This is a genomic window from Mycolicibacter longobardus, from assembly GCF_002102265.1.
Classification (GTDB): Bacteria; Actinomycetota; Actinomycetes; order Mycobacteriales; family Mycobacteriaceae; genus Mycobacterium; species Mycobacterium longobardum.
The window spans coordinates 1-50794 of record NZ_LQPG01000037.1; the positions used below are offsets into that span (position 1 = coordinate 1).

At 67.6% G+C, this 50794-nt stretch carries 55 protein-coding genes and 1 tRNA gene; 16 read left to right on the forward strand and 40 right to left on the reverse strand.

Annotated elements, in window-relative coordinates; translation table 11 throughout:
• The coding region (locus AWC16_RS18610; RefSeq protein ID WP_085266238.1) for a DUF7159 family protein at window positions 1-1126 on the reverse strand (1126 nt) is incomplete at its 3' end.
• Between the two features lie 105 nt (window positions 1127-1231).
• A complete protein-coding gene (dcd, locus tag AWC16_RS18615; protein ID WP_085266239.1) occupies window positions 1232-1804 on the reverse strand; it encodes a dCTP deaminase in 573 nt (190 codons plus the stop codon).
• 143 nt (window positions 1805-1947) lie between these two features.
• Between dcd and AWC16_RS18620 the strand changes: the two genes are divergently transcribed.
• The 4 genes from AWC16_RS18620 (at window position 1948) to AWC16_RS24020 (ending at window position 3494) form a co-directional block, all read left to right on the forward strand.
• Window positions 1948-2021: transfer RNA gene (locus tag AWC16_RS18620), tRNA-Gly, on the forward strand.
• Between the two features lie 165 nt (window positions 2022-2186).
• Window positions 2187-2516: a hypothetical protein gene (locus AWC16_RS18625; protein WP_133055986.1), complete on the forward strand. Its 330-nt coding sequence runs from the start codon at window positions 2187-2189 to the stop codon at window positions 2514-2516.
• 227 nt (window positions 2517-2743) lie between these two features.
• Window positions 2744-3082, forward strand: a complete 339-nt coding sequence (locus AWC16_RS18630; RefSeq protein ID WP_085266241.1) for a hypothetical protein — start codon at window positions 2744-2746, stop codon at window positions 3080-3082.
• Window positions 3072-3494, forward strand: coding sequence for a hypothetical protein (locus tag AWC16_RS24020; RefSeq protein ID WP_133055987.1), 423 nt, complete (start codon window positions 3072-3074; stop codon window positions 3492-3494). Before AWC16_RS18630 ends, AWC16_RS24020 begins: the two co-directional genes overlap by 11 nt.
• Here the strand turns inward: AWC16_RS24020 and AWC16_RS18635 are convergent.
• From AWC16_RS18635 to AWC16_RS18655, 4 genes are all read right to left on the reverse strand, one after another.
• Window positions 3491-4915, reverse strand: a complete 1425-nt coding sequence (locus AWC16_RS18635; RefSeq protein ID WP_085266242.1) for a tyrosine-type recombinase/integrase — start codon at window positions 4913-4915, stop codon at window positions 3491-3493. The genes AWC16_RS24020 and AWC16_RS18635 overlap by 4 nt on opposite strands.
• Before the next feature lie 343 nt (window positions 4916-5258).
• Window positions 5259-5552, reverse strand: a complete 294-nt coding sequence (locus AWC16_RS18645; RefSeq protein ID WP_085266244.1) for a hypothetical protein — start codon at window positions 5550-5552, stop codon at window positions 5259-5261.
• Window positions 5549-6205: a recombinase family protein gene (locus tag AWC16_RS18650; RefSeq protein ID WP_085266245.1), complete on the reverse strand. Its 657-nt coding sequence runs from the start codon at window positions 6203-6205 to the stop codon at window positions 5549-5551. Before AWC16_RS18650 ends, AWC16_RS18645 begins: the two co-directional genes overlap by 4 nt.
• Window positions 6202-6492, reverse strand: coding sequence for a hypothetical protein (locus AWC16_RS18655; RefSeq protein ID WP_085266246.1), 291 nt, complete (start codon window positions 6490-6492; stop codon window positions 6202-6204). The genes AWC16_RS18650 and AWC16_RS18655 overlap by 4 nt, the downstream gene beginning before the upstream one ends.
• A 778-nt stretch (window positions 6493-7270) precedes the next feature.
• Here AWC16_RS18655 and AWC16_RS24025 point away from each other — a divergent pair.
• Window positions 7271-7555 (forward strand): hypothetical protein, encoded by a 285-nt coding sequence (locus tag AWC16_RS24025; RefSeq protein WP_133055989.1) that lies wholly within the window; start codon window positions 7271-7273, stop codon window positions 7553-7555.
• Between the two features lie 171 nt (window positions 7556-7726).
• Here AWC16_RS24025 and AWC16_RS18665 read toward each other — a convergent pair whose 3' ends face one another.
• The 3 genes from AWC16_RS18665 to AWC16_RS25745 all read right to left on the reverse strand — a co-directional run bounded on the left by AWC16_RS18665 (window position 7727) and on the right by AWC16_RS25745 (window position 11945).
• Window positions 7727-9979, reverse strand: coding sequence for a bifunctional DNA primase/polymerase (locus AWC16_RS18665; RefSeq protein WP_085266248.1), 2253 nt, complete (start codon window positions 9977-9979; stop codon window positions 7727-7729).
• Between the two features lie 139 nt (window positions 9980-10118).
• Entirely contained in the window at window positions 10119-10352 is a 234-nt protein-coding gene (locus AWC16_RS18670) for a hypothetical protein (protein ID WP_085266249.1), read from the reverse strand.
• 360 nt (window positions 10353-10712) lie between these two features.
• On the reverse strand, window positions 10713-11945 hold the full coding sequence (locus AWC16_RS25745; RefSeq protein WP_165759262.1) for a hypothetical protein: 1233 nt from the start codon (window positions 11943-11945) through the stop codon (window positions 10713-10715).
• An 825-nt stretch (window positions 11946-12770) separates the two neighbouring features.
• On the opposite strand from AWC16_RS25745, the gene AWC16_RS25675 reads away from it, so the two are divergent.
• Window positions 12771-13511, forward strand: coding sequence for a hypothetical protein (locus AWC16_RS25675; RefSeq protein WP_085266250.1), 741 nt, complete (start codon window positions 12771-12773; stop codon window positions 13509-13511).
• A gap of 106 nt (window positions 13512-13617) precedes the next feature.
• On the opposite strand, the gene AWC16_RS18690 is transcribed toward AWC16_RS25675, so the two are convergent.
• Window positions 13618-14349, reverse strand: a complete 732-nt coding sequence (locus AWC16_RS18690) for an MspA family porin (protein ID WP_109561497.1) — start codon at window positions 14347-14349, stop codon at window positions 13618-13620.
• A 217-nt stretch (window positions 14350-14566) separates the two neighbouring features.
• On the opposite strand from AWC16_RS18690, the gene AWC16_RS24035 reads away from it, so the two are divergent.
• Window positions 14567-14815: a hypothetical protein gene (locus tag AWC16_RS24035; RefSeq protein WP_133055990.1), complete on the forward strand. Its 249-nt coding sequence runs from the start codon at window positions 14567-14569 to the stop codon at window positions 14813-14815.
• Here the strand turns inward: AWC16_RS24035 and AWC16_RS18695 are convergent.
• Complete coding sequence (locus tag AWC16_RS18695; protein ID WP_234812345.1) at window positions 14806-15057, reverse strand: hypothetical protein; 252 nt, start codon at window positions 15055-15057, stop codon at window positions 14806-14808. The genes AWC16_RS24035 and AWC16_RS18695 overlap by 10 nt on opposite strands.
• A gap of 62 nt (window positions 15058-15119) precedes the next feature.
• On the opposite strand from AWC16_RS18695, the gene AWC16_RS18700 reads away from it, so the two are divergent.
• Window positions 15120-16019, forward strand: coding sequence for a hypothetical protein (locus AWC16_RS18700; RefSeq protein ID WP_085266251.1), 900 nt, complete (start codon window positions 15120-15122; stop codon window positions 16017-16019).
• On the opposite strand, the gene AWC16_RS18705 is transcribed toward AWC16_RS18700, so the two are convergent.
• From AWC16_RS18705 to AWC16_RS18715, 3 genes are all read right to left on the reverse strand, one after another.
• Window positions 16016-16924 (reverse strand): glycoside hydrolase family 16 protein, encoded by a 909-nt coding sequence (locus tag AWC16_RS18705; protein WP_207572361.1) that lies wholly within the window; start codon window positions 16922-16924, stop codon window positions 16016-16018. The two genes, AWC16_RS18700 and AWC16_RS18705, sit on opposite strands and share 4 nt — an antisense overlap.
• A gap of 100 nt (window positions 16925-17024) precedes the next feature.
• Window positions 17025-17417 carry a hypothetical protein gene (locus AWC16_RS18710; RefSeq protein ID WP_085266252.1) on the reverse strand — a complete coding sequence of 131 codons (393 nt, stop codon included), beginning with the start codon at window positions 17415-17417 and terminating at the stop codon, window positions 17025-17027.
• Between the two features lie 66 nt (window positions 17418-17483).
• Window positions 17484-18338, reverse strand: a complete 855-nt coding sequence (locus AWC16_RS18715; RefSeq protein WP_085266253.1) for an oxygenase MpaB family protein — start codon at window positions 18336-18338, stop codon at window positions 17484-17486.
• Between the two features lie 101 nt (window positions 18339-18439).
• Between AWC16_RS18715 and AWC16_RS18720 the strand changes: the two genes are divergently transcribed.
• Window positions 18440-19087: a TetR/AcrR family transcriptional regulator gene (locus AWC16_RS18720; RefSeq protein ID WP_165759263.1), complete on the forward strand. Its 648-nt coding sequence runs from the start codon at window positions 18440-18442 to the stop codon at window positions 19085-19087.
• Here AWC16_RS18720 and AWC16_RS24040 read toward each other — a convergent pair.
• Together AWC16_RS24040 and AWC16_RS18730 are read right to left on the reverse strand one after the other, a co-directional pair.
• On the reverse strand, window positions 19084-19827 hold the full coding sequence (locus tag AWC16_RS24040) for a hypothetical protein (RefSeq protein ID WP_133055991.1): 744 nt from the start codon (window positions 19825-19827) through the stop codon (window positions 19084-19086). The genes AWC16_RS18720 and AWC16_RS24040 overlap by 4 nt on opposite strands.
• Before the next feature lie 96 nt (window positions 19828-19923).
• On the reverse strand, window positions 19924-21150 hold the full coding sequence (locus AWC16_RS18730) for a hypothetical protein (RefSeq protein ID WP_085266256.1): 1227 nt from the start codon (window positions 21148-21150) through the stop codon (window positions 19924-19926).
• Window positions 21151-21189: 39 nt separating this feature from the next.
• Here AWC16_RS18730 and AWC16_RS18735 point away from each other — a divergent pair, with 39 nt between their 5' ends.
• Window positions 21190-21816, forward strand: a complete 627-nt coding sequence (locus AWC16_RS18735; protein ID WP_085266257.1) for a TetR/AcrR family transcriptional regulator — start codon at window positions 21190-21192, stop codon at window positions 21814-21816.
• Between the two features lie 8 nt (window positions 21817-21824).
• Here the strand turns inward: AWC16_RS18735 and AWC16_RS18740 are convergent, their stop codons facing one another.
• Both AWC16_RS18740 and AWC16_RS18745 read right to left on the reverse strand, forming a co-directional pair.
• Complete coding sequence (locus AWC16_RS18740) at window positions 21825-23060, reverse strand: PPE family protein (protein ID WP_085266258.1); 1236 nt, start codon at window positions 23058-23060, stop codon at window positions 21825-21827.
• 9 nt (window positions 23061-23069) lie between these two features.
• On the reverse strand, window positions 23070-24200 hold the full coding sequence (locus AWC16_RS18745; RefSeq protein ID WP_085266259.1) for a PPE family protein: 1131 nt from the start codon (window positions 24198-24200) through the stop codon (window positions 23070-23072).
• Window positions 24201-24439: 239 nt separating this feature from the next.
• Here AWC16_RS18745 and AWC16_RS18750 point away from each other — a divergent pair, with 239 nt between their 5' ends.
• Entirely contained in the window at window positions 24440-24754 is a 315-nt protein-coding gene (locus AWC16_RS18750) for a DUF732 domain-containing protein (RefSeq protein WP_085266260.1), read from the forward strand.
• Between the two features lie 13 nt (window positions 24755-24767).
• Window positions 24768-25070, forward strand: coding sequence for a DUF732 domain-containing protein (locus AWC16_RS18755; protein WP_165759264.1), 303 nt, complete (start codon window positions 24768-24770; stop codon window positions 25068-25070).
• A gap of 6 nt (window positions 25071-25076) precedes the next feature.
• Here AWC16_RS18755 and AWC16_RS18760 read toward each other — a convergent pair whose 3' ends face one another.
• From AWC16_RS18760 to AWC16_RS18775, 4 genes are all read right to left on the reverse strand, one after another.
• On the reverse strand, window positions 25077-25733 hold the full coding sequence (locus tag AWC16_RS18760) for a L,D-transpeptidase family protein (protein WP_085266283.1): 657 nt from the start codon (window positions 25731-25733) through the stop codon (window positions 25077-25079).
• A 77-nt stretch (window positions 25734-25810) separates the two neighbouring features.
• Complete coding sequence (locus AWC16_RS18765) at window positions 25811-26047, reverse strand: hypothetical protein (protein ID WP_085266262.1); 237 nt, start codon at window positions 26045-26047, stop codon at window positions 25811-25813.
• Window positions 26028-26714: a phosphatase PAP2 family protein gene (locus AWC16_RS18770; RefSeq protein WP_207572360.1), complete on the reverse strand. Its 687-nt coding sequence runs from the start codon at window positions 26712-26714 to the stop codon at window positions 26028-26030. The genes AWC16_RS18765 and AWC16_RS18770 overlap by 20 nt, the downstream gene beginning before the upstream one ends.
• Window positions 26715-26723: 9 nt before the next feature.
• Window positions 26724-27059: a hypothetical protein gene (locus AWC16_RS18775; protein ID WP_085266263.1), complete on the reverse strand. Its 336-nt coding sequence runs from the start codon at window positions 27057-27059 to the stop codon at window positions 26724-26726.
• Between AWC16_RS18775 and bluB the strand changes: the two genes are divergently transcribed.
• Genes bluB through AWC16_RS18790 form a run of 3 tightly spaced genes read left to right on the forward strand, consistent with a single transcriptional unit; the run spans window position 27058 to window position 29873 of the window.
• Window positions 27058-27747: a 5,6-dimethylbenzimidazole synthase gene (gene bluB, locus AWC16_RS18780; RefSeq protein WP_085266264.1), complete on the forward strand. Its 690-nt coding sequence runs from the start codon at window positions 27058-27060 to the stop codon at window positions 27745-27747. The two genes, AWC16_RS18775 and bluB, sit on opposite strands and share 2 nt — an antisense overlap.
• A gap of 11 nt (window positions 27748-27758) precedes the next feature.
• A complete protein-coding gene (locus AWC16_RS18785) occupies window positions 27759-28649 on the forward strand; it encodes an amidohydrolase family protein (RefSeq protein ID WP_085266265.1) in 891 nt (296 codons plus the stop codon).
• 30 nt (window positions 28650-28679) lie between these two features.
• On the forward strand, window positions 28680-29873 hold the full coding sequence (locus tag AWC16_RS18790; protein WP_409370687.1) for an alpha/beta hydrolase family protein: 1194 nt from the start codon (window positions 28680-28682) through the stop codon (window positions 29871-29873).
• Here the strand turns inward: AWC16_RS18790 and eccE are convergent.
• The 18 genes from eccE to AWC16_RS18880 form a co-directional block, all read right to left on the reverse strand.
• Window positions 29870-30847 (reverse strand): type VII secretion protein EccE, encoded by a 978-nt coding sequence (gene eccE, locus AWC16_RS18795; RefSeq protein ID WP_085266267.1) that lies wholly within the window; start codon window positions 30845-30847, stop codon window positions 29870-29872. The genes AWC16_RS18790 and eccE overlap by 4 nt on opposite strands.
• Window positions 30844-32259 (reverse strand): type VII secretion-associated serine protease mycosin, encoded by a 1416-nt coding sequence (mycP, locus tag AWC16_RS18800; protein ID WP_085266268.1) that lies wholly within the window; start codon window positions 32257-32259, stop codon window positions 30844-30846. The genes eccE and mycP overlap by 4 nt, the downstream gene beginning before the upstream one ends.
• Window positions 32256-33689, reverse strand: a complete 1434-nt coding sequence (gene eccD / locus AWC16_RS18805; RefSeq protein ID WP_272937820.1) for a type VII secretion integral membrane protein EccD — start codon at window positions 33687-33689, stop codon at window positions 32256-32258. Before eccD ends, mycP begins: the two co-directional genes overlap by 4 nt.
• Before the next feature lie 45 nt (window positions 33690-33734).
• On the reverse strand, window positions 33735-34616 hold the full coding sequence (locus AWC16_RS18810) for an ESX secretion-associated protein EspG (RefSeq protein ID WP_085266269.1): 882 nt from the start codon (window positions 34614-34616) through the stop codon (window positions 33735-33737).
• A 36-nt stretch (window positions 34617-34652) separates the two neighbouring features.
• Window positions 34653-34940, reverse strand: coding sequence for a WXG100 family type VII secretion target (locus AWC16_RS18815; protein ID WP_085266270.1), 288 nt, complete (start codon window positions 34938-34940; stop codon window positions 34653-34655).
• 15 nt (window positions 34941-34955) lie between these two features.
• Entirely contained in the window at window positions 34956-35249 is a 294-nt protein-coding gene (locus tag AWC16_RS18820) for a type VII secretion protein EsxS (RefSeq protein WP_085266271.1), read from the reverse strand.
• 22 nt (window positions 35250-35271) lie between these two features.
• Complete coding sequence (locus tag AWC16_RS18825) at window positions 35272-36723, reverse strand: PPE family protein (RefSeq protein ID WP_085266272.1); 1452 nt, start codon at window positions 36721-36723, stop codon at window positions 35272-35274.
• Window positions 36724-36725: 2 nt separating this feature from the next.
• The gene (locus tag AWC16_RS18830) at window positions 36726-37037 is read right to left on the reverse strand and encodes a PE family protein (RefSeq protein WP_085266273.1); all 312 of its coding nucleotides are present in this window, start codon (window positions 37035-37037) and stop codon (window positions 36726-36728) included.
• 32 nt (window positions 37038-37069) lie between these two features.
• Entirely contained in the window at window positions 37070-41032 is a 3963-nt protein-coding gene (gene eccCa / locus AWC16_RS18835; protein ID WP_085266274.1) for a type VII secretion protein EccCa, read from the reverse strand.
• Window positions 41029-42654 (reverse strand): type VII secretion protein EccB, encoded by a 1626-nt coding sequence (eccB, locus tag AWC16_RS18840; protein WP_085266275.1) that lies wholly within the window; start codon window positions 42652-42654, stop codon window positions 41029-41031. Before eccB ends, eccCa begins: the two co-directional genes overlap by 4 nt.
• Window positions 42651-44483: a type VII secretion AAA-ATPase EccA gene (eccA, locus tag AWC16_RS18845; RefSeq protein ID WP_085266276.1), complete on the reverse strand. Its 1833-nt coding sequence runs from the start codon at window positions 44481-44483 to the stop codon at window positions 42651-42653. The genes eccB and eccA overlap by 4 nt, the downstream gene beginning before the upstream one ends.
• Window positions 44484-44736: 253 nt before the next feature.
• Window positions 44737-45636, reverse strand: a complete 900-nt coding sequence (locus AWC16_RS18850; protein WP_085266277.1) for a class I SAM-dependent methyltransferase — start codon at window positions 45634-45636, stop codon at window positions 44737-44739.
• A gap of 75 nt (window positions 45637-45711) precedes the next feature.
• Window positions 45712-45999, reverse strand: a complete 288-nt coding sequence (locus AWC16_RS18855; RefSeq protein ID WP_085266270.1) for a WXG100 family type VII secretion target — start codon at window positions 45997-45999, stop codon at window positions 45712-45714.
• 44 nt (window positions 46000-46043) lie between these two features.
• On the reverse strand, window positions 46044-46337 hold the full coding sequence (locus AWC16_RS18860; protein ID WP_085266271.1) for a type VII secretion protein EsxS: 294 nt from the start codon (window positions 46335-46337) through the stop codon (window positions 46044-46046).
• A 214-nt stretch (window positions 46338-46551) separates the two neighbouring features.
• A complete protein-coding gene (locus AWC16_RS18865) occupies window positions 46552-48153 on the reverse strand; it encodes a PPE family protein (RefSeq protein ID WP_234812347.1) in 1602 nt (533 codons plus the stop codon).
• 10 nt (window positions 48154-48163) lie between these two features.
• Window positions 48164-48463, reverse strand: coding sequence for a PE family protein (locus AWC16_RS18870; RefSeq protein ID WP_085266287.1), 300 nt, complete (start codon window positions 48461-48463; stop codon window positions 48164-48166).
• A 115-nt stretch (window positions 48464-48578) separates the two neighbouring features.
• Window positions 48579-49355 carry a hypothetical protein gene (locus AWC16_RS18875; protein ID WP_085266278.1) on the reverse strand — a complete coding sequence of 259 codons (777 nt, stop codon included), beginning with the start codon at window positions 49353-49355 and terminating at the stop codon, window positions 48579-48581.
• Complete coding sequence (locus AWC16_RS18880) at window positions 49352-49786, reverse strand: hypothetical protein (protein WP_085266288.1); 435 nt, start codon at window positions 49784-49786, stop codon at window positions 49352-49354. The genes AWC16_RS18875 and AWC16_RS18880 overlap by 4 nt, the downstream gene beginning before the upstream one ends.
• A gap of 105 nt (window positions 49787-49891) precedes the next feature.
• On the opposite strand from AWC16_RS18880, the gene AWC16_RS18885 reads away from it, so the two are divergent.
• The gene (locus tag AWC16_RS18885; RefSeq protein WP_085266279.1) at window positions 49892-50434 is read left to right on the forward strand and encodes a hypothetical protein; all 543 of its coding nucleotides are present in this window, start codon (window positions 49892-49894) and stop codon (window positions 50432-50434) included.
• The last annotated feature ends 360 nt before the right edge of the window (window positions 50435-50794 follow it).

Consider the following 50794-nt stretch of genomic DNA (forward strand, 5'->3'; position numbering starts at 1 on the left):
GCGGCGGGGCCGGTTCGACCGCCGGTACGGGCGCCGCCGGAGGTGGAGGCGCCGGTGGCGGGACCGCGGCCTTGGGCGGCTTGGGGTGGTGGGTGACGACGTTGGCCCGCACGTCGGGACCCTGGTGATTGGCCGCCCGCATGCCCACCGCCAGCGCGATCACCAGGCCCAGCACCCCGACCACGAACAGTGCCGCCACCCCACCGGCGACAAGGATCGGCTTGCGCTCCCGCTGCGGGATCTCGGTGGTGAAGTCCAACAACCGGGAGTCGACGAGTTCGGGGTTGTCGGTGGTATCCGGGATGGCGCTGTAGGCCAGCGGCTCGTTGTCGATGGTGCCGCTGTAGTCCACCTCTTCGGGCGCGACGTAGGCATACCCGGAGCTGACCAGCGCCGGGTCCAGCTCTCCGGTGCCCGGGTCCTGCGCCCAGGCCAGCGCCCGGGTGGAGGAGAAGAACAGCGGAGCGTGCGCGCTGGCCAGCGCCGCCCCGCGAGCCAGTGCCATGTCGGGTTCCTCCGGCACACTGACCGGCAGCGGGGTGGCCTTGTCCAACTCCGGTTTGATCATCGCCACATTGACGCCCGAACCCACCACGAACAGCCCGTCGGGGTTGGAGTCCAGCTGTTGGGCGCCGGCGGCCAGCTCGGTGACTTCCTCGACCGCACGCTCGTCGTCGGGCGACAGCGGCTGCCGGTGGATCTCGGCGATCGAGCCGTCATCGGAGCTCACCACCGCCAGAGTGGCGGCCTCCGGCTCGACGAACAGCAAGGCCGTCCGGGAGTAGCGGGTCGCGCTTCCGACTGCTTGGGCCAGCGCGGCCGAAGCCAAGAACGCCGACACCAGCATCACGTTCTCGACCTTGCGGCCCTCCAAAGCGGCTCGCAGTGCGTTGGCCTCGGCTGGGTCGCTCCAGGTCACCCCGGTCGAACTGAGCTGATAACCGCCCTCGCGAGCGGCCTCTTGGGTGCCCAGGATGGCCGAGACCACCCGCTCCGGGGCGCTCTGAGTGCCGGCCCCAACCTGAAAGTCGTCGTGCTCGACCGTGGCCCCGTCGGCGCTTTCGCCTTCCACCACCACCATGCGCACCGTCGAGGGTGCGACCGACACCCCGAGAACGATGTCCACGAAACCTCCCCTGCTGCTGATCGGCCAGGTAAGCGGGCCGAACCCCTGCCAGGGCTGGCAATACCGGCTTCATCGCAGCCGCGCGGCGGCCGTCAGATCCGAGGGCTAACCGGACTTGATGAAGTTCTGGTATGAGCGGGACGGCGTCGGCCCGCGCTGGCCCTGATACTTCGACCCTACGCGCGTACTGCCGTAAGGGTGTTCCGCCGGACTGGTCAACCGCAGCAGGCACAGCTGACCGATCTTCATTCCCGGCCATAACGTGATCGGCAGATTCGCCACGTTGGACAGCTCCAGGGTGATGTGTCCGGAAAAGCCCGGATCGATGAATCCGGCGGTGGAGTGGGTCAACAGGCCGAGGCGGCCCAGGCTGGACTTGCCCTCCAGGCGGCCGGCCAGATCCTCGGGCAGGGTGCAGCACTCCAGGGTGGAACCCAGGACGAACTCGCCGGGATGCAGCACGAACGGCTCACCGGGGTCGGGCTGCACGAGCGTGGTCAGCTCGTCCTGCTGTTTGGCCGGGTCGATGTGGGTGTAGCGGGTGTTGTTGAACACCCGGAACAGGCTGTCGAGGCGAACGTCCACGCTGGACGGCTGGACCAGGGCGTCGTCGAAAGGGTCGATGCCCAGCCGGCCGGCGGCGATTTCGGCCCGCAGGTCGCGATCGGAGAGCAGCACCGCACGAGCGTATCCGCTGCGCTCGGTCCCTAGGCGAGCAGACGCAGAATCGCACGGAGCACTCCGTGCACGTGCGATTCTGCGTCTGCTCGTCGGGGTGGGCTAAGGGTTCGGCCGGGATGCTAGCCTGCTAGCGCAGCAATGCCGATGTAGTTCAATGGCAGAACATCAGCTTCCCAAGCTGAATACGCGGGTTCGATTCCCGTCATCGGCTCCACGTTTGAGCAGGGGTTTTACCTCGGATGGCCCGCCTGGTCGGCGCGATGGTCCCTTAACGGTCCCTTGTTTTCGGCTCCCAACCAGGGCGGGAACTGTCACGACTCGATCTCTACCCGGGTGATACAAACGCGCGTCCCGGGCGCGCTCTGACAAAATGGCCGACATGAGCACATCCGGAACGGAAGGCATCGAAGAATTTCAGGTGCCGTTGGCTTGGCCAGTGGACCTTGCTTCGCAGGCAGTGCCGGTGAATCAGGTGCTGTTCGCTTGGGACCAAGAGAACCGCGACGTGGTGTACGCGATGTTTGGGCACCTCGGCCCACCGCTCTGGTTAACACCAGAAGTCGCTAGGCAGCATGCCGCCGAGTTCGGCGAGGCACTGGCTGTTCAGCCGAGGGGCTCATTCATCCTCAGCAGGTCTCGGGCAGAAGAGATTTGGACCGTCCTTGGCCGCCATCTCGGCAAGATTCCAAACGAGCAAGCTCCCCAGTGACCCTGTACGCCGTCCCCACAGCTACAAATGGTCGGGAAATCACAATCTCAAGCGTCACACTAGCAACAGGCGCAAGGGGTGTGTGGAGCGTCCAAGTCGCACCTCACAGGAGTTATCACGTAAAAAGAGACCTACAATCGGCTCTGTCAAGCACTATCGTCGGCGTGTCGCGTTTAATTGCGACGAACAGCAGGGTTCCGAACATCGCCGCAGTGAGGAGGGTCGCTATGTCACGACTCGACTCTCTGCTGTCCTTGACAGACGGCTGGGACGGCCCTGGAAGTATCTCCGTTTCCAAACAGGCCCTCACCAACTACACCCACTTCATCGACCTGTTGGGTCCGCGCGTTCGGCTTGACGCTGAGCCGATGGCTACGCCGAACGGTGGCATCCGAATGGAATGGGACCGTGGCGAGAACAGCTACGTTGCCGAGATCGAGGGCAACGGTGGCATGTTCCTCTGCAAGCTAGGTTCAAGCCCAATCGACGACCGCGAGATCGAGCTCCCCTACACAGATTTCGACCTGCTCATCCAGTTCTTCGAGGTTGGCACGATTGTCAGCTGAAGAGGACGAGCGGGGCAATGCGATGCCGCCGAGCGGAATGCTCCTTTACCGCCAAATTAGCCCCGGCAAGTTAAATTCTGACGGCCCTGGCAAGTCCAATTTTTTGCCCGAGGACCATCGCTGTCTGTCGACGCGTCGAGAAGCAATCACAGCGAAGGGCGCACACGACGCCTACCTTGCCGAAGGCGGGCAATCCCTTGGCACATGGGGTGTAACAGTCCAAGAAACTTGTGACGCGGGACTCGAAGCTTACGACGACGAGCACCTTGATGAGCACCCGCCGTTCCATGTGACAATCTGGTTCCCCGACAACCTGTCTCGCGGCCAGCAAGAGCGATTTGCTCGTCAGCTCCACTCCTACGCCAAGCAACGTGGCGATAGGGGCTGGTTGTACGGCCCGGTGCAGGGCTAACCTATAAGCGGCACAACATTTCCGGTGTACGTCGGCTTCGGCGTAGCCAACGCCCCGAGCGCGGCCATGTTGCCCGCGTGGTCATCGGTATTGATCAGGTGGGCGTAGACGGTCAACGTCGTCTTGACGTCTCGGTGGCCCATGAGTTCCGCGATGTCGATAGGCCGTATCCCCGCCGCGATACACATGCTCGCGTAGGTGTGGCGGAGCGAGTGGAACGACTGCGCGGGCGACAACCCGGCGGTCGGCGTCAGCCGGTTCGCCCGCAACACAGCGGGCCGGTACACCGCCTTATAGAACGTCGGGTGCCGCAACGGCGAAGTCCAGTCGAGCACCAACCTCGCCTCAGCGTCAGCCACCGAAAGTGCAGCGAGGACATCGGCTTGTCGGCGGGCTTTCGCTCTCGCGGTCGGGGTGGCGGCGCTGCCGTCTCCTGTAGCCGCCGCGCCATCGGCAGGCTGCGCAGCTACTCCGGTGGGCTTGGGCCGAGTTAGCGCCATCGACGGCCACAGGGGCGCTGTCGGCTCGTCGGCGCGCGGGTGCTCCGCGAGGTAGTCGCGCAACAACGCCGTCGTCTCGGACGTCAGCGACACGCGCCGATTGGACCCCGGCGTCTTTGGGGTCACGTAGACCAACTCGGCCCCGATCACCCGCGCGGCGCGGCGCACCCACAAGGTACCCGGCTTCGCGGGCGCATTCGGGTTCAGTGCCGGCTCGGGCAACTCCACGTCGCCTACCGTCAGTCCGGCCAGCTCCCCCGCCCGCAACCCCGCCCATGCCGCCGTGTGCACCAGCACGTTGTAGGGCCAAGGCGTATCCGCCATGAGAGCGGAAACCTGTGCCGGGGTGAGGAACTGCTTCGGGTCGTCCACCACCCCAACCGGCCCACCCTTGCGTGCGTGCTCTTTGGGAAGCTTGACGTGCTCGGCGGGGTTCTTGCTCAGCCGACCATCAACCACAGCCTGCTCCAACACCATTCGGACCGTGAAGAACGCGTGGCGGACAGTGCTTGGCTTCTTTCCTGCGTCGGTCAGCGCGTTGACCCAATCCTGGATGTATTCGCGGGTGATCTTGTTCAGCGGGTAGCCGCCGAACACCGCATCAATTCCCAGTGTCTTGCCGTCGCCGCGACGGGTCGCCGCCGGGGCGAGGGCGTAGGCGTGGTTGTTGTGGGTGGCGCTCTTGAGGTCGGCCCGCGACTCCAACCACCGCGCCGCTGCGTCACGGAACAACACCTTGCCCCGCCCGGGGTTGAAGTCGTCGCCGGCCACCACTGCGGCGTCGGCCTTGGCCGCGAATGCCTTGGCCTCCTTGCGGGTGCGGAACCCGCCCCTTGTCAGCTGTTCACCGTCCGGCGTGTACCAGCGCACCACGTACGTTGTTGTGCCGCTAGCGCGTACGCGCTTCTGAATACTCGCCATCGGTCAATTCCCTTCGGTTGGTTGGTCAGTCACATGCCGCCAGGTGCGCCGGTGGACTACCGCGCTCATGGTTGCCTGAGTCACGCCGTAGATGTCCGCCAAGTCGTTCACGCCCCAGCGCCGCGCCGCGTAGTCGGCGCGAATCTCGCGCACGTCGTCCTCGGTGAGCTTGGGCCGCCAGCGGTAGTTGCGCGCCGGTGTTGGTTCCGGCGGGCCGTCGTGGCCGCTGCGTGGCTGCGGGGCCGGTTCGGCGTCCGCGTACCGGGGCGGCGGTGCACCGGTGTAGGCGCGGCGTACGGGACGCCGAGCGGGGTCCGTCGAACCAGCGCCCTGCGGGGTGTGGTCACCACAGCGCCCCGCCAGGCGCGAACGGGTTGGCGACATCGTCCTTGGGGGCGTTCTGCCAGGGCATGTTCGGCTGGTTGTAGGTGCCGATACCGGGGTTGCCGCCGATGGGTTGGCCGGGTTGCGGGCCGACGCGTAGACACGGGTCGTACCACTGGCCGGCGTTACCGGTCGGGTCGAACGCGCAATACGGAAACGGCACGGGGTCCCCGCTGGCCGCCGCCGGAGCGACTAGCGCAGCGCCCGCGATGGCCAGGGCGGTGATGAGTTTGTTGTTCATGATGCTGCTCACATTTCTATTGCGGCTGTGGCGCTCTGGTAGATGCGGCGCACGGTGGAGGTCTGCCAGTTCGGTCGGCCCGCTGGGCTGAGCACACCATCGGACTCCAGCGCCTTGGCGATAGCACCGAAGCTCAGGCCGGTGTTGCGGTCCATGACGATCCGCCGCACGACACCGGGCTTGGCTAGCCGTGGCCGCCCGATCGGCTCACCGCGAGCCTTCTTGGCGGCTAACCCGGCCTTGGTGCGCTCGCTGATCAGCTCGCGTTCGTACTCGGCGAAGTTGACCACGGTCCGCGCCATCATGCGGCCCGCCGCCGTCGTCAGGTCGAGGTTGAGGTCCAGCACGACCAGTGACCAGCCCTGCGCCTGGGCATCTTCGATGATGTTGGCGGCGTGAACGACTGACCGTGCCAGCCGGTCGAGCTTCGCCACGATCAGGCCGTCACCTTGCCCAGAGGCTAAGAGTTGCAGGACTTCCCGCAGGTTGCCATTGATGTACTTGCCGCTGGCGGCTTCGTCGACGTAGTGCTCCACGGTCCACCCGCGCCGGTTGGCATCGGCGTCGATAGCGGCGCGCTGGGCTTCTAGGCCGTTGCGGCTGTCGGCTTGTTCTTCGGTGCTGACCCGGCAGTACCCGAAGAACAGCCGGCCATCGGCGCTCATCGCTGCGCCTCCTGGTCCTGATCAACAATGTTCTGCGCATAGCAAATTGGGCAGGCGTACTTCGGCTTAGACCCACTGTCATCGACCATGGCGACCGGCATATCGGGGTGGCCGCAGTAGGAGCAGAAGATGACGGTGGCCCCGAAGCCGGAGTGCTCCAGGAGAAATGTCAGCAGCGCCCCGAAGTCGGGCGATAAGTGGGCAAGCTCGTCACTGTCTGTCGCGCTGAGGAGCCGCCGCAGCTCGGCCCATAGTTGGGTGGTGTCGCGGTCGGCGTCGGGTCTCATGTCGCCTCCTGACCTCGTAGCTGGGGCGTGACCGTTCGGTTCCGCCTTACGCCTCGACTCTACGCCAGTCAGCACACTCTATAAATGCGCTGGCCTGCACATTTATCTTCTATGGCTAACGCATTCGGCGTACCCGCCCTAGCCGCGCGGCTGCCCTGTTCGCTCGGGCGGCGTCCGCGGTCGCGTCCTCCAACGTCGCCAGCTCCCGACCCGGCGGGCCGATCACCGGGCGCTCGCGCCGCTCCGCCACGACCGGGCCGCGATTCCGGCTCGTCTACGAGTTCCGCGTCCACGACTTCGATGGGTTCCGGCGGGGCCAAGGCGGGCCGGTCCGGCGGCAAGCCCTGACGGGCGCGGGACTCCGCTTGAGTGATCGGCGCGACACCGACTATGTCGTTGAGCACCTGTTCGTAGGGCTTCAGCTCCACGCCTACCTCCACGGCCTGCTTCGCGCCCACCCCCGCCCGGTCCAAGGCGTCTCGGATCGCCGCCAAAGCAACGTGATCCGGTGCGTCACCGTCGAGCGCAATCCCCAGTAGCCGCTGCACGAGGGCGTCGGCGGCTTGGTCAAGTCGGCGCTTTGCGGCTGCGCGAACTTGCGGCGCTGCTCCACCATGTACAGGGCAAACTGTGGCTCCCCTGGCGGCAGGTCTGCGGCATGGCTGCCCATCGCGCTGACGGCGCGCGGCGCACTTGCCATCGAAGCCCATACGTTTAAGGTCGGCGCGTTCAGAGGTAGGCATAGTTCTCTCCTTTCATCGGGTGGAAGAATCCCGCCATGAATAACGAGATCCAACTTCCAGACTTGACTCCATATCTCGGGTTACTGCTCTCTGCGGCGGCCATCCTCTTGTTGATCTGGTGTCCGTTGATCGCGGCATTAGTCGCGCCAGAGGGCCGCCGCTTGGAATTCTTCTTGCTGACGCTGGTCGTACTGTGGGGACCGTTCGGCGTCGCGTGCGCCGCCGTTGCAAATCCACGTCCCAGCGACGATGAACAGGCTGCGAGTCCGCTAGCGGATGGCGGCGTTCGTGCCGGGGCGGTTGGCCAGGGCGGGCTTTAGACGGGGAAAGTGGGGAACGCTTCCCCGCCTGGCGCACGAAAGCTCGTGTCCCGCGCGTATCTCCCGAATGGTGGATTGCCAATGACCAGGACTTCGTAGGATCAACTACGCCGCAGATTCTCACCGCAGACGGGGAACCTCGTCCCCCTGTCCCCGTCTGGCCAGCGGACATCATCGGCCCTCCTTGAGGCGGAACCGATAGCCGTCATTGCCCTGGTACTCAATCGCATTCACTTCGACCGACCCCACCAGCCGCAGAGAATCAAGGGCAGGCTCAACGTATTTCCGGTCGTCGCTGCGGAAGCACTTCTTGATCTGGTTGAGGGTGCGGTCGTTTTCCAGCCGCAGCTTTCGGCATATCCCCTCGGCGACACGGGCAATAGCCTTCTCCCGCAGGACATCCGCCTTCACAGCTTCACGTTCAGCGTCCTGGAGTCCACGCGCATGACTGGCCGCTTCCCGCTTGACCTTGAGCGCGGCCTGCACCTCGGCCCGTACCGTATTCGACACGCCCATCACCACGCCCGCCAAGTCCCAGTCCTCTTCTGTGACTTTGTCGGTGCGCCCATTCATCCACATCAGTCCGACCGCAACCTTCAAGCGTGCGAGGGTCGCGTGTGCGTCCAGCGCCTTGGTCTCGGGCACTTCACCGCGCAGCTTCGCCCGCTGCTCTTGACGGATAGCCTCAACAACACTCGGTGGCAGACCCAGCACATGGAACTCGGCCTTGTTGGCGGGAGTATCGAGCCGGTACGTATCCAGTTTCAGCTTCACCGCGTCGTCGTCGCTGTCGGGGCTGGGAGTGGGCCATGCCGGAAGTGCTAGCGGCTCGGGTTCTTCGGGTGGTTCATCCGGCGCGTCGGCGTCGGTCGTCGGCAACCAGATGAACCGTTGCGGTGTCCCGCCGTCCGCATCCTGCAAAAGCGTGCCCCCACGGCCCGGCTGAACCCCGACGATCATCGTCATGCGGTAGCGGTGGGCCATGATCGCCACGGCCTTCTCAATGTTCGCCCACCCGAACCCCAACCGCTCACCCATCCACGCTTTACGTAGCTCGGGCATTAGCGTTGAACCGCTGCGGCCTGCGAGAGCGGCGAAGGTGTCAACCTCACCTGCCGTGAACATGACCGCGTTGCGCAGGTTGATCTGGTCGGCCTTTTTCTTGTAGGCGTATTGCTTCGGGATTCCCTCGCCGCTGCCGGGGGTCGCTACATGCACATAGGTCTCACCGGCCACGAAATCCTCGGCCGCCGCTTCGGAGGTGTTCTTGCCGAACCCCGACCGCGCCACCAGTGCGACGAATAGATTCAGGCTTCCCTCGGATCCAATCGTCGGCGGTAATACGACGTTGGGTGGGATGGTCGCTATCACCCTCGCCAGAACTGCCCCGAAGGTCGACCACGGACCCACGCAGCGTGCCCGCGCAAAGGTCCGCAGCCTCTCTAGCTCCGGCCGCGCCGACCAGAACGCCTCCAACTCGGCGTCGGTGGGTGATCCATCGTTGCGGTGTGCTCGGTCGGGGTCCGCGACAGCGACGGCCATTGCCCACTGGACGATGCGCCTGTACTCGGCACCCAGGGACGCAACCCGCTGCGGTTCGGTGTCGGGGTCGAAGTGTTCGGCGTAGACCCGGTGCAAGGTGCCGAACGCTTCGCGTGCCGGGTAGCAGCCGGCCATCGCCTCCGCGAACGCCCAGGGCGCAACGCTCACCAGGCTGTCGTGGCGGCTGGCGCCGTCTGCGATGCGCTGCCGTAGCTGGGTCACCTGGCCAGCGATGGTGTGTCGGCAGCCTTCCCGGCCGCACCCGTCGCCGGTATGGGTATCTAGGAACGCATCCATCTCCGCGTCGGTCAGCGGGTCGGCGTTCTCCCCGGCCTCGGTCAGGCACTCCCGCAATACGTCGGGCAGCGGGCCCAGCGGGCCAGTCCTGACCTGTCGGTAGTAGCCGCCTTTGGTGTCCGCGTCGGGGTGCGGTGTGGGTGCGGCGATGATGACGCCGTTCTTGCCCCGGAACTCTCCCGCGACCGTGAAAGCGCCCGCGCTGTTCCCGTACTCCTTGCCGTCGTCGGGCAACAGGAACATGTAGTGCCCGCGGTCACCGTCTCGCCGTGTTCCCTGTACCGCCCCGGCAGCGCGAAGGGCATCCGCGACACCTGATAGTCCATACCCGTCAATGCAGTTGAGGCTGTCCATGTCGAGGTCGAACACACCCGCGCCCGACCGGCCGCAGTGCAGCGCGATGCCATAGTTGGGGTTTGCGGTCCACCACCGACGTATCTGTTCGGGGTCGCGGCTGGACTTCTCATGCCACTTGCCCTTCACGACGCTGCCGGGATTCTTGAGATCGGCGGGATCAGTCGGAAGCACATACCAACCGGCCTCCGCATACATCAGCGCAGCTTTCAGCAACGACAGGCCGGCCACGTCAGGTAGGTGCAACTCGTTGTCCAGTAACGACTTTCGGCGGGACTTGTTTTCAGATAGACTCACTAGTTCTCCAGAGCTTGATCAGTCAGGTTCGTTGAAGACACCCCTAGCCGCCCGCCAAATCGGCTGGGGGTGTTCAACTGTTCATGCCAGTGTTCAATCGGTATCGTCCTGACTGGCGTCGCGATGCGATCCAGTTGAGCCCGTCCCGCTTGCTGAAGTAATTGCCTCGCCCGATCCGCGTCGGCAAGATTTCACGTCGCAGCACCGCATCTCTGATGCCGCGGCGAGTAACTGGCAAATCCTCTTCGTAGTACAGATATTCGTAGAGTTCCTGCTCGCTCAAGTTCGGGCGATCCGAGTCGTCCATCGGTTGCTTCTCCTAGACATGTTGCTTAGACAACAAAAACTGGCGCGCGTCGAAGGTGGACCCTCTGAAGCCTGTGAGGGTCTGCCTTCGACGCACGCCAGTACAAGTCGGTTTAGCGCGTCGCTAGGGGTTCCGTAGAACGCTGTCTGTCGGTTCTATGTGTCCCCGTCGAAACGGTATTCGGTTATCCCGCAAGCGTACCCGATCCGTCGCCGAGCCGCCGATCTCTCGCCCCCAAACGCCTTCCGGCCGCCCGGAGCGGCGCCCACTGGATGTGCCAATGACGCCGCAAGGAGGATCGTCCCCCTGTCAGCAGGTGAGGCCCGAGAGATGTGACCGGCCACGACTGCCGGATCTACATCACGGCTGTGCGCCCGCGCCGCCCTTGCCTCCGACGCCGGGTGTGTTGCCAACGTGTAGGCCGCCTTCAAGGCCGGCACCACCAGCGCGACCCCCGGAGCTGCCGCCGTCGCCCCCAGCCCCGCCATCGCCAGCTGGGCCGCCCTCGCCTGACCAGCTACTACTACCGCTACCCCCGGTGCCCCCGGCACCACCATTGCCGCCAGCACCGCGTGCCGTTGCGTCACCGCCACCTCCGCCAATGCCACCATCGCCCGCCGCGCCGCTCTGGAAAGAGGCGGTTCCCCCGGTACCACCGGTACCGCCGCTCCCGCCGTTGCCGCTCAGACCGATACCAGTTCCACCGGCACCTCCATTGCCACCGGCTCCACCAACACCGCCAACGCCACTACTGCCGCCGGTACCACCGGTACCGCCGCTCCCGCCGTTGCCGACGAACGAGCCCCCGGCACCGCCAGTGCCACCCGTCCCACCGTTTCCGCCACTACCGACGAAGCCAAGTAAGTCGAAGATTGCGGGGTTTCCGCCCGTGCCACCAACACCACCGCTACCACCACTACCGAAAAGACCCGCGCTACCACCGGCACCACCATTGCCGCCGAGACCACCGACCCCTCCGCCGATTGACGGGGCGGTCGCGCCGATCCCGCCGGTGCCGCCATCACCACCGTTGCCGAACAGCCAGCCGCCAGCGCCGCCCGTACCGCCAGCAGTGGCCAGGTAGCTGGCCGCTTCACCGTCGGTGTCGCCAGCTATTTCCTGGAGATAGCCGTCGCCGCCGCGACCGCCATTGCCGAGCATCCCGGCCGAGCCACCCGTAGTGCCGGCTGCGCCGTCGCCGCCGTCGCCGAACCACCAACCGCCGTGTTGAGCCACGGTGCCGCCGATGATCTGACCCGACTCGTCGGTAATCACCGTCGAGTCGGCGCCATCGCAGATCAGCCCGCAGCGGTTGTCAAAGGCGAACCATGCGTTGATCGGGTTCAGCCACCACAAGTTGTCGTTGATGAAGTCATCGAGACGGCCATGGAAGCCACCCATCCCGTTAGCGCCGACCCAAAACAGATCAAACGTCTCCGCCAGATTGGGTGAGGCACCGACCGCGACACCCGGATCGATGAAGCTGAAGCTGTCGAGCAGGTCATCGACATCGGCAACCGCGATGGGCTGAGCAGCCGGCGCCAACAATCCGAAAGCCGCGAATGCCCCCGCCGCACCGGCGGCGACAACCACCCGGCCAATCGCGCGTGTACTTGTCCGACGCCCCATCTGATTGCCTCCTGACTCAGCGCAGCCTGATCAAAACCTAAACGATAGCTGAACGGATTGCAGCGTCTCCTGGTTTGCGGCAAGAAGTAATGCCTCGCTGACGGCACCCTGACTGCCACGCGCAAGCTCGCGCCTGTCGCCAAAGCCCACATGGGCGCCGGGGCGTGTGGGTTCCACGGTCCCTTATCGGTCCCTCGTACCCAGTCGAACTGCGCCCGTACCGGAGCCGTACCCCAGCCGTATGCCAAACGTACTAAAAACGCTGGTAGACCTGCAATTTAGATCAGCGAGAACGCCGTCTAGCTGGGCCTATCCGAACCTGTGTTCGGCCATGGAAATAGCTTCCCAAGCTGAATACGCGGGTTCGATTCCCGTCATCGGCTCCATGTGATGTCGCAAGACATCGGAATAGCTCTGAACCCTCGTTGGTGGATTCAGGGCTTTTTTCGTGGGCGCCTCGGCTGAGGATCGCCGGCCGGCGAGGTAGGCCGCGGGCGCCTCATAGCTGAGATGACGTTGAGCCCGGTAGGTGGAACCTTCCGCGCTGGCACTAGCAATGATCTCCCGTCAGCGACCCGCCAGAATCGATCTAATAGTGGGTTAATCCGACCTCTAATGCACCAGTAGTCATTGCTTGCCGCGCGATATCAAGAAAATCGGGTGGCAATATGAGGTTTCATTGACAAGAAGTTCGTCCGGTCGTACCTTAGAGAAAACTTAGTGTCGGGTCTCCGGCATGCTCCAGAAGATCGACCGGATCTGGGGCAGGTAAGGAAGGGAAACGGGGGCATGGCGAGCCGGGGGAGCATCGGTAAGGGCACTGCGCAGCTGCGGTCGCGCCGGCAGGATCGCGCGGTGGGGGCCGCGGCGTCGGTGGCGGCGTTCCTGGCGTTCGGCGTGATGCCGTTGACCCCCGCACCGGCGGCCCAGGCCGACGAGTTCGACTGGATCGTGGACCTGTTCGACGTGTCGACCTGGGGCCCGGCTGACGACGGCGGCGCTTCAGACGCCGTGAACTGGTTGGACCCGGCCGCTTGGGGCCTGGACAGTCTGCCGGGTGGCGCGGTGTCGACGTGGGACGCTCTCGACCTCAACGACTTGGTTGAGACGTGGATCTACCAGCCGTTGCACACGATGATCCAGGACGTGATGCAGCACGACTTTTGGATAGTCGTCCGCGCCCTACTCGACCAGTGGTTCGGCAACGGGGAAATGCTGATCGGCAATGGCTACGTCGGTATGACCGGCGGCACGTTGGAGCAGGCCGCCGGCGGGCCCGGCGGGTTGTGGTTCGGTGACGGCGGGGCCGGCGGCACCTCGATCGACGGTGTCGGCGGTGCAGGTGGCGCGGCGTACTTCGGTAATGGTGGTGCCGGTGGCAACGGTGTCGACGGCGGTTCCGGTGGCGCCGGTGGCAGTGTCGCCTACGTCGGCATTGGTGGTGCCGGCGGCGCCGGTCAACCCGGCGGAGCCGGTGGTGCCGGCGGTCAGTACTTCGGAAGCGACGGTAACGCCGGCGCGACCTGGTAGTCCTCGCGGTGGTAGCGGGCGACCAGTCGGTCAGAGCGCGTGTCATCGGCTCCGCCAAAGTCGCGCAATGACGCGACCAGCGCAGGACCCGACGCCACGGCTCCGATCAGACGGATTTCGTCGGCCCGACGTAGGACAGCACCACGTCGGACTCGTCGGTCACGCGAGTCAACACCGCGTAGGAGCGGATGTACGACTCACCGACGCAGCCGTCGATCTTGACGTGGAAGTCGCTGATCATGACCCACGGGTGGGCCCCCCTGAACTCCTTCTGGTGCACCGGCACGATGAACACCAGGCCGGGCTTGAGCCCGACGGTGACCACGCCGGTGATCGGGGTGGCCGTACCCGGGAGCAACTGGAACGGCGCAGCCGGCCCCGGCGGCACCGGCAGCATCGCGCCCAACGCCGGGATCGTACCGACCGAACCGGATATCGTGACACCGTTGGCGGTGCTCTGGTCGATCCCGCAGCCGATCTGGAACCCCGCCTCCAGCACCCCCTCTGGAGTTTCACCTGCCGGTCCCACCAACTCGGCGAAGTAGGTTCCGCTCGCCTCGTATTCGCGAGACGAGATCGCGGTGGTCAGCGGTGGCACCGGAATCTGGGTCTCGTCCTGGGTGCCGACGACCAGCGTCCACCCATCGGGGCTTCGGACCGTGGCGGGAGGGTTGGCGAATCCCGACTTGGTGATCACGGCGGTATCGGCAACCGGCTCGGCAGGTGGTTCGGTAACCGGCTCGGCAGGTGGTTCGGCGACCGCCGGGGGTATCACCAGACAGACCATGCAGGTCATCAGCGTTATCACGCGACGTAGACCGCTGGTGATCGGCACCATGGCAAACACGCTAGGGCGACTCGCGAGCGAACTCGGATTTCGTCGATGACGTCGACAGACATCGTTGCGCCGTTGTGATTGCTCCGAAATACTGCACCGTGGTTCGGGTCGGCAACCGACGGTATCCTGGGCTTTACGCCGATTGTCGATGACGAGTCCACGGGAGGCGACGATGCGACAACGACTCGCCCCTACAGTGGTGGCCGGAGCGATAGGTGTGCTTGTCGCGTTGGCGGGCGCAGTGCCTGCAAACGCCGATCCCTCTGACCCGGGCCCTCTTCCGGATCCGCCACCGCTGATCGAGGACTTCGTTACGGCACAGATTCCGGCAATCCACCAGCCGGGCAATCAGACTTCGCAATCCAATGTCCAGGGCGGCAACGTGATCCGGGGCGGCATCGGGATGTTCTGCCAGAACCCGGGCATCGAATGCCGCCCGCCCGGCCGGTCGCGCCATCACGAGTAGGTCGTCACCTGCCGGCATTGCCGGGTGACAACGTCGCATTGGACAGGATTGGTGGTCCAACCACCGTAGGTGCCGGGTGTGTTCCAGGTCGGCATGAGGGGGCCGTGATAGGGCGGGGTGCCTTCGCAGTTCCAGTCCCCTTGGAACAGGCATCGCGGCGCGGCTTGGGCGGGGGCTGCGGCGAGTCCCGCGACGCCGAAGACGGCGCAGACGGCCACTGCCAGTGTGCTGATCCGAGTCACCTTGCCGACGCTACGCGTGGCCAGTGACAGTTTCCGGGCCAACGCACAGCACAATCACCGGTATGTGTCTGTTCCCGAAACCACACGCCACCCTGTCCGACGCCGACGTCGCCGACGCCCTGAGCCGTGCGGTGGCCGTCATCAACCCGTTGCTCGACCTGCTCTCGGAGGCCGACCCGATCAGCCTGCGTAAGCGCACTCGGCGCCTGCTCACCCCGGCTCGCGGGATAACCCAGCGGATCCGCCGAATCCAGCTGAGGCGGCGTCGCCGTGAGGCCGGTCGCGGCCCCAGCGTCTCCAATCGGGCCCTCAACGCCGGGGCGCAGCTGATCAACGCCGCCGACCTGCCCGGAACCGCGGCCTGGGATCGGATGAGCCGCGACCAACGCGTGCACTGGTGGGTGCACCGGGTCGGCGCGCTGAACACCCTTGTGGTGGCCTCCCCCGGGGCGTTCGGCTGGCTGTCGCGGGTGGTGCCGGTGGGCGAGCTGGCGGGATTCGTCAACCACGCCATCGTGTTGTGCGCGCTGGCCCGCGAGTACGGCGTCACCGATCAGCGCGAGCAGGTGCGGTTGCTCGCCGAGGTGCTGTGCCAGCGGCAGCTGCCCGAAGACTTCGACGTTCCGCCGCCGCCGGATCCCGAGCCGCTGCCCGAAACGCCGCCACCGGGCTGGAAACCGCTGAAGGCCATCACGTCGTCCACCCCGGTGGTGATCACCCGAACCGTCTGGCAGCTGGCCGGCATCCTGCGGGCAACGTTCGACGAAGTGACCAGGCGGCCACATCCGAACAAGTGGTACCAGCGCCTGGGCACGCTGCCCGGCCTCGGATTGGTCGCCTCCTACTTCGGCGAGCGGGGCGCGCTGATACGCGCGGCCCGGGCGGGCGTGGCCTGGCTGGAGGCGAAGGAGAACAGCGCAGAAGCCGACGCCGAGGAACCCGGAGAGGTAAGCCCCCTCTAGAAGACCCGCACCCAGTCGATCAGCATGTCCGCCGGGTAGGACCCCTGACGGGCATCCCCGCCGCCCGACCCGCCGATGGCGAGGTTCAGGATCGGGAACACCGTGTAGCCCGGGTCGTTGAACGGCCACTCCCGGCCCGGCTCGTCGATGTTCTCGATGCCCACGGCCGGGACGCTGAAGTAGGGCTCCATGCCCTCGACGTAGTCCTGCCAGAAGTACATCCCGCTCTGGTTCCAGGTGACCCGCCAGTTGTGCCAGTTGCCGTCCACCGGGAACGCGAAGGTTTCGAACGCGGTGCCGTAGGGGTTGGCGTGCACGGTGGTGCCGGACGGCCATTCGCCGTTGCCGTACCACTCCATCAGGTCGATCTCGCCTTCGCGGCCCGGGTCGTCGTTGGACAGCCACCATCCGGGCCAGCAGCCCGCGGTCTGGCAGTTCAGCTTGATGCGGGCTTCCCAGGTGGTGCCGATACCGCCACGCCAGTTGCCGTGCACCAGACCACCGAAGAAGGTGTTGCCCTCGCGGGTACCCCGGATGACGAGGTTGGAGTTGCCGTCCAGGAATACGTTCGCCCGGCTGTCGCGGTACTGGTAGAAGTACTCGGGCCGGTCCCAGCCGACGGGGCGCCGGATCGGGGTGCGGTGATTGGAGATCGTCCACTTCGAGCGATCGGGGGCTGAGCCGGCCGGACCGTCGAACTCGTCATGCCAGATGAAGGCACCGGACTTAGCGCCGGCCGCCGGGGGTGTGGCGGGCGCGGCCGGGGCAGCGGGGTCGACGGCCGGGGGCTGAGCCGGGTCACCGGGCGCTCCGGGAGGCGCAGGAACGGCTCTGGCCTGGGGCTTGGGGGCTGCGGCGGCCAATGCGCCGGCACCCAGCATCATCATCGCCTTGCGGCGGTTCATCTCGGGCACGGTGGCAATGTAACCCAAGCCGGACTCGTGTCAAACCAGGCAAGCCCCCCAGCGTGGGCTATGTCACCTCCAGGTCACCGCTAAGCCGCCGCTAGCTCGCTTCGTCGCTGTCGGCATTGTCGTCCAGCACGCCGACGGCGATCCCGTACGGCACGAACCGCACCCTGCGTTTCGGGTCGGGATTGCGCTGGCTGGCGCGCAGCGCGTCGATCTCGCTGGCGTACACCTGCTCGACGCGCGCCGCCCCGTCGTCGCCGACGGTGTAAATGGCCCACACGCCGTCACCGGTCTCGCCGGTGGTCGCCGGCCCCGGCCGCGCCGCCCGCGCCAGATCGGCGAAGATCGCGCCCCAGCCGGCCCGCTCTCCGGCCGAGCCGAAGGTTCCGGAGAACCGGTCGAATGCCGCCCGCAGGCCCTCGCCCGCCTCGCGCATCATCCGGTCCAAATCTTCGGAATCGAATCCGAACGCGCCGTCGTCGCCCATTGCTAACCCCTCTCGACCCCGATGGTCACACCCCAGTGTGCCTGCGCCGAGCGGGTCCGGCCAGCGTCAGGCGACGGCGACCCGTTCGCGTTCGTCGATCAGCCGGCGGCCACTGGTCAGCCGGCGCCGCATCTCCCACAGGTAGTAGCGCGACGGCAGCCAGCGGACCGGCCGCGGCACCAGCCGGTACACCGGCGGCAGCGCAGTCATCAGTGCGTCGAACAGCCGTTGGTCGCGGGGGCTCCATTCCCAGTGCAGTTCCTCGCGGATCCGGGTCGGCAGCAGGCCGCGGGTGAGCCACCGGTTGAACGGCATGGCCAGCCGGATCAGCAGCGGCGAGTCGCCGCCGCGGAAGAGCTCGTGCGCGAACGCCCGCACGTGGTCATCGATGGTCAGCTCGTCGAGCTTGGCCTGCCAGTACTGCTCGAAATCGGCCCGGGTCGGCGGCCACATCTCGGGCTTGACCTGCAGCGCGGTCCCGTAGATCGCCGCCTGCTGGTAGAGGCGCTCGGCGGTGGCGTCGTCCATCGGGCCCAGGAAGCGCTCGTAGAGGTCCTGGCCGTTCTTGTACAGCGTGGCCGCCACCCACAGCTGTAGGTCGGGGTCGAATCCGTTGTAGCGCACCGGGCTGTCCGGCCCGGACTTCACCGGGACGTGCGCCTGGTTGACCAGCTTGACCAACGCGCGCCGCTCCTCGTCGGTGCCGAGGGTGACGCAGTAGATGTAGGTCATGGTGGTGCGCAGCCGGTCGAGCGGTCGGTTGAGCACGGTGCTGTGGTTGGCGACGCCGTGCCCGACGCCCGGTTCGGCCAGTTGCAGCAGCACGGTCACACCCGCCCCGAGAAACAGAAAGCCCTCGCCGACGTAGTCAGCCAGGTTCAAGCCCCGATCGACCGGTTCCCGTGTTTTCCGGATCGCCATGACCGCTCCCTTGTATGCAACAATCTAGCAATGATCGTTGCATCGTTGCCTGCGATTGGGAATGGTCTTTCGGCCCTATCCGGGCGGTAGATTCGACGCCGATGCCCGCCAACCCGTTGTTTGCGCTGCTCGGCGCCTCAGACGAGCCGGGCGCCGACGCCCGCATCCTGCAGGCGGCGCTGGAGCAGTTCGCCCTCACCGGGGTGCGCCGGACCAGCACGGACGACATCGCCCGCCGCGCCGGGGTCAACCGCGCCACCGTGTACCGGCGACTCGGCGCCAAGAAGGAGATCGTCGCGGCGGCCTTCGTCTACGAGGCGGGCCGGGTGCTGACCCAGATCGACTCCGGCACCGGAGCTTTGGCCGAGCAGCCGACAGACACCGAGATCGACGACTACATCGTGCGGTTCTGCACCATCACTCTGATCACCGTGCGGGAGAACCGGCTACTGCACCAACTACTCCAGGTGGACGGCGACGAGACGCTGCGAGCCCTGACCGTCGGGGCGGGCAACGTGGTCGAGTTGGCGTCGGCGTTTCTCTCCGAACGCATCCGGATGGTGCGGGAGCGCTCCGGCGGATCCACCGATCCCAGCGAGATCGGTTCGCTGTCAGCGGTTCTGGCCCGGCTGACCCAGTCACTGCTGCTGACACCGGACGGCCCACCGCAGATTCGGACCCGCGAAGAGATAGCCGCGTTCGCTGCGACCGTGCTGGTGCCCCTGATCCGGGGGCAGGCGCGCGGTTAGTTCTGCGGAACCGTGATCGGGATCGGGACCGGGACCAACGGAATCGTCAGGTACTCCGTCGTCATCGGCACCGTGGAGGTCGGCGGCACTGTGGAGGTCGGCGGCACTGTGGAGGTCGGCGGTTCGGTGGTGGTCGGCGGCGCAGTCGTGGTCGTGGTGGGCGGCGCCGTCGTTGTCGTCGTGGTGCTGGTCGGCGCCTCGGTGGTGGTCGTGGGCGGTGCCGTGGTGGTGGTGGTGGCCGGCGGTGCCGTGGTGGTGGTCGGCGGCGGCGCCGACGTCGTGGCCACCGGCGGCGGCGGTGCGGGAGAGGCGGGCTCCGGAGGTGCGGTGGGCGACGGGACCGGCGGCACCACGGCGCTGGTCTCGGGCGCGACGGGCGCTTCGTCGTGGTGGCCGCGGGTAAAGCCGTACAGCATCCCGGCGATGGCGATCAGCGCCACCAGGATGCCGAGACCGAGTGCGAACCGCAGCAGCCGCGAGGGCGCTCGTCGGGCAGGGACCGGCCTGGCGGGTACCGATACCGTCGGGCGATATCCGGTGCCCAGGTCCCGCTCGTAGGGGTCTTCGGCATAGGGGTTGTAGGGCACCGGTTCGGCACCGGCGCTGCCGTCCTCCTGCGACCATGCGTAGGCATCCACGACGGAACCGGTTGCCGGGGCAGACGTCACTGTCGGCGCCATGTCGGTTGCGTCGACAGCGCCCGCTTCCCGGGTGGCCTCGTCGTCCTGCGGGTCATACATAGCTGAACACCTTGGATCGACAACGGCTGGGGACCGTCCCCACCATAGGTGCGCCCGCATCGTTCGGCACGGCCGACACACCGGCCCCGCCCGGATTTACACCACTGTCAGGGGTAGTGACTTGCGCGGGCGGAACGCGAAATTCGCGCCGCTGCTGACCTTGGTCACCATCACCTCGGGCAGTTCCTTCGCCTCGGTGTCGGTCTGGACCATCCGGGCCGTCCACTCGGTGTCGGTCCCCTCGGCCTCCACCCGCAGGTGCGGGTTGACGGCGGTCGCGATGGCCTGCAACGGGTTGAGATCCTGCGGCGAACACAGCGTGATCCAGGCGCCGTCGTCGTGCGCGGGCGAGTGACGCACCACGATTGCGTTCTCGCCGATGTCGGCATTGACATAGCCGATCGGATTGAACAGCGGGTGTAGTTCGAAGGTTCGCAACGCGCCGTCGATGTCCTCGGAGAGCCGCAGCGCGTTCTTGATACGCATCGCGCCCAGCCCGGCCAAACCGGTGAGCTGACGGCGTCCCACCGACGCGGCCAGCTCGTCGGAGCTGGCCCGGGCACGCACCGCCAGCGCGAACGACAGGTACAACAGGTGCATCTGCAGGCAGATCTCGTCGGCTATCCGAACCAACGCCGAATGGGAGAACGCGGTGAAGTCGACGTCGGACAGCAGCGGCCCGGTGTAGTCCGACAGTCCCTCGTCCGCCACGTCGATCTCATCGAGTTCCCAAGTGGCGGCGTTGGTTTCGCTGACCACCGCCAAGGCGGGAATCGGCTGAGCCGGGGGGTAGGACTCGTCGATGATGACGGTCCAGTGGCAGTGCGGCTGCCGATCCGACGGCGCGCGGGGCGGCCGGTGCACCGGCCGGCACTGCGCGTGGGCATTGGTCGCCACCGCGGTGGCGTCAAACGTCGGGTCTTCGATGGTGTGGCACATACCGAAGACGTACTCGTCTCCCATCGGCTCCACATCGAGCAGCGCGCCACAGCTGGCCAGCTCGAACTCGCCGTTCCAGCGATCGTGGACGGTGAAGCGGAAGTCCATGAACTGCGGCGGTGAGCCGATGTCGAACTGCAGACCCTTGAAGATGGTGAACACGTCGTTGCCGGTGTAGCCCAGCGCCCGCTGCATCCGCCGGGTGTAGATGGGACTGGAGCCCGCCCACTCCTCGATGGCGATCTGCACCATCTCCTCGCGGCCGAACTCCGAGATGCACCAGGCCATGCCGGAACGGTCGATCATGTGCCCGATCAGCAGCAGTTCGGGCACCAACACGGCCAACTCGTCACGCGACAGCGACGCATACCTGGACTCGGTCACGGACTAAAAAATAGTCGTGACTATGTTATAAAGTCAACAATGGCTATTTCCGCTGGTCCCACGCAGTCATCCGGCCCCACCCGGCGAACCAGTGCGCCCCGCAAGCGCGGCGACGACACCCGGGCGCGGATCATCGACGAGACGGTGCGCTGCATCCTGGAGGAGGGTTTCGGCGCGGCGACGGCCAAGCACGTCGCCGAGCGGGCCGGGGTGACGTGGGGGGTCATCCAGTACCACTTCGGGGACCGCAACGGCCTGCTGATGGCCGTGGTCGACGACGGGGTGGCCGAGCTGCTGACCAGCCTGTCCGCGGTCGAGGTCGGCGAGCTGGGGCTGCAACAGCGGATCGCGGCTGTCGTCGACACCGCGTGGCGCTGCTACGCCGGCCCGACCTCACTGGCCGCGTTCGAGATCCTGCGCGCCACCCGCGGCAGCCTCGGCGAACAGTCCCACGAACACCTGCTGCAGACCAATGAGGCGATCAACAGATTGGGCCGGCTGGTCTCCGACGATCCCGCAGATGCCGGTGTGGCCGAAGTGATCTGGGCAGCTCTGCGGGGAATCGTGTTGGCGCAGATGATCATCGGCGGGCCGTTCGACTGGCAGACCGAGCGCCGGGTGTTGATCGATATGGTCACCCACTATCTGCAGCGCGACCGGGTTTAGCTGCTGCGCTAACCCGTCCGCCAATGCGTCGGAAGCGGCTGTCCCTCACGCGGCCGGGTGTGATACGCCCAGGACGAGGCCAGCCAGCCGCTGCCGTTGGTCAGCGTCGTGATCGGCTTGGAGTCCTGGTCCCGGTTCTTGTCGCCGGTCTTCTGGCTGCGGCGGCCAGTGGTATCGGTCGTCGCGCCCTGCCCGGCGGTCGTTCCCATCATCGCTTCTTGGAACGCCGTTCCGGGTGGCAGACCTACGGCGGCCGGCGACCGGGTCTGGGCGGCGGCCAGGGTGAATGCGGCCGGTTTCATCTCCGGTGCCGCGGTGGCCCAACTCGGCGGCGCCGAGAGACCGCCGACCGGGATCGCCCTCCCGATGCCGACCATCGGCTTGGTGGACGCCGACAGCACCCCGCGCGGCCCCAGCCCCTCGAACGTCAACGCGCCTTCCACCCCACCGCGGACGTAGACCAACCGTCCCCAGCCGGCCCCGTTGCTCACCACGGTGTACATGCTCGAGTCGAAACTGATCCCACTGGCGGCAATGCTGGTAAAGGGCGTCACCTCGCCCAATGCCTCGGGCAGCCCTTCCAGCCCCGACGACGGATCCGACGGGGCGGCCGGATTCACCAACTGATGCAGCGTCGTCTGGATGGCGCTGTTCAGCTGCGACAGACCCTTGGTTCCGGCGTGCGATGCAGCGGTGGACTGGGCGGCCAGCCCGGACGACTTGGTGGTCGGTGGCGCCTGCTTGAGCGCCGGCAGGGCGCTGGCGGGTCCCGCCACCGCCGCGTACCCGTACATCGCGGCGACGTCCTGTGCCCACATTTCGGCGTAGGCGGCCTCGGTGGCGGCGATGGCCAGGGAGTTCTGCCCGAAGAAATTCGTGGCGACCAGGGTGGCGAGCAGGGTCCGATTGGCGGCCACCACGGTCGGCGGCACCGTGGCGGCGAACGCGGCCTCGTAGGCGGCAGCGATCGACTTGGCCTGCAGCGCAGTCTGTTCGGCGTTGGCGGCACCGGACTGCAGCCACGCCACGTACGGAGTCGCCGCGTTGACCATCGCCGCGGATGCCGGGCCGGACCACTCGTGGCCGACCATGCTCGCGATCACCTCGGAGTAACCGACGGCGGCGGTCTCCAGTTCGGCGGCCAGAGCGGCCCAGGCCGTCGCCGCGGCGAGCATCGGCGCCGCCCCGGGGCCGGCATACAACCGTCCGGAGTTGACCTCCGGGGGAAGCAGTGCGAAGTCCATCGGTTGACCTCAGCCCGCGGCCGGCGGGCGAGGCACCACGGTTCGGCGGTTGGCGGCGACGCGTGATGTGGCAGCGCCCAGTCCGCGGCCGGCCAGGGTGCCGAGCATGGTCTCGCCGAACGCCGTTCCCGGCATGCCGGCCGGACCCGTCGGCACGCCGGGGGCCGGAATGGCCATGCCGGCCGGCGTCACCGCCGATGTCAGAGTGGTCGGCATCGCCCAGCCGTGGGGCACCGACAGCGCGCCGATCCGCAGTGCGTTGCCGGCGCTCGCCGACAGGCCGGCACCACCCGAACCCGCGCTGCTCAAGCCCGCCTTGGGCAGCCCCAGGCCGGCCGGCCCGATCATCGGCGGGTTGAGGATTTCCCCCAGCCCCCCGGGGTTTTCGGCGTTGAAGGCGACCAGGCCTATCCCGTTGTTGATGTTGCTGAGCATGTTCGCCGTACCGGACCAGCTCGTCATCGTGGCGCTCGCCCCCTGGGTGGCCAGGCCGGTGAACGGCGATATCTGACCGATGATCGATGTCAGAGAGGCCAACGCATCGGACGCGCCGTTGCCCGCGGCTGCGGAACTAGCCTGGGCGACCGCCGCGGACTGGGCGGCCTGCCCCGCCGCGTTGGTGGTCTGCGGAGGCTGACTGAACGCGGTCAATGCCGACGCGGCCGCCGAGGAGCCGGCGTAGCGGTACATCGCGGCGGCGTCCTGCGCCCACATCTCGGCGTACTGGCGCTCGGCTTCACCGATCGCCGGCGAGTTCTGTCCGAAGAAGTTCGTGGCGACCAGCTGCTGCAGCAGAACACGGTTGGCGGTGATCACCGCCGGGGGAACGACCGCGGCCACCGCCGTCGAATAGGCCTCCGCAGCGGCCACCGCCTGGCGAGCCGTCTGTTCGGCCTGGGCGCCGGTGCCGCGCAGCCATGTCACATACGGCGATGCGGCGGCCACCATCGCCGTCGCCGCCCGTCCGGTCCAGGGTCCGGCGGCCAATCCAGACGTCACCGAGTCATAGGCGGCCGCCGCGGTCTGCAACTCGGCGGCCAGCTTTTCCCATTCGGCGGCGGCGGTCAGCATCGACCCGGAGCCGGGGCCGGTGTACATGCGTCCGGAGTTGATCTCCGGCGGCAAGACCCCATAGTCCATAGACATCCCCTCGCGATTCAGAGCGCCCGTCTTCGGCGGGTATCAGGCGGCTTGCGGCTGCCCACGAAACGCGGCGTAGGTTAATCAGAGGTTAAATCTGAGTGGTCAATATGGTGTAGCGGCGATGAACTGTTCTTTTTGCAGCCATCTCACAGGGGTTTGGCAGTCTTCTGACATTCATCTGCAATTCATTTTGTGGCTGCTGCCGGTTAATTCGCGGCAAGCATGCTTTCCCCACTGTGAAGCACTCCCGATGGATTACCCCCGCGATCAGCGCCGCTGCCCTGGTCAGCCTTGCCGCACCGGCACACGCCGACACCGACGCCGACGCCACGTTCCTCAGCGCGGTCGACAAGGCCGGTATTGAGTACACCGATCCCCAAGACGCTGTCGCGGTCGGCCATCAGGTCTGCGATTACCTGTACGCCGGGCATGGACCTGATTCAGCCGCGCGCGCCCTCAAGATCTCCAATCGCAGCATTTCGGCAAAGAACGCCGCCCGGTTCGTCGCATTCGCAGAAACGGCGTATTGCCCCGAGAAAATGGCGGGCTGACTTCAAAGACATGATGACCGCTCGCAAACCCGCATTGGCCGCTCTCGCCGCAGTCGCTCTGCTGGGCCCGGCGGCTCCGGCGGCCGCCGAACCCGCCGACGGCGGTTTTCTCAGCGCCCTGGACAAGATGGGGATCTCCTACCCGAACGCCGCCGACGCCGTCGCCGGCGGTCTCGCGGTCTGCCGGTACATCGCCGAGGGCCACAGCCCCAATCAGGCAGCCAAAGGCGTGAAGAACGCCAATCCCAGCCTGACACTGACCAGGGCCTCGCAGTTCGTCGCCATCGCCCGAGCGACGTACTGCGATCAGGCCTGAGGCCCCTTACTGCGCGATCGCGATGACCGCGCCGGGGCGCAGCCACTGGATGATCTGCACCAGCTTGGCGTCGTCGATGGCCACACAACCGGCGGTCGGTCCGCCGTCGGTGGTGTGGAAGAAGAAGGCCCCGCCGTCGCCCGGTTTGCGGGCGGTGTTGACGCCCATCACCACGGCGTGCTTGTACTGCGGGATCTCGAGGTTCTCACTCTCGTTGGTGTCGAACGGGCACTGCGCGCGCTTGCAGACCTGCATGGTGTTGAAGGTCGGGCTGTTGCCGTCGCCGTCCCACCAGTGGTCGGGGCCGACCTGCACATACTGCAGTCCGCCGCCGGGGTTCGGGGCGGTGCCGAACGCATACGGCAGGGTGTAGACGCCCATCGGGGTGGCCGGATAGCCGCTCTTGGCCTTCGGCGCCATCCCGGCCGAACCGACATGGGTGGGGATCCCGGCAGCCACGGCCTGCCAGCCCGTCGGCCCGCGCTGGTAGACGTCCATCTTGGCGTCCGAACCCCCGGTCCCGACAACGGAAATCACCTGGTTGGCGTTGCCGACGGAGGCACCGAACCACGGTGTGAGGTCGGCTTGGGCGCCCGGCGCCGCAGCCAGAGTCGCGGCAACCGCGCACAGGGCAGCACAGAACAGGCTCAGCGGTCGGCGCATTGACTCATCATCTGCGCGCGCCGGGAGCGGGTCAAACACCGACCACGGCGCGCCGTGTTGATGCGGGTTCATGCGGTTCAAGGCTCCGCTCGGCGCTCCAGCTCATCGACCGGCACCTCGCCCCTGAGCAGGCCGCGCGAGGACAGATACTCCCGGAAGTACTCGCGGTGTTCCGGACAGCTCAGCCAGACCTTGCGGCGTTCGGGAGTGTGCAGCTTCGGGTTGTTCCACAGCATGCCGAATACCGCGTCGGCACTGCAGCCCTTGCGGGAACAGACGAGCGCGCCTACCGGATCAGCGTGACAGCTGCTCATCACGATCATCCTGCGATGAGCCGGAAGCCCGGTCAACCTCGTGCTTCCACGGTTGGATCGCCAACGCCCACACCATCAGATACGTCCACCCCAGCGCCCAGCCGGCCAGCACGTCGGAAGGGTGGTGCACGTTGAGCGTCACCCGGGAGATCCCGACCGCGGCCACCACCAGCCCGCCGGCGCCCAGCGCCACCAGCCGGGCGTTCCGCCGCAGCAGCGGCAGCGTCAGCACCAGCAGCGCGCCGACGCCGACCATCACCCCCAGCGCATGCCCAGACGGAAACGAACTCGACGACGCCGCGACCAGCGCGGTCACCGGGCGGGGCCGGCCGACCGAGCCCTTGGCCAGCACCGTGAGCTGCCTGCTGGTCTCCACCGCCACCAGCAGGAACAGCGCCGCCCGCCACCGGCGGCATACCGCCGCGACAACGGCCGCCACCATGCCCACCGTCCGGAACACCATCGGCGCGAAGACCGTGGAGATGCCGTCCCAGAATCGAATCCAGAACGGGTGTTTCATCGCGATGTCGTAGCTCGCGTCCAGCGCGGCGGCGTCGACCGAGGACAACCAACCCCAGCCCTGCCGATAGCCCAGCAACATCAGCACATAGACCGCCACCGCGGCCGCGACCGAGCCCAGCGCCGCCGTGCGCACCGTCGAAGACATCGTCACAGTTCAGTTACCGTCCCGGTGGGTTCCGGTGCCCCGCAGGTCCGGCCAGGGCGGGCGGCGCAACACCGCCAGCGAGGCGATGACCGCCGACAGCAGTCCGGTGAGCACCCCCACCAGCGCGATCCGGTTGGCGTCGACCGCGGCCACCCACTTGGCGTGCTCACCGCGGATCACCATCACCCCCAGCGGAGTGGCGGTCACCTGCGAACCGTCGCGGCCGCTGTTGACGCGAGCGGCGGTGATGATCGTGGTGCCGTCGGGGGTCTGATGAGGTTCGCCGTAGACCAGGCTCCCGGCCGAGTCGGTGGCGAAGTGGTCGAGCAGTTCCGAACGTTTCATGACGAGCGTCCCTTCGTGTGGCTCCTACGATGATCGCGTGGCTGATCCATCCTTCACCGGGCGGGAGCGGCAAGCCGTGTACCGGGCGATCGCCGAACGGCGAGACATGCGCCGTTTCGTGCCCGACAGCACCGTGGATGCGGACATACTGGCACGCCTGTTGGCCGCCGCACACGCCGCACCCAGTGTGGGGCTCATGCAGCCGTGGCGGTTCATCCGGATCACCGACGGCACCCTTCGCCAACGGATCCACGCCCTGGTCGACGAGGAGCGTCATCGCACCGCCCGCGCGCTGGGCCACCGCGAACAGGAGTTCCTGGCACTGAAGGTGGAAGGCATCCGCGACTGCGCCGAGCTGTTGGTGGTGGCGTTGCGAGAAGGCAGGCAGGCGCACATCTTCGGCCGTCGCACGCTGCCGCAGATGGATCTGGCGTCGGTCTCGTGTGCGATCCAGAACTTATGGCTGGCCGCCCGTGCCGAGGGCCTCGGCATGGGGTGGGTGTCGCTGTTCGAACCGCGCGCCCTGGCGCAGCTGTTGGGGATGCCCGCCGATGCCGAACCGGTGGCGATCCTGTGTCTGGGCCCGGTTCCGGAGTTTCCGGACCGGCCGGCATTGGAGCTCGACGACTGGGCATACCGACAACCCTTGAGCGAGTTCGTGTCCGAGAACAGCTGGGAACAACCATGACACCCGCGCCTATGGCAGACGACGAAGCGGCAGCGGTGCGGCAGGTGTGGTCGGCGCTGGGGCTGCCGGGGATCATCGATGTCCACACCCATTTCATGCCCAAGTCGGTGATGGACAAGGTGTGGAACTACTTCGACTCGGCCGGCCCGATGCTGGGACGCTCCTGGCCGATCACCTACCGCATGGACGAGGTGCGGCGGGTCGAAGCCCTGCGGTCCTTCGGGGTGCGCCGATTCACCTCGTTGGTCTATCCGCACAAGCCGGACATGGCGGCGTGGCTGAACCAATGGTCAGCCGAATTCGCCCGCCAGACACCGGATTGTCTGTCGACGGCGACGTTCTACCCCGAGCCCGGTGCGGCCGGCTACGTGGCGGAGGCGATCCGCAACGGCACCCGACTTTTCAAGGCGCACATTCAGGTCGGTGACTATGACCCGAATGACCCACTGCTCGAAGATGTCTGGGGGTTGATCGAGGACCACGGCACCCCGGTCGTCATCCACTGCGGCTCCGGTCCGCAGCCCGGCCGGTTCACCGGTCCCGAGCCGATTCGGCGGCTGCTGCGCCACTATCCGCGGCTGACGCTGATCGTCGCGCACATGGGTATGCCGGAATACGGCGATTTCCTGGACATCTGCCTGGATTCGGTTGGCGTGCACCTGGACACCACGATGGCATTCACCGCGTTCGTCGATGAACTCATGCCGTTCCCGTCCGCCGAGGCGGGCCGGTTGCGCGCCGCCGGTGAGCGGATCCTCTTCGGAAGCGATTTCCCGAACATTCCGTACGGCTACCGCGATGCGCTGGCGGCAATCTCTGCAGTTCCCGGCATCGACGACGCCTGGCTGCGGGGGGTTCTGCACGACAATGCGGCCCGGCTGTTCGCAATCGATTTCCGGTGAACCGCCCGCTTGGGCGCTAGCATCCGGGTGGTGACCTCTGACACGACCCCGCTCAATCCGCCGATTCCGATTCCCGACGTTCCCAGTGCCGACGCCGATGCGCGCGGCCTGCCGGACCGCAGCGAGTTGTCGTTGCGGGAGAAGGTGATCGTGGACGCTTCGGCCTTCGCCGATATCGGTCTGCGCACCGCCGTCGCGTCCATGGTCGCCGCGGCGATGATCCCGTCGGTGCTCACCACGGCGGTCGGCCGTCAACAGTCACGACAGGAGCGCGAACGGCTGGCGTTCTACACCGAGTTGGCCGGCGAACACGACCCGGCCCTCTCCTTCCCGGCGCCGACTGAGCTGCCCAGGGTGTCGGCACGACGAGCCAATCCGATCGCGGAGCGGATTGCCCGCGGTGTGGTCGAAAACGTCTCGTTCCGCAGTGGTTTCGAAGCCGTCAACCCGGCAATGCGCGACTCCTGGCGAGCGCTGGGCAACAACAACACCGCACGGTTCCAGCATTGGCGGCACGACGACGGACCGCGGCCGACACTGTGTGTCATCCACGGGTTCATGGGGTCCGCGTACCTGTTCAACGGTCTGTTCTTCTCGCTGCCCTGGTTCTTCAGGTCGGGCTACGACGTCGCCCTGTTCACCTTGCCGTTCCACAGCCGACGCGCCGAAAAATACTCCCCGTTCAGCGGATACGGCTACTTCTCGCATGGCATGTCGGGTTTCGCCGAGGCGATGGCCCAAGCCGTCCACGATTTCCGCTCGATGGTCGACTATCTGGAGTCCACCGGCGTCGAGCGCGTCGCGTTGACCGGCCTGTCGTTGGGTGGGTACACCAGCGCCCTGCTGGCCGCCGTCGAGCCGCGCCTGCAGGCGGTGATCCCGAATGTGCCGGTGGTTTCCGTCGAATCGGAGATCCGCGACTGGTTCCCGGCCAACCTGGTGATGCACGGCGGACAACTGCTGGGCCGGATCGACCACGACGAGTTCGCCGCCGCGACGGCCTACCACTCGCCGCTGAACTACGCGCCGCTGGTGGCCAAGGACCGGCGACTGATCATCACCGGCCTGGGCGACCGGCTCGCGCCCCCGGAGCAGGCCGAAATGCTATGGCACCACTGGGATAAGTGCGCGCTGCACTGGTTCCCGGGAAACCACGTGCTGCACGTCAGCCAGCCGGCCTACCTGCGCCGGATGACCGCATTCCTGCGGCCGTACATGTTCTAGACCCGGGCAGCCGCCGCGACAGGCCACCGCAGACCGGCGAGATCATCGTCGGCGACCGCGATGTGGCCGTCCAGGCGAGTCCCGGACAGCGGATGCAGGGCCGACAGCGCGCTGCGGTGGTTGCCCTGCTGCGGCAGCAGGCCGGCCAGCGGGGCGGTGCCGTCGGGTGCGGACCCGGTACGCAGCGCGCACGCCGCCGCGACGGTCCGCTGACCACCGTCGTCGGCGAATTCCAGTGCAGTCCAGGTCTCCCCGGCATTGGCAGCGCGGATCCGGCTCAGCGTGTCGGCCAGCGCCGCGTCGATACCGATCTGGTAGGCGGCGACGTGGTCACCCGAGCCGTCGACAACGGACCGCCACGTCTCCCGGGCACTCGCGTCGATCAACGAGGGAATCTCATCTTCGGCGACAATCACGGTGTCCCAGCCGATCTCGCGGAGATGGTCGGCGAGGCGCCGGACCGCGATGTCGGCGGTCTGCTGTAGCGGGATACTCGCCGAGCGGGCCTGCAACGCCGCCAGATTCTTTGCGGCCGAATAGGTCAGACCGATCCAGGTGTCGGTCGCCGCACCACTGTCGGCCTGGGCGCCGCGAGTGGTGATGCGAACGGCCTCGGCCTGCAGACCGTACCGGTTCAGGTAGCCCGCGATCAGGGCCAGCGGCAACGCATCTCCGGCCGCCGAAGGCGCGATCCGCAGCGCCGCGGTGGCCCGCACGCCGGAAGGGGTTCGCCGGTCGGTGTGCACGCCGCCGTGCGAGCGCGACATCGCGAGCCGGCGGCGGGCGATCGTGGTGAAGTGCAGGCCACGCCACCAGCCGAGCAACAGGATCGCGACGATGACGCCCACGGCGAGCGCCCAACGCTCCCCGCTGGTCGCCCACGGGTAGGCCATCAGCGCCGGCACGACGGCCAGCAGCACCAGGCTGATCCGAGCCGGTCCGGGCCGGGGAATGGTGGTTCGGTGCGGGCTCACAGCTGGTTTTCCTTTCGTCGGCGGGCGGCAGCCGCGGCGCCGGTGGCGACAGCGACGACCAACCCGGCCAGCAGCGCGGTCCCGGCGAAGGCCACGATCCGTGGCGCCGGGTCCTCGGGTTGCGGCGCCGGGGGAGGCGAGATTTTCTTCGCGGGCGAATTGGCCGGATCCGCGGCCGGCGTCAACTCCCAGGTCAGGGCTGCCACCGGGTCGATGATTCCGGCGCCCACCACATCCGACGGCGCCCGCGCGGAGTTGTGGGCGGTCGAGACGATCCGGTGCGCCACCTGCATCGCGTTCAGGTCGGGGTAGCGACTGCGAACCAGAGCAGCCACCCCGGCCACGTAGCCGGCGGCGTAGCCGGTGCCGCTGAGCGGCACCAATTTGCCCTGGTTGCCGGGAAGCCCGTTGGCCAGGCCGCCGTCCTCGCGGTTGCTGACCGAGAGGATCTGCTCGCCGGGGGCGGCAACGCCGACCCAGGGTCCGGCCATGGTGAATCCGGAGGGCTGCCCGGTCGAGGACAGCGATGCCACCGACAGCACGTAGGGGTGCCACCACGACGGCACCGACAGCGAGGTGACACCGGCCCAGTTGCGCGGGTCCTGCGGCCGGCTCAGGTCGGTGAGCGGGTTGGACTCGCACGCCTCGCCGCCACCGCCGACCGATCCGGTCTGTCCGGTGTCGCCGGCGGCCGCGACGATCAGCGCGTCCTTCTCCACCGCCGCGTAGCGCAGTGCCGCGCCCAGGGCGGTCTGGTCGACATTGCGGTCGGCCGGCACGCATGTCGTGGTGGAGACGGTGATGACCCGCGCACCGAGGTCGGCGGCGTGCACGATGGCCCGCGCCAGGGCGGTGATGTCGGTGATCACGCGGGTGGCTCGGGGGTCGTCCCCGCCCAGCCGCGGCGAGATGGTGGCCGAAGCGGTCCGCAGTGACAGCAGCCGTGCCTCCGGGGCGACCCCGGTGAAGCCATCGTCGCCGGGCTGGCCGGCGACGATTCCGGCGACCAGCGTTCCGTGCCCGTCGCAGTCGGTCAGTCCGTCGGACGTCCCGATGTAGTCGCCGCCGGCGTCCACCGCCGGCAGTCGCGGACCCGGCCGCACGCCGGTGTCGATGACGGCCACCGTCTGGCCTTCGCCGCGGGAGAACTGCCATGCCGCCGGCAGGTCGAGCATCCGCTGCCCGACTGTCGCGGCGCTGACGTCGCTGCCCGGCAACAAACCCGAACTGGCGCAGTCGCCGCGCTGCTCCATGGCCGCGACGGGACCCGGGGCCCCGCTGGGCGGCGGCACCGTCGGGTCGATCTTCGGCGGGGTGATCGCCAGGGCCGGCGCGCTGGTCAACAGCAGCGCTAAAGTCGCTGCTGCGCCGACGATTCCGGCCTTCTTAGCCGACTTGACCGACAATGTCATCGAGACAGAACCCAGGCGAAGATGCCGACCAGGTAGGCCATGACCGGAATCAGGGTGGCATCGACGCCGGAGGCCAGGAAGCCCACCAGCCGCCGCACCGGCAGCGAGTAGCTCTCCGGCGACGCGACCGTCGGGCTCAACGCGACCACCGCCCACACCGCCACCAGCGCGGCCAGCACCAGCACCGCCCCGAAAGCGGCGGTGTACCGGCCGGTCGCGGCGTAGCCGACCAGCAGCGCGAGCGCGGTCAGGTGCGGCTCGGCCAGCAGCCAGGCCTTGCACCACGCCGAGTCCCACACCCGGGCCCGCAGCACCGAGGCCACCGCGATACCGGCGACCACGTACCACGCCCAGCCCGAAAGCCCCTCGGGCGCAAAGGCGATCGCCACCGAACCGATGACGGCCAGCAGCACGGCGCCGGCGATCAAGCCGGTCTGGTGAGCGTCGGTGACCCGGACACGGCGCGGCAGGTCTTCGAGCACGCTCTGCGGCAGAGCCGACGGCGTGGGGTCGCCCGGCGCCGGGATCACCGGCAACGGCAGCCGCGCCCACAGGGCCGAAACCTGCGGAGCCGCAACGGTCAGCAGCAGGGATGCGGTGATCAGGCCACAGCCCAGGCTGACGAACGGCAGCTCCCAGAAGGTCTTGACGGCAGCCGCCGCCAGCACCCCGAGCCCGGCGACCACCGCGGCGGTGAAGAAGGCGATGCCGCGCTCACCGCGTCCGCCCGGCGGCAGGATCAGGCAGATCAGGGACCACGCACTCACGGCGGCCGCGCCCAGCACCACATGCGCCGGGCTGAACAGCCCCGGCACCGCCAGGGTGCCCGCGGCTGCGACCGGCACCAGCGCCGCGATCGACAGCGTCAGCGCGGCTTCAGCCGAACGCGTCCGGCACAGCAGCGCCGCCAGTACGGTGAGCAGCGCGATGGCCCCGGCCGCGAACAGCCCGGCCGGTTCGCCGGTGAGCGCGCGGTGCGCGGCGGCCAGGCCGGTGGCCGCGAAGATCAGCCCCACTCCGGCGGCCAACGCGCCGCGCCGAATGTGCTTGGCTCCCCAGGGCTTACGCCGGGACGCCGAGAAGATGACGGCGGCATCGGCGATGTCCTCGACGATGCCGGGGGCGGCCGGGCCGACCGGCACCGGACGCAGCGCCAGCAGGTCGCCGTCCACCACGCCGACGGTGTCCAGGCTGGCGTCCAGGCTGAACGGCGCGCCGCCGACGGGCGCCAGGCTCAGCCGGGTTGTCGCGCCGTCGGTGGGATCGGCGTCATCGCCGGCATCCGGGGCCACCAGGCGTTGCACCGCAGGCAGGATTTCGCGCAGCGGCAGCTCCGCAGGCACGGCGATCTCGGTCAGCCGGCTGTCGGCCAGGACCGCGATGCGGACGATCGGCATGACGGCGCTGGTCAGCACCGGGGCTTCGGTCATTGGTCTTTCCTGTCTTTTTTTCTACGAGGCGTTCTGTTCGCTGCTTCAGGACAGCTGGGTGGTGAAATCTCGGGACAGTCGCTGACCGGGGAACCACTGGCCATCGGGCAGGGTGGCGGTCAACTGTTCGATCGCGACGGCAGTCGCGAAGTCGGTTCCAGGCCGGAAGGTCGATACCCATTCGCCGTCGAAGGCTCGCGACGGGGTGACCAGGATGCGGCCCTCGTCGGTGTCGACGAGGCTCATCCCCACTTCGGTGGTGGTGTGCCGGCCATTGTGCGCGCAGCCCGCAACGACCTCGACGTAGGTGCGCGAGCCGGAGAACACCGACTCCACGACCGTACGGGCGGAAGCGGGAATGCCCAGGTAGTCAAGTACTTCGGTGAGTGGAGCACCGGCGCGCAGCCGTTCGTCGGCACGCGCGCCGACCCGGGCGGGCAAGGTGAACTCGTCAAACCGGGCCGGCGGACGCTGCCGCAGCCCGGCGCCGAGCACCGGGACCAGCAGCCGCGGGTCGTCGATCTCCATGGCGGTGAACGTCACCAGTTGCGCATTGCGCAGCGCCACCACCGTCCGGCCGCGCTTGGCGGTGCCTTGGTCGCGGCGCGCGACGATGCCCCGCAACATCTCGGGAGCCCCGCCGGCGGCCGGACCCACGTAACGCAGGTCCAGCCACCGGTCCGGGAAGCAAACCACCCGGATCCATTCGGCCACGGCCGGATTGACCGTGCCCTCCGGCGAGACGACTCCCATCTTTGTCAGCTCATCGCGCTGGCGCGCCATGAACGCACCGCGTTCCCCGGCGTCGGTGTAGGGCATGGTGATCGCCAATACCCACGGGAAAGACCCGGCGCCAATGGTTTCCGCGATGTACCAGGCCTGCTCGACGGTCAGTTCGGCAGCGTTGGGTTCAGTGCCCCTGTGCACGCAAGTAGCCTTCCTTCACCGAGCAGAACAACTGGCTCAACCCCACTTGGCCGCTTCGGCGGTGTCGCGGGCGTTCATCATCAAGGTGTTGGTCTCATGCGTCATCGCCATCGCGTGATACGCCCGCACCAACTCCTCCATCGCCTGATTCCACTGCGCCTGCCACGCCTGATACGTCATACCCGTATCGCCCTGCCACGCCGCCTGCAACGCCGCCTGCTCACTGGCGATATCCGCACCCACCGCCTGCAACGTGCCCGCATACCCATTCATCTCCCCGGCATGAGCCAACATCGCCGGGTAGTTGTACATAATCTGCGACATCGAACAATCCCTCCCTTAAACCCCGGTGTAACCCGACGCAGCAGCAGCATCAGCCGCCACATACGTGCTACCCGCATCCGCCAGATTCACCTGCGCCATATCCAGCAACGCATTCACCCGCGCCGCCAACGCCACAAACCGCGCATGCGACCCCTGAAACGCCGCAGCCGCCTCACCCACATGAAACGCCTGCGCCGACAACGCCGCCTGCTCCGCCTGCGCCATCGTCGACCGCATCAACGCCGCCTTCGCCGCAAACGCCGACTCCGACGCCACCAACTGCGGAATATGCGCATCCAACAAACTCATCCCCGCACTCCTTTCTTGACTACTACTTCGGTTCCGATTCCGACTCCCCAGCGGAGTCGCCAAGATCCTTTTCGCCCCAGGTATCGGGCAACATCGGCATGCTGGGTCCACCACCGAACCCGTCGCCGGTCAGCGTGGTGAGCCCGGATGCCGTACTGTCGGCACGCTTTCCCACCGTTCCGGTGAATCCGAATGTCCCGGCACCACGGTCCGAGCCCGCCGCGGAGTTCGTAGCCGGATCGGCCGCCGGCGCCTCGCCGGCGGGACCGGAATCCAGATCCATGAACTCGTCGGCGTGATCACGCATCACGGCGCGCCGGCGCCGACGCGCCCGCGACCGTTCCCGAGCCGAGACGCCCACCGCAGCCGCGGCGGCAGGCACCCGCGACGCCGGGGCCTGCGCCCTGTCCCGGTCGGTCAGGGTCGGCCCCACTCCGCGGCCCGGATTGGCCCCGGCGACCAGGTAGCCGAAGGCCATCGCCCCGGGTGCAGGCGGGGGCGCCGCCGCCACCGAGGTGGCCGATGCCGCGGGGGCACCCGCCGCACCGGGTGCGGTGATTCCGGAAGAGAAGCCCGCCACCACCGGCACCGACCGGTCAACCGACGGGGCCGAGCCCGGTATCACCGGCGCGGCGATCTCCTCCGGCGACGCAGCCTCCTCGCCCGGTTCGGTCAGTTGGTTCAGAGCCGCTCCGAGAATGATCGCGAGCAGGGCCGGGCTGGCGAAAACCAGCGACCAGGTCGTCCAGCCGACGGGCTGGAAGATCGCCTGATACCCGATGAAGAACAACAACGGAAACCAGGCGGACGGGTTCGCGAGGATGGCGTTGATCGTCCCAATCGGATCCTCGACGAGCCGGACCAGCTGGTTCCAGAGCTCGGTGAAGAAATCCCCGATGTCCGACGACGTGTCCTGCGCGGGCAGCGCCGAATCGGCCTTGACCACCGGGGGTGCTTCCACCGTTCGCGGCGCCGACGCCAGCGCCGCACCGGACACCGCATGGTAGGTGCTCATGGTGGTGGCGGCCTGGACCCACATCCGGACATAGTCGGCTTCGTTGAGCGCGATCGGGATCGTGTTGATCCCGAAGAAGTTGGTGGCGACCAAGACCCCGTGCGTCATATGGTTGGCGGCCAACTCGGCCAGTGTCGGCATCGACGCCAGCGCACTGGTGTATGCCGCTGCGGCCACCTCATGTTGGGCAGCCACCCCGGCGCTGTCCGCGCTGGCCTGGCCCAGCCACGCCAGGTAGGGCACGTGCGCCGCCAGGTACTGCTCGGCGCTCGGGCCCTGCCAGGCACCGGACTGCACCGCGCCCAGCAGCGCGGTGAGCTCATCTGCAACCGACGCGTACTCGGCGCTCAGTGCACTCCACACCCCGGCAGCCGACAACAACGGACCCGGTCCGGGGCCGCTGCTCAGCAATGCTGAATGCACCTCCGGCGGGGAGGCGATCCAGACCGGGGCGGACATCATCAGCCGCGCGCCCCCAAGAAGTACCTCGAGGCGCCCGCTGCATCACCCGCCGCGTAGTTGACGCCGGACTCACCGACTCCGACCCCGGCGCGGCCCAGCTCTACGGCCCCCTGGGCCGCCACCGCAGAATGCTCGGCGCCCTGCGCGCTGAAACCGGCGGCGGTCTGCAGCGACACCGGGTCGGCCGCCGGCGGCACCACCGCGGTGATCAGCGGAGCGGCACTGGCCTGTGCGGCCGCCAGACGGGCGGTCAACGCCTCGACGGCTGCACTGGCGGCGGCCAGACCTTCGGGAACCACATTGAGCGTCATGACAGTTTCTCCCTTCCCCGTTTCGGTGCGCCTTAGCGCGTGAGGCTTTCGCTGAACAGTGGGTTGACGAGTTGTAGGTAGGTGGGTTCGTCGGTGTCGCCGAGGAGCATGGCTCGGCCTGCGGGCAGGCGCCCGAACCGGTGGCCGCGGATCTTGCCGCTGTCGGCGGGGTTGCCGGAGAGCATCAGGGTGGTGGCCTGCAGGTCGTTGAGGCGACGCAGCAGTGGGTTGGTCATCAACGCGTGCGCTGAGCCGGTGGCCCGGCCGGTGACGATCACCCGCAATCCGAGGTCGCCGGCTTGGGCCAGCAACTCGATCAGGGTGGTCCAGGGGCGTTGACCCGCATACGGACCCGACAGGGCCGGGGAGTCCGGGATGGAGTCGACGTCGTCGATGATCAGGTAGTGGGTGTGACCCTGATAGGACCAGGCGGCCAGATCGGCTGCCGACAGCCCGGCCGGCGGGCGGCGGGATCCGATCAGCGCTGAGAGCCCGAGCATGGCCGGGATCACCCGATCCACGTTGGCGGTGTACTCGTTATCGGCGAACAGTGGTTCGTCGACCAGGTGCAGTCGGCGATCGATCACCGTGAACGCCACCTGCTCGGCGCTGTTGTTCTCCCGCACGGTGCGGATGAGGTGGCGAAGCAGGGTGGTCTTGCCGGACTTGGCGTCCCCGAGCGCCATCAGCAGCGGGTTGGCGGTGAAGTCGATCTCCACCGGCGCCAGGTCTTCTTCGCGGACACCGATGACGACCCGTTCGGGTCCGGGATAGAGGGTGCCGAGTTCTTCGGGTGCCAGGTTGGTCGGCAGCAGCCGCACCGGCGGGGCGGCCAGGCCGGGGTGGCGGGCGTTGAGCTCGCCGATCTGACCCAGATCTGGTTGCGCGATCAGGAAGTGCTCGGCGGCCATCGTCAAACCACGTCCCGGCTGGTTGGCCGGCACCGCTTCGGCCGGACGCGTCAAGGCTCCGGCCACCCGCACGTTGCTGTCGCGCGGGTCGTGCAGTTTGAGTTCCAGGCGCAACCCCAGCCCGTCACGCATGGCCAGCGGCACCTCCAACCAACTCGGGGTGGTGACGATGACATGAATCCCGTAGGCCAGGCCGACGTTGACCAGCTCGGTCACCTTCGCCAACAACGGGTTACGGGTATTGAATTGGTCAGTGTTGTCGCGGCTGAACGCATACAGGTTGTCGATGATCAAAAAGACCTCGCCGTACCCGTCGTTGAGCGAACCGATGCTGCCATCGCGGAAGGCTTCCCGCGCCTGACGCGCCGCCAGCAGTTGTTCGAGCTCCCCGAACGTGCGGCGGATCTTCTCCGGCTCCAAGCCCGAAGCCACACTGCCCACATGGGCCAGGTCCTCCAGGGTGCGCAGTTGGCCGCCGCCGTAGTCCAGGCAGTAGAAACTGACCTCACGCGGCGAATGCAGGCTGGCCGCCGAAAGGATGAACGTCTGCAGCGCGGTCGTCTTGCCGGACTTGGGTCCGCCGTGGATGAGCATGTTGCCGCTGGCCGAGCGGGCATCGAAGACCAGCGGATCCCGGCGCATGTCGAAGGGTTTGTCGATCTCGCCCAACGGCCACCGCAGCTGCCGTTCCCCGATCCCCGCGGTCGCCAAGGTCGCGGCCAGCGGGATCGGCTCGTCCAGCGGCGGCAACCACAACGCCGGGGCTTGGGGCCCGTAGTTGGCCAACTGATCCCCGATGGTGGCGATCAGCTTGCGCGGTGGCGCATAGGTCTGCTCCTCATCGGGTGCCAGCACGACGGTCTCGGCTCCGGAATCCACCACCGCGGCGGTGAACAGTTTCGGCTCCGGCAACGCATGCATCACCACCGATTTCGCGGCCCGCGGCGGGTCATAGATGCCGTCGACATAGGTGCTGCGGAACTTGATCGGTGCAGCACCCGGCGCCGGCACCAGGAAGCCCTCGCCCTTGTGCTCCTTGCCGGATTCGATGTGGTAGGCGTCCTCGACCCCGATGATCTGACGAGAGACGCTGGGGCTGGCGACCTTCAGGCCGATCCGATACGAGGTGTTCTTGTCGATGTCCTTGATCCGGCCCACATCCAAGGTCTGCGAGGCGAACAGAATATGGATCCGGAACGAACGACCCTTGCGCGCCACGTAGTCGAACAACTCGGCGTACTCCGGGTGATCGGCCAGCATCAGGGTGAACTCATCGGCCACGATGAACAACGTCGGGATCGGCGCCAGATCATGACCGGCGGCGATCGCCGCCTCATACTCGGTCACCGAGTTGAACGCACTGCCCTGGACCCGCCGGCCCGCCTCCCGCAGCAACAACTCACGCCGCGCCACCTCACCGCGCAGGGTGTCGGCGAAGCGATCCGCCAGCGAGCGCTTCTCGGCCATGTTCGAGATCACCGCAACCACCTGCGGGAAATGCCGGAAGATATCCGCTCCGGCCTCGCCCTTGAAGTCGGCGTAGATCACGATCAGCCGATCCGCCGAATGCGTGGTCAGCAGCGACAGCAAGATCGCCATCAGGGTCTGGGATTTGCCCGAGCCGGTCATGCCGATCATCAACCCGTGCGGGCCCATCCCACCCTCGGCCTCATCCTTGAGGTCGAAGATCAACGGCTCGCCGGTCGCGGTCACCCCGATCGGAACCCGCAACTCCTCCTCCCGGCTGCGCGGCGCCCACAACGCCGGCACATCCAACCGGGAGGCATCCGCGATCCCCAACAACGTCGTGAAAGTGGCGCCGCGGGTGCTGGCCGAACGCAACCCGGCATGGGTCGGGTTGGAATCCCAGCGTGACAACCGCCGCGCCAAGTGCGCCGCGTCATCGGTGCCGAGCTGGTCGGCGGCATCGACGTAACGCTGCCAACCGCCGGTCTGCCACCGATCAATCGACTCCCCGCCCGTACTGATGCGCAGGATCGGGCGCTCAGGATCCGAGTACTGTTCGCGGCTCGGTGCACTCGCGCCGCGCTGCACAACAGTGACCCCGGCCCGTGCCACCCCCAGCGAGGAGGCCGCCAGGTCGAAGTCCGGGTCATCGACGATCACCAACAAATGCCGGCCCGACTCCACCGGGTCCCCGGTGAACGCCGGACGCTCCGCGAGCACCGGCGCCAACAACCCGACCAACTCCTCCGCACTGGAGGTCAGGTAGCGGGCCGGGCCCACCCCATCAACCTGGCCGGCAATGTCGGCGTGCGGCAACCACTTCAACCACGACCACGCCGGTGACTCCAACTCCGGCGACGCCAAAGCCACCCCCATCATGGTCGGGTCATGCCAGGTCACGGCCTGGGCCACCCAAGCCCGCACCGCGCCACGCACATCCTGCGCGGCCGCATCACCCTCACCGAGCACGGTGACCCGCGACACCGCCGCCAAATCCAACCCCACCGGCACATCGCGCACCGTGCGCTGGGTATCCAACAGGCTGCGTAATGCGCTGTGCGACACCGGCTCCAGATCGATCTCATCAGCGGTGTCGGTCACCCGCACCGCACTGGCCAACGCCACCGCATGCCGCCCGGTGCGCACCACCAGGAAATCCTCATCATGAGGGTCGCGTTCCCACTGGCGACGCGAGCCCGGCACCGCAGCCAGCTCGACCGGGTCCGGATGCGACCACTCCGCGGCCGCGCGCTGCTTAGCCGCCGCCCCGCGGATGTTGTCACGCACCACCGACAGGTAACGCAGGTAGTCGGCGCGCTCGGCATCCACCTCGACAGTGCGGGCCTTCTTATCCCCACCACGGTAGATACCCGCGGCAGCCACCAACAACGCGAACGGGAAGAACAGCATCACCGGGGAGATCAGTCGCATCCCGGTGGCCACCATCGCGATCACCATGCCGACGATCAGAATCACGATCACCACCGGCAGCGCCCGCTGCAAGAACGACGCCGGAACCACCCGCGGCAACTCCGGCGGCGGCTCGATCGTGATGGTGCCCTTATCGACAGGCGGAGCAGGCAACCGGCGACGGGCCTCAAAGATCAAACGACTCATCGGGTCTCTCCCCCGCTAGATCCAGCACCCAGCTCCGCGGCAGCACGACGACCCGGCCGTTGATCCGGCGCCAGCCCGTCATGCGCCAACAGCGCATCGGCACGCGACAAAGTAGGTCCAACAGCGAACTGCGACAACACCGCCCACGGAATCGGCAACGCCGGCTCACTCAGGCCAAGGGCGGAGACGGTGTCACCGTCACCTCCGTTGGCGCCAGCCTCCGTGTTGACGCCGTAGCGCACCCCGGTGTCGGAGATCCAGAACAGGGGTCCCGCGTTTGCGTCGGCGGTCGGATCACTGCTGACGCTCTGGGCGAAGTATCCGGTACCCGGGCTCAGGGCGACCCTCGCGGCGGTCCCGCCCACTCCGGCACCGACCAGGTCCAGGGTGCGGACACCGTCGCGCAGCGGCAGAGACGAGCCGGACAGCAGGGTCAGCGAGCTGGTGCTGGCCCCGGCGGCCCTGCTCCAATGCGCGCAGGTCACCGGATCCGACACCGACTCGGTGACACTGACCGGATGCTCCGGGAAACGCGAGACATCCAGGGCATGCGACACCGGCAGCCGCGCAACATCATCAGCGCCGAGTAGCGGGGGCCTGTCCAACCCGTGAGAGTCGGTGTTGCGCAACACCGCGGCAACCACCTCGGAGATGGGCTGCAACCCATCCGACAACACCGCGTAGTACCGCACGGTTCCGTCCGAGTTGCCCTCCAGCGAGTGCGCCGACACGACGCCGCCCACCGGCACGTCCGGCCGAAGGTCGAACGACGGCTTGTCACCGGCACCGGGAATGACCGGCGCGGTCAGCGCAGGCGCCTCGGGGATCGTGTTGAACAGCCCGGTCGCGATCGAACGCGGCTTGGGCACCGCCGAACCCCGCTCGCTGAGGCCCAAGGCGCCGGTGATGGCACGGTCGCCGAGATCGATGCGGCTGCGCTTGCCGTTCCACAGCAGCCACGCGCCGGCGCCGTTGTCGGCCAGCACCGCCTGCTGGGCGCCGAGCGCCGCGGCCCGGGACCCGCCGTCGGCCAGCGGCCCGGCGATCACCGTCACTCCGGCACCCGAACCGGCCACCGAGTCGCACACCGTCCAATCCGCGTCGCGGCTGGCGTTCTGCACCATCCGCTCCGGGGCACCGGGAATGCCGATCAGGTTGCCACGCGGAATCTTGTCCAGCGCAGTGCTTTTCACCCCGGTCGGGTTGACCGGGCGGCCGACGATCAGCCGCGCGGAGGTCAGGTTCAGCACCGGGTGCAACTGATCGCCGACTCGCACGTACAGCGCCGAGGTGGACCGATCCGCCAGCACCGGGTCGTTGGCGGCTGCACCGTTGGGCCAGATCAGGGTGAACACGAAGCAGCCGCCGGCCACGGTCGCCAGCACCAGCAGACCCATGAGCACCGCCCGCGCCTGCGAGCGCAGCGGCTCGACCAGCATCCGGGTGTCATGCAGGGCCACACCCGAGGCGATCCGCCGCATCACGAAGCGCCAGCCGCTGACCTGATGTTTGGTGACGAACCCGCGCCGGTACTCCACCCGGTCGGGATTCTCGTTGACCGGGGTGCGCGACGCGAACGAGCGCCGCTCGTCGTCGGACCGGTCGGATTGAGCCGCGCTCATGCGTTGGCCTCCAGGCCCAGGCCACGCAGCAACGGCGCCACCGAGTTACGGACGTCTTCGGTCGTGATGGTCATGAGCTCCTCATCGGTGAACACCCCGGTACCGGACTGCTCGGAGTGGTCGAGCCGGAACTCGCGCTCCTCCTCCGAGCGTTCGACGAGGTTTCGCACAAAACGGCCGTTGCCGGCGATGTCGAGACTGCGGCGGGCGATCCCGTTGGCATCGGGGTGAGACGCGGCGGCCAACTGAGCGAACAGCGACTGCATCTCTTCGAGCGCGGTCTGCTCGAAGCGGCTGTCGCGCTGCTCGGCCATCTTGTAGGCGATCTCGACCAGCTCCGGGGGCTGGTAGGACGGGAAGTCGATGCTGCGGGTGAACCGCGACCGCAGACCCTCGTTGGTGTCCAGGAACCGGTCCAGGTCGGCGCGATAACCCGCGACGATCACCACCAGGCGGTCGCGGTCGTTCTCCATCCGCGCCAGCAGGGTGTCGATGGCGACCAGGCCGAAGTCGTTCTTGGCGCCGGTGGCCACCAACGCATAGGCCTCATCGAGGAACAGCACACCGTCGAGGGCACTGTCGATGATCGCGTTGGTCTTGGCCTCGGTCTCACCGATGTGCTGACCGATCAGGTCGGCACGGTGCACCTCTTTGATGTTCTCCTTCTTCAACAGCCCCAGACCGCAGTAGATCTTGGCCACCACACGGGCGATCGTCGTCTTACCGGTCCCGGGAGGCCCGGCGAACACCAGGTGGTGGGTGCGCTGGCCGACGGCCAGCCCGTGCTGCTTGCGCACCACCTCCATGGCGACCGAGCTCTTGAGCCGCTGCACCTGGTTCTTGACCTCGGACAGGCCGATGAACTCACCGAGTTCGCGCTCGGCCTCAGCCAGCAGCTCGGCCTTGCGTTCGTTGGCCGCCGGGTCGATGAAGTCCTCGGCACTCGGCTCGGTCTCGGGGTCCCACGGGTCGGTTCGGGCGGCGATCCGGGCCGCGGTGGTGGTGACGATCCCGAAGCTGGTGTCCAGCAGCGCGTGCTCGACCTGCTCGTTCTCCGGGTTGGCGGCGTAGAGGTCCTGCAGCACCTCTTCGGCCGTCTCGTCCTCGCCCTGCGCCCGCAGGATCAATCCCTTGGCCAGCGCCCCGTCGGAGGCGGCGACCGCGATCGGCCCGGCCGGCTCTTCCAGGTAGGACAACGCCGGCGCATACATGCCCAGCCGGGCCAGTGCGATACCCAAGGCGATCTTGGCGGCGTGCGTGAACAGCTCGTCACGGTCGGGGTCGTTGACGATCGGGGTCAGCAGCTTGACCATGTCCGACCAGCGCCCGGCGTGGTGGTTGACCGCGATCGCCATCCAGCGGGCGTCGTTCCAGTTGGGGCGCCGCGCGGTGATCTCGGCAACCAGCTCGTTCGCCTCGGCGCAGCGGCCCGCCATCGCCAGTTGCGCGGCGTGGGCCAGGTGGAAGTCGTCGGCTTCGGTGGCGCGGAACTTCAGGTACAGCCCGGTGTCGTAGTGGAAGCCGAGCGCACCCGGCTTCAGGTCCAGGCGGCGCTGCAGCGCCCCGGCGTTGGCGGAGGTCTGCGAGATGGCGGCCAGCACCCCGGGCGACTGGTCGCCTGCGGCAGCCAGGCCGGTCCAGGCGTCGCACTGCTCATGCGCGACTCGGGTCAGCGCCGCGAAACCGGTGCGGGCCGCCGCCAGATCGGCGGGCCGTTGCCGCTGGTAAACGGTGATACCGAGGGCACGACAGCAGGTGGCGAACCGGCTGACGGTTTCCTCGTCAACCCGGGTTTGGGGGGTCAACAGAGCCGCGTCACCGTTGTTCATGAGTGGCTTGCCCCTCCGCTAGTTCTGCCTAAGCCAACCCGGCTGAAGTTAGCATTGCATAAGCTAACTGTCGAGGTCGATCGAGACAGCTGTCGGGTGTCCTCCGTCACCGCGGTCCGCACTCCACCGGCACGCAACCCGCCGACGTCGCTCCAACCCATGCCCGACTCCTTATTGAAAATCATTTTCGATTGTTGGTACGTTACCCCACCCGGGGGCTGTTGACGACAGGGGCCGACGTTGTCGCCCGGCCCTATCCTTTGACGGCTCGGACCAGTGAGTTCCGCGCAATCATCTGTCCCGCTTCGGTGTCCGGACCCGGGACGGGGCGGCCCAGCTCACGCAGGTAGTCCGCCAACGGCGTCGCCACCGCGGTCCAACCTCGTTCACCGAACCACTGATCGGCCGGTGCGTGGCGCTCGTTGTAGACCAGACGATGGAAGATACGGCTGTCGTCGTCAGCCGCGACCTCTGCCTCCACCGCGGCTTCGAACGCCTCCGCCGGCATCGGGGCGCCGTCCTCGACCGCGACGTGGCTGCCGGGAGCAGCCAGGCTGTCGATGCCGGAGAACAGCTGGTCCTGCGCGTCGGCGGGAAGGTAGATAAGTAGGCCCTCGGCGATCCACGCCGAGGGTTGGTCCGGGTCGAAGCCGGCGTCGCGGAGCGCCTGCGGCCAGTCCTCACGCAGGTCGACGGCGACCTCCCGCCGTTCCGCGCCTGCCCGGATACCGCGCTGGGAGAGCACGTAACTCTTGAAGGCGAGCACCTGGGGCTGGTCCAGCTCGAAGATCTTCGTTCCGTCCGGCCAGGACAGCCGATAGGCGCGGGAGTCCAGCCCGGCCGCCAGAATCACGACCTGGTGCACCCCGGCCTCGGCGGCGCGGGTGAAGTAGTCGTCGAAGTAACGGGTCCGCGCGCCCTGGAAGTTGACGAAGTGCTCCCCGAAGTCACTGCTCAGCAGTTGATGGTCGGGGAGGTTGCCCTCGACCACGGCTTCCCAGTCGCCGCCGGCCGTCCGGCAGAACAACTCGGCATAGGGATCGACCGCCAATGGGTCGGGTTTACGGGCTTCCAGGGCTCGGGCGGTGGCCACGAACAAGGCGGTCGAACCGACGCTGGTGGTGATGTCCCAGCTGTCACCGTCACTACGCATTACAGGCATTCCAGTGACCCTACGCCGGAGTAACCAGCAGGGCGGCCGGCCCGGCTCGTCGCGCTTCCGGGCCCGCTAACCCCACTTGGCGGCTTCGGCGGTGTCGCGGGCGTTCATCATCAAGGTGTTGGTCTCATGCGTCATCGCCATCGCGTGATACGCCCGCACCAACTCCTCCATCGCCTGATTCCACTGCGCCTGCCACGCCTGATACGTCATACCCGTATCGCCCTGCCACGCCGCCTGCAACGCCGCCTGCTCACTGGCGATATCCGCACCCACCGCCTGCAACGTGCCCGCATACCCATTCATCTCCCCGGCATGAGCCAACATCGCCGGGTAGTTGTACATAATCTGCGACATCACTGTGCTCCTATTTCTGGGCTCAATTTTTCCGGACGCGAGCCCTAAACCCCGGTGTAACCCGACGCAGCAGCAGCATCAGCCGCCACATACGTGCTACCCGCATCCGCCAGATTCACCTGCGCCATATCCAGCAACGCATTCACCCGCGCCGCCAACGCCACAAACCGCGCATGCGACCCCTGAAACGCCGCAGCCGCCTCACCCACATGAAACGCCTGCGCCGACAACGCCGCCTGCTCCGCCTGCGCCATCGTCGACCGCATCAACGCCGCCTTCGCCGCAAACGCCGACTCCGACGCCACCAACTGCGGAATATGCGCATCCAACAAACTCATCCCCGCACTCCTCTCAACTATCGATTAGTCGCGAACCGCACGGTTCGGGTTCCCTCGAGGCCACGACCGGTCCGCTGCTCGCATCGCTGAGAGCGGTTACGGCACTCCGGGCCAAACGCCGGTGGAGTCAGTCCGGTCAATAACTGAGGACGATTCTACGGTATTTACCTCGTTATACGAACCTTTAGCCAGGTAGATAACCGCTAATGCGGATTTACTTCGGCCCGGCCGGCGGATCCCAGGATTCGGGCAGCATCGGGATCGTGGGTCCGCCTCCGAACTCGTCTCCGGTCAGCTCCGCCAGACCGGCGGCGCGCACCACCCCGGTCTTGCCGAGGGTCCCCGCGAACCCTGCCTCGCTGTAGCGGGTCTGCGCCACCTCACCCGGATCGTGGCCCTCGAGGTACTCGTAGCGGTAACCGGGGTCGATCAACCTGCCGTGCCGGCGGCTGCCGTGCCGCACCGCGGCCGGCGCCGGCTCGCCGGCCGCCGTGGCCGCCGCGACACCTGCGGCGGGCCGGGCCGACCGCGCGCCGGCGCCGCCGGCAGCGCTCTGCGACGAGGGCAGCCAGCCCACCAGGTAGCTGTGGAATGTGCCCTCGGTGCCGATCAGTGGGGGTGCCGCCGGGGGTGGCGCCGCACCCGCGGGCGCAGGCGGTGCGGGCGGCGCCGCCGCGGGGGCGGATGGCGCCGCCGAGGCCGGCACGGCGGCCGGGCTCGGCGCCGGTGGCGTCATGCCTCCGGGCAGGACAGGCGACACGACACCGGGCGCCGGCAGCACCGGGGGAAGCGCGGTCACCGCCGGCGCGGGGACACCGGCCAGTCCCGCCAGCCCGGTCAGACCGGCCACCGGCGTCAGGGTGGCCAGGCTGCCGATCGCCAGGTTCAATCCGACCCCCGCCAGCAGCGGGGACAGTTGCGCCAAAAAACGCAGGCTGCGCAGCGTCCAGTTGACCGCGCGGTAGGTCTGCCACGCGACGAAGTAGGTCACCAGCTGAAACCACTGGGAGGGCGTCAGCGAGCCCTGGAAGTTCTCCTGCAACCAGAGCAGTGCCCGCTCGTTGCCGTTGGCGAAATTCGAGAGGTTCTGCAGGAATTCCGCGGGACTCCAGTTGGGCTGTCCCTGGCCGGGCACCTGCTGACCATCGGAACCGAACAGCATCTGCCAGATCTCCGCCGGTGTCGGTAGGTCGAAGTTTCCGGTGCCGCCGGGGCCACCGCCGTTGCCTCCACCGCCGCCACCACCGTTGCCTCCGCCGCCACCACCGCCACCGTCTGCCGCAACGCCGGCCTGCGCGCTGCCGCTGGTGTGGCCCAGGCTGCGCGCGGTCTCGGTGGTGGCCTGGTAGGCGCTCATGACGGTGGCCGCCTGGGTCCACATCCGGGCGTAGTCGGCTTCGTTGATCGCGATCGGCACGGTGTTGATCCCGAAGAAGTTGGTCGCCACCAGTACCGCGTGGGCGGCATGGTTGGCGGCCAGCTCCGCAAGGGTGGGCATCGCCGCCAGGGCGCTGGTGTAGGCCGCCGCGATCACCTCGTGCTGAGCGGCGGTTCGGGCGCTGAGGGTGCCGGCCAACTGCAGCCACGACAGGTAGGGCAGATGCGCGGCCGCATAGGCCTCGGCGGTCGGGCCTGTCCATACCACTTGAGCGTCAGCCAGCACCGCAGTGAGTTCGGTTGCGGCACTAAAGTATTCACTGCTCAGCGTGGCCCACGCCACCGACGCGGCAAGCAGTGGCCCAGGCCCGGGCCCGGTGCTCAGCATGGCCGAATGCACCTCCGGCGGGGCCGCCATCCAGGAGGCGGGGGCCGACATCACCGCACCGCTACCGCGCGAACACCGACGCGGCCAGCGTGTCCGCGACCTGGTAGTTCACCCCTGCTTGAGCGACCCCGACGCCGGCCCGGCCCAACACCTCCGTGCCGCGCGCGGCGACGGCCTCATGCTGGCCGGCCTGCAGGCTGAGTTCGGCCGCGGCTTGCAGCGACACCGGATCGATCGCCGGCGGCGCCACCGCGGTGATCAACGGGGCCGCGGCGGCATGTGCCGCGGCCAGCGCCGCGGTGATCGCTTCCACCGCCGCGCTCGTCGCGGCCAGGCCCTCGGGTACGACGTGCAGGACCATGGCGAGCTCCTTCCCCAGAACGTCGACGTCAACCATATCTGCGGAACAATCACGCCGATATAGTCACGATATTCCTAGATAGGCTTTTAACAATCCCGTAACTGCGGATTCCTGGTCAGTGTTTCTTGACCACCGCTCGGGGCGCGGTCCGCCAGCTGCGACGGCCGTCGGGGTGCTGCAGTGGCGGGTCCAGCAACAGCACGGCACGCCCCTCCAGCAGAACGGGACGGACCCAGTCACCCAACTCGATCAGCTCCCCGGCTGCGGGCCGCCGGTGCTGGCCGTCGCGCGCGTCGTCGATGGGCACGCTCGCCAGAAGTTCGTCGACGGTGGCCTCATGAGGGAGGTTCCCGAGACCGGGCAGCGTGATGAACAGACCGTCGTCACCGGAGAGCTGTAAGCCGACTGCCGCCAATGCGCCCAGTATCCCGTCGTGGGTGCCACCGTGCCCGGACACGTGTACGCCGAGTTCGTCGCCGAGCCGCCGGGCCTGAGCCCGCTGCAGCACTTCACGTTTGGCCCGCCGGCCGAAGTCCACCAGCGGTCGGATGTCGGTCAAGTCCGCCGGAATCGCCACCGCGAGACCGGGGTCGGCGGCCGGCGGGCAGACCCGTTCCAGGAAACCGGCGACGAACTCGATGATCTTGCTGCGCACCGCATGCGGGTTTCCGCCGGGGCTCCGCCAGGCCAGGCAGGCGCTGGAGTTGTGCGAGGTATAGGGAACGCGGTCGTCGACGAGAAGCTGGTGCCGGGTGGCCCCGGCCTCCTTCCCCAACCCTGCGGCCGCCAACTCGACCAGCAGCGCTCGGACGCGTCGGCCGGTGCCGGGACTGAACAGGTCATCGGTGTCGTCGATGCCGATCAGCAGATCGACGCCGGCAAAGACCGTCACGGGTTGACGACCACCGTATTGACGTCACGCACCCAACGGTCACGGTCGAGGTCGACCCCGGCCAGCTTGAGGGTGTCGCGCCTGGTGAAACTCAAAACGACCCGGTCGCTCAGTTCGGCGGCGGTCAGTGTCTGCGCCGGGTCGCTTCCCTCGAACCGGACGCTGCGGACGTCGGTGGCGCCCGCCGCGTCGAGGACCGCGCGCACCGTGGGGCCGCGCTGCACCGGGTTTCCGCGGGATTGCGGGGTGGTGATCTCGGTCTGCGGTAGTTCGCCCAGCCGCGCGAGATCGAATTCGTCCAGCATGCGGCCGCCCTCCCGGACGGTCAGGTGATACCCCGTCGCGGTGTCGGTGACGGTGGTGCAGCCGCCGGCACCGACCACGAGGGCCGCCAAACCCGTTGCGAACAAGCGCTTGACTGATGACCGCATGTGCATGACCGTATGCCCCCTTCGATACGCATTCAAGCGGTGTGGCAGGCAGTTCGTCCCTTAGTTGAGGTTGTGCGACCTGGCGGTCACGTCTACCTTGAGGCGATGACCGTGATGCCTTGGACCGTTCAGCGACCGGGCGGCATGTCCCTGGCCCGCGAGGTCGTCTTCCCGGCTGCTGCGGCGGCGGTGATCGTGATGTCGGCCGATGTCCGGATGCCGCTGGGACTGCCCGGGCACCGCGGCCTGGTGTGGCTGACCCTGCTGGTGGCGGTTGCACTCACCGCACGTAAACCGCCGACTGTGCTTGCGGTGGGCGCGGTTTCGACGACGGCTACCGTGTTGTTGCAGTCCGGCCCGGGGCCGTGGGCCAGCGCGCGCTATCTGGGCGCCGCGGCGTTGCTCTGCCTGCTGACCACCAGCCCGGCGATACGGTCCCGCCGGTGGCTCGTCGCACTGGCTGCAGCTCCGATTCACCTTGTCGCGCTTGTTGTTCCGATTACGACGGCGCTCATGGGCGGCCATGGACTCGCATTCGCGGACATCGGCGACAAGGTCGCCTTCCACCTCGGATTCGGCCTAGTGGCCGGAGTGCTCGGGTGGGCGACCGCCGCCCTCATCGACCGAGCCACCAATCACGACAGCTGACGACTCCTCCCCTGTGATGTCTCAGGACATAACACGCCGGCGGCACCGCCTACACCGTCAGCTCAGCCCTGGCCATGCGGCAGAGGCATTGGAAGGCCAGACCGTATCAGGCGTTCAAAGTGTCGATCTGGAATCGGCGGCCATACTCGATCTTCTACGACTTCGACCTCGGCACCCCCTTTTGCCGGACTGGGATGAGACGAAGATCAACCACGGGGTGTGGCTGGTCGATGACAAGGACAATCCCACCAAGTCCCTGGTCTACATCTGGGACGGCACCAAATGGAACAAGGTGCTGCCCGGCCCCTCCGGGCCGGTCGGTGCCACCCCGAACATCTCGATCACCTACGAGACCATCCA

Bases quoted from the DNA above. Each gene is read 5' to 3' on its own strand.
- AWC16_RS18625 (WP_133055986.1), top strand. From the start codon at position 2,187: ATGAGCACATCCGGAACGGAAGGCATCGAAGAATTTCAGGTGCCGTTG.
- AWC16_RS18630 (WP_085266241.1), top strand. From the start codon at position 2,744: ATGTCACGACTCGACTCTCTGCTGTCCTTGACAGACGGCTGGGACGGC.
- AWC16_RS18635 (WP_085266242.1), bottom strand. From the start codon at position 4,915: ATGGCGAGTATTCAGAAGCGCGTACGCGCTAGCGGCACAACAACGTAC.
- AWC16_RS18650 (WP_085266245.1), bottom strand. From the start codon at position 6,205: ATGAGCGCCGATGGCCGGCTGTTCTTCGGGTACTGCCGGGTCAGCACC.
- AWC16_RS18655 (WP_085266246.1), bottom strand. From the start codon at position 6,492: ATGAGACCCGACGCCGACCGCGACACCACCCAACTATGGGCCGAGCTG.
- AWC16_RS24025 (WP_133055989.1), top strand. From the start codon at position 7,271: ATGAATAACGAGATCCAACTTCCAGACTTGACTCCATATCTCGGGTTA.
- AWC16_RS18670 (WP_085266249.1), bottom strand. From the start codon at position 10,352: ATGGACGACTCGGATCGCCCGAACTTGAGCGAGCAGGAACTCTACGAA.
- AWC16_RS25675 (WP_085266250.1), top strand. From the start codon at position 12,771: ATGGCGAGCCGGGGGAGCATCGGTAAGGGCACTGCGCAGCTGCGGTCG.
- AWC16_RS18690 (WP_109561497.1), bottom strand. From the start codon at position 14,349: ATGGTGCCGATCACCAGCGGTCTACGTCGCGTGATAACGCTGATGACC.
- AWC16_RS18700 (WP_085266251.1), top strand. From the start codon at position 15,120: ATGTGTCTGTTCCCGAAACCACACGCCACCCTGTCCGACGCCGACGTC.
- AWC16_RS18705 (WP_207572361.1), bottom strand. From the start codon at position 16,924: ATGAACCGCCGCAAGGCGATGATGATGCTGGGTGCCGGCGCATTGGCC.
- AWC16_RS18710 (WP_085266252.1), bottom strand. From the start codon at position 17,417: ATGGGCGACGACGGCGCGTTCGGATTCGATTCCGAAGATTTGGACCGG.
- AWC16_RS18715 (WP_085266253.1), bottom strand. From the start codon at position 18,338: ATGGCGATCCGGAAAACACGGGAACCGGTCGATCGGGGCTTGAACCTG.
- AWC16_RS18720 (WP_165759263.1), top strand. From the start codon at position 18,440: ATGCCCGCCAACCCGTTGTTTGCGCTGCTCGGCGCCTCAGACGAGCCG.
- AWC16_RS24040 (WP_133055991.1), bottom strand. From the start codon at position 19,827: ATGTATGACCCGCAGGACGACGAGGCCACCCGGGAAGCGGGCGCTGTC.
- AWC16_RS18735 (WP_085266257.1), top strand. From the start codon at position 21,190: ATGGCTATTTCCGCTGGTCCCACGCAGTCATCCGGCCCCACCCGGCGA.
- AWC16_RS18740 (WP_085266258.1), bottom strand. From the start codon at position 23,060: ATGGACTTCGCACTGCTTCCCCCGGAGGTCAACTCCGGACGGTTGTAT.
- AWC16_RS18745 (WP_085266259.1), bottom strand. From the start codon at position 24,200: ATGGACTATGGGGTCTTGCCGCCGGAGATCAACTCCGGACGCATGTAC.
- AWC16_RS18755 (WP_165759264.1), top strand. From the start codon at position 24,768: ATGACCGCTCGCAAACCCGCATTGGCCGCTCTCGCCGCAGTCGCTCTG.
- AWC16_RS18760 (WP_085266283.1), bottom strand. From the start codon at position 25,733: ATGCGCCGACCGCTGAGCCTGTTCTGTGCTGCCCTGTGCGCGGTTGCC.
- AWC16_RS18765 (WP_085266262.1), bottom strand. From the start codon at position 26,047: ATGAGCAGCTGTCACGCTGATCCGGTAGGCGCGCTCGTCTGTTCCCGC.
- AWC16_RS18770 (WP_207572360.1), bottom strand. From the start codon at position 26,714: ATGTCTTCGACGGTGCGCACGGCGGCGCTGGGCTCGGTCGCGGCCGCG.
- bluB (WP_085266264.1), top strand. From the start codon at position 27,058: ATGACGAGCGTCCCTTCGTGTGGCTCCTACGATGATCGCGTGGCTGAT.
- AWC16_RS18775 (WP_085266263.1), bottom strand. From the start codon at position 27,059: ATGAAACGTTCGGAACTGCTCGACCACTTCGCCACCGACTCGGCCGGG.
- AWC16_RS18785 (WP_085266265.1), top strand. From the start codon at position 27,759: ATGGCAGACGACGAAGCGGCAGCGGTGCGGCAGGTGTGGTCGGCGCTG.
- mycP (WP_085266268.1), bottom strand. From the start codon at position 32,259: ATGACATTGTCGGTCAAGTCGGCTAAGAAGGCCGGAATCGTCGGCGCA.
- eccD (WP_272937820.1), bottom strand. From the start codon at position 33,689: ATGACCGAAGCCCCGGTGCTGACCAGCGCCGTCATGCCGATCGTCCGC.
- AWC16_RS18815 (WP_085266270.1), bottom strand. From the start codon at position 34,940: ATGTCGCAGATTATGTACAACTACCCGGCGATGTTGGCTCATGCCGGG.
- AWC16_RS18820 (WP_085266271.1), bottom strand. From the start codon at position 35,249: ATGAGTTTGTTGGATGCGCATATTCCGCAGTTGGTGGCGTCGGAGTCG.
- AWC16_RS18825 (WP_085266272.1), bottom strand. From the start codon at position 36,723: ATGTCCGCCCCGGTCTGGATCGCCTCCCCGCCGGAGGTGCATTCAGCA.
- AWC16_RS18830 (WP_085266273.1), bottom strand. From the start codon at position 37,037: ATGACGCTCAATGTGGTTCCCGAAGGTCTGGCCGCCGCCAGTGCAGCC.
- eccCa (WP_085266274.1), bottom strand. From the start codon at position 41,032: ATGAGTCGTTTGATCTTTGAGGCCCGTCGCCGGTTGCCTGCTCCGCCT.
- eccB (WP_085266275.1), bottom strand. From the start codon at position 42,654: ATGAGCGCGGCTCAATCCGACCGGTCCGACGACGAGCGGCGCTCGTTC.
- eccA (WP_085266276.1), bottom strand. From the start codon at position 44,483: ATGAACAACGGTGACGCGGCTCTGTTGACCCCCCAAACCCGGGTTGAC.
- AWC16_RS18850 (WP_085266277.1), bottom strand. From the start codon at position 45,636: ATGCGTAGTGACGGTGACAGCTGGGACATCACCACCAGCGTCGGTTCG.
- AWC16_RS18855 (WP_085266270.1), bottom strand. From the start codon at position 45,999: ATGTCGCAGATTATGTACAACTACCCGGCGATGTTGGCTCATGCCGGG.
- AWC16_RS18860 (WP_085266271.1), bottom strand. From the start codon at position 46,337: ATGAGTTTGTTGGATGCGCATATTCCGCAGTTGGTGGCGTCGGAGTCG.
- AWC16_RS18865 (WP_234812347.1), bottom strand. From the start codon at position 48,153: ATGTCGGCCCCCGCCTCCTGGATGGCGGCCCCGCCGGAGGTGCATTCG.
- AWC16_RS18870 (WP_085266287.1), bottom strand. From the start codon at position 48,463: ATGGTCCTGCACGTCGTACCCGAGGGCCTGGCCGCGACGAGCGCGGCG.
- AWC16_RS18880 (WP_085266288.1), bottom strand. From the start codon at position 49,786: ATGCGGTCATCAGTCAAGCGCTTGTTCGCAACGGGTTTGGCGGCCCTC.
- AWC16_RS18885 (WP_085266279.1), top strand. From the start codon at position 49,892: ATGACCGTGATGCCTTGGACCGTTCAGCGACCGGGCGGCATGTCCCTG.